This is a genomic window from Leisingera sp. JC11, from assembly GCF_040704725.1.
Taxonomy (GTDB): Bacteria; Pseudomonadota; Alphaproteobacteria; order Rhodobacterales; family Rhodobacteraceae; genus Leisingera.
Map to the genome: position 1 here is coordinate 55,973 of NZ_JBFCVS010000016.1, position 40,789 is coordinate 96,761.

The 40,789-nt window shown below is 63.8% G+C and carries 33 protein-coding genes, 1 tRNA gene and 1 pseudogene (1 of these 35 only partly in view); 17 read left to right on the plus strand and 18 right to left on the minus strand.

Features of this window, described 5'->3' with window-relative positions; translation table 11 throughout:
- Positions 1 to 797, minus strand: the 5' portion of a protein-coding gene (locus tag AB1A62_RS16820) for a mechanosensitive ion channel family protein (protein WP_366662618.1). 1,474 nt of this gene lie to the left of the window's left edge; 797 of the gene's 2,271 nt are visible here — the first part of the coding sequence; it begins with the start codon at positions 795 to 797; its stop codon lies beyond the left edge, outside the window.
- Positions 798 to 1,196: 399 nt separating this feature from the next.
- Positions 1,197 to 2,102: a LysR family transcriptional regulator gene (locus tag AB1A62_RS16825; protein ID WP_366662619.1), complete on the minus strand. Its 906-nt coding sequence runs from the start codon at positions 2,100 to 2,102 to the stop codon at positions 1,197 to 1,199.
- A 169-nt stretch (positions 2,103 to 2,271) separates the two neighbouring features.
- Between AB1A62_RS16825 and AB1A62_RS16830 the strand changes: the two genes are divergently transcribed.
- The 10 genes from AB1A62_RS16830 to AB1A62_RS16875 all read left to right on the plus strand — a co-directional run bounded on the left by AB1A62_RS16830 (position 2,272) and on the right by AB1A62_RS16875 (position 14,090).
- Positions 2,272 to 5,691, plus strand: coding sequence for an indolepyruvate ferredoxin oxidoreductase family protein (locus AB1A62_RS16830; RefSeq protein WP_366662620.1), 3,420 nt, complete (start codon positions 2,272 to 2,274; stop codon positions 5,689 to 5,691).
- 259 nt (positions 5,692 to 5,950) lie between these two features.
- Positions 5,951 to 6,829 carry a lysophospholipid acyltransferase family protein gene (locus tag AB1A62_RS16835; protein ID WP_366662621.1) on the plus strand — a complete coding sequence of 293 codons (879 nt, stop codon included), beginning with the start codon at positions 5,951 to 5,953 and terminating at the stop codon, positions 6,827 to 6,829.
- Between the two features lie 9 nt (positions 6,830 to 6,838).
- Positions 6,839 to 7,648, plus strand: coding sequence for a glutamate racemase (murI, locus tag AB1A62_RS16840; protein ID WP_366662622.1), 810 nt, complete (start codon positions 6,839 to 6,841; stop codon positions 7,646 to 7,648).
- A 113-nt stretch (positions 7,649 to 7,761) separates the two neighbouring features.
- Complete coding sequence (gene argC / locus AB1A62_RS16845) at positions 7,762 to 8,790, plus strand: N-acetyl-gamma-glutamyl-phosphate reductase (RefSeq protein ID WP_366662623.1); 1,029 nt, start codon at positions 7,762 to 7,764, stop codon at positions 8,788 to 8,790.
- Between the two features lie 39 nt (positions 8,791 to 8,829).
- Complete coding sequence (gene ccmE / locus AB1A62_RS16850) at positions 8,830 to 9,273, plus strand: cytochrome c maturation protein CcmE (protein ID WP_174144811.1); 444 nt, start codon at positions 8,830 to 8,832, stop codon at positions 9,271 to 9,273.
- A gap of 196 nt (positions 9,274 to 9,469) precedes the next feature.
- Positions 9,470 to 10,081 carry a holin-associated N-acetylmuramidase gene (locus tag AB1A62_RS16855; RefSeq protein WP_366662624.1) on the plus strand — a complete coding sequence of 204 codons (612 nt, stop codon included), beginning with the start codon at positions 9,470 to 9,472 and terminating at the stop codon, positions 10,079 to 10,081.
- Positions 10,072 to 10,647, plus strand: a complete 576-nt coding sequence (locus tag AB1A62_RS16860; RefSeq protein ID WP_366662625.1) for a holin family protein — start codon at positions 10,072 to 10,074, stop codon at positions 10,645 to 10,647. The genes AB1A62_RS16855 and AB1A62_RS16860 overlap by 10 nt, the downstream gene beginning before the upstream one ends.
- 110 nt (positions 10,648 to 10,757) lie before the next feature.
- Positions 10,758 to 12,722, plus strand: a complete 1,965-nt coding sequence (locus tag AB1A62_RS16865; RefSeq protein ID WP_366662626.1) for a heme lyase CcmF/NrfE family subunit — start codon at positions 10,758 to 10,760, stop codon at positions 12,720 to 12,722.
- Positions 12,723 to 12,727: 5 nt separating this feature from the next.
- A complete protein-coding gene (locus AB1A62_RS16870; RefSeq protein ID WP_366662650.1) occupies positions 12,728 to 13,201 on the plus strand; it encodes a cytochrome c-type biogenesis protein in 474 nt (157 codons plus the stop codon).
- A 109-nt stretch (positions 13,202 to 13,310) separates the two neighbouring features.
- Positions 13,311 to 14,090: an enoyl-CoA hydratase-related protein gene (locus AB1A62_RS16875; RefSeq protein WP_366662627.1), complete on the plus strand. Its 780-nt coding sequence runs from the start codon at positions 13,311 to 13,313 to the stop codon at positions 14,088 to 14,090.
- Between the two features lie 48 nt (positions 14,091 to 14,138).
- On the opposite strand, the gene AB1A62_RS16880 is transcribed toward AB1A62_RS16875, so the two are convergent.
- The 3 genes from AB1A62_RS16880 to gltX form a co-directional block, all read right to left on the minus strand.
- Positions 14,139 to 15,158 (minus strand): calcium-binding protein, encoded by a 1,020-nt coding sequence (locus AB1A62_RS16880; protein ID WP_366662628.1) that lies wholly within the window; start codon positions 15,156 to 15,158, stop codon positions 14,139 to 14,141.
- A 289-nt stretch (positions 15,159 to 15,447) separates the two neighbouring features.
- Positions 15,448 to 16,743 (minus strand): citrate synthase, encoded by a 1,296-nt coding sequence (locus AB1A62_RS16885; protein ID WP_366662629.1) that lies wholly within the window; start codon positions 16,741 to 16,743, stop codon positions 15,448 to 15,450.
- Positions 16,744 to 16,872: 129 nt separating this feature from the next.
- Positions 16,873 to 18,273, minus strand: coding sequence for a glutamate--tRNA ligase (gene gltX / locus AB1A62_RS16890; RefSeq protein ID WP_366662630.1), 1,401 nt, complete (start codon positions 18,271 to 18,273; stop codon positions 16,873 to 16,875).
- A gap of 79 nt (positions 18,274 to 18,352) precedes the next feature.
- Between gltX and AB1A62_RS16895 the strand changes: the two genes are divergently transcribed.
- On the plus strand, positions 18,353 to 20,416 hold the full coding sequence (locus AB1A62_RS16895) for a ComEC/Rec2 family competence protein (protein WP_366662631.1): 2,064 nt from the start codon (positions 18,353 to 18,355) through the stop codon (positions 20,414 to 20,416).
- Here the strand turns inward: AB1A62_RS16895 and lexA are convergent.
- The 7 genes from lexA to AB1A62_RS16930 all read right to left on the minus strand — a co-directional run bounded on the left by lexA (position 20,410) and on the right by AB1A62_RS16930 (position 25,992).
- On the minus strand, positions 20,410 to 21,117 hold the full coding sequence (gene lexA / locus AB1A62_RS16900) for a transcriptional repressor LexA (protein WP_366662632.1): 708 nt from the start codon (positions 21,115 to 21,117) through the stop codon (positions 20,410 to 20,412). The genes AB1A62_RS16895 and lexA overlap by 7 nt on opposite strands.
- Positions 21,118 to 21,261: 144 nt before the next feature.
- On the minus strand, positions 21,262 to 22,434 hold the full coding sequence (gene glp / locus AB1A62_RS16905) for a gephyrin-like molybdotransferase Glp (protein WP_366662634.1): 1,173 nt from the start codon (positions 22,432 to 22,434) through the stop codon (positions 21,262 to 21,264).
- The gene (moaC, locus tag AB1A62_RS16910) at positions 22,435 to 22,905 is read right to left on the minus strand and encodes a cyclic pyranopterin monophosphate synthase MoaC (protein ID WP_366662635.1); all 471 of its coding nucleotides are present in this window, start codon (positions 22,903 to 22,905) and stop codon (positions 22,435 to 22,437) included. It lies immediately after the preceding gene.
- Positions 22,906 to 22,917: 12 nt separating this feature from the next.
- On the minus strand, positions 22,918 to 23,730 hold the full coding sequence (gene trpC / locus AB1A62_RS16915) for an indole-3-glycerol phosphate synthase TrpC (protein WP_366662636.1): 813 nt from the start codon (positions 23,728 to 23,730) through the stop codon (positions 22,918 to 22,920).
- Complete coding sequence (locus AB1A62_RS16920; protein ID WP_366662637.1) at positions 23,727 to 24,398, minus strand: uracil-DNA glycosylase; 672 nt, start codon at positions 24,396 to 24,398, stop codon at positions 23,727 to 23,729. The genes trpC and AB1A62_RS16920 overlap by 4 nt, the downstream gene beginning before the upstream one ends.
- Positions 24,395 to 25,414 carry an anthranilate phosphoribosyltransferase gene (trpD, locus tag AB1A62_RS16925; RefSeq protein ID WP_366662638.1) on the minus strand — a complete coding sequence of 340 codons (1,020 nt, stop codon included), beginning with the start codon at positions 25,412 to 25,414 and terminating at the stop codon, positions 24,395 to 24,397. The genes AB1A62_RS16920 and trpD overlap by 4 nt, the downstream gene beginning before the upstream one ends.
- A complete protein-coding gene (locus AB1A62_RS16930) occupies positions 25,411 to 25,992 on the minus strand; it encodes an aminodeoxychorismate/anthranilate synthase component II (protein ID WP_366662639.1) in 582 nt (193 codons plus the stop codon). The genes trpD and AB1A62_RS16930 overlap by 4 nt, the downstream gene beginning before the upstream one ends.
- 188 nt (positions 25,993 to 26,180) lie before the next feature.
- Here AB1A62_RS16930 and AB1A62_RS16935 point away from each other — a divergent pair, with 188 nt between their 5' ends.
- Positions 26,181 to 27,755: a divergent polysaccharide deacetylase family protein gene (locus AB1A62_RS16935; protein ID WP_366662640.1), complete on the plus strand. Its 1,575-nt coding sequence runs from the start codon at positions 26,181 to 26,183 to the stop codon at positions 27,753 to 27,755.
- 83 nt (positions 27,756 to 27,838) lie between these two features.
- Here the strand turns inward: AB1A62_RS16935 and trpE are convergent, their stop codons facing one another.
- From trpE to fabI, 5 genes are all read right to left on the minus strand, one after another.
- Positions 27,839 to 29,350 carry an anthranilate synthase component I gene (gene trpE / locus AB1A62_RS16940; protein ID WP_366662641.1) on the minus strand — a complete coding sequence of 504 codons (1,512 nt, stop codon included), beginning with the start codon at positions 29,348 to 29,350 and terminating at the stop codon, positions 27,839 to 27,841.
- A gap of 16 nt (positions 29,351 to 29,366) precedes the next feature.
- Positions 29,367 to 31,208: a peptidyl-prolyl cis-trans isomerase gene (locus tag AB1A62_RS16945; protein ID WP_366662642.1), complete on the minus strand. Its 1,842-nt coding sequence runs from the start codon at positions 31,206 to 31,208 to the stop codon at positions 29,367 to 29,369.
- 118 nt (positions 31,209 to 31,326) lie between these two features.
- Entirely contained in the window at positions 31,327 to 32,502 is a 1,176-nt protein-coding gene (locus AB1A62_RS16950; RefSeq protein WP_366662643.1) for an aminotransferase, read from the minus strand.
- Positions 32,503 to 32,669: 167 nt separating this feature from the next.
- Positions 32,670 to 33,173 carry a xanthine phosphoribosyltransferase gene (gpt, locus tag AB1A62_RS16955; RefSeq protein WP_366662644.1) on the minus strand — a complete coding sequence of 168 codons (504 nt, stop codon included), beginning with the start codon at positions 33,171 to 33,173 and terminating at the stop codon, positions 32,670 to 32,672.
- 72 nt (positions 33,174 to 33,245) lie between these two features.
- The gene (gene fabI / locus AB1A62_RS16960; RefSeq protein WP_366662645.1) at positions 33,246 to 34,049 is read right to left on the minus strand and encodes an enoyl-ACP reductase FabI; all 804 of its coding nucleotides are present in this window, start codon (positions 34,047 to 34,049) and stop codon (positions 33,246 to 33,248) included.
- A gap of 107 nt (positions 34,050 to 34,156) precedes the next feature.
- Here fabI and pdxH point away from each other — a divergent pair, with 107 nt between their 5' ends.
- The 5 genes from pdxH to AB1A62_RS16985 all read left to right on the plus strand — a co-directional run bounded on the left by pdxH (position 34,157) and on the right by AB1A62_RS16985 (position 40,431).
- Complete coding sequence (pdxH, locus tag AB1A62_RS16965; RefSeq protein WP_366662651.1) at positions 34,157 to 34,786, plus strand: pyridoxamine 5'-phosphate oxidase; 630 nt, start codon at positions 34,157 to 34,159, stop codon at positions 34,784 to 34,786.
- 131 nt (positions 34,787 to 34,917) lie between these two features.
- Positions 34,918 to 35,457, plus strand: coding sequence for a cold shock domain-containing protein (locus AB1A62_RS16970; protein WP_366662646.1), 540 nt, complete (start codon positions 34,918 to 34,920; stop codon positions 35,455 to 35,457).
- A 4-nt stretch (positions 35,458 to 35,461) separates the two neighbouring features.
- A complete protein-coding gene (locus AB1A62_RS16975) occupies positions 35,462 to 35,941 on the plus strand; it encodes a DUF192 domain-containing protein (protein WP_366662647.1) in 480 nt (159 codons plus the stop codon).
- Between the two features lie 43 nt (positions 35,942 to 35,984).
- Positions 35,985 to 36,061, plus strand: a tRNA-Pro gene (locus AB1A62_RS16980).
- 725 nt (positions 36,062 to 36,786) lie between these two features.
- Positions 36,787 to 40,431, plus strand: a complete 3,645-nt coding sequence (locus tag AB1A62_RS16985; RefSeq protein WP_366662648.1) for a vitamin B12-dependent ribonucleotide reductase — start codon at positions 36,787 to 36,789, stop codon at positions 40,429 to 40,431.
- A 263-nt stretch (positions 40,432 to 40,694) separates the two neighbouring features.
- On the opposite strand, the pseudogene AB1A62_RS16990 reads toward AB1A62_RS16985, so the two are convergent.
- Positions 40,695 to 40,789, minus strand: a pseudogene (locus tag AB1A62_RS16990) (integrase); the annotation flags it as partial.

Here is a 40,789-nt window from a genome sequence, read left to right on the forward strand (position 1 = left end):
CCGGCCAGGAAGATCAGGCCGATCGTGTGCAGGTGCAGGAAATCCGCCCAGCGGTCGCTGGCGTTGACCAGCCGCCGGTCCGGCCGCTCCGGAGCCATGATGAAGCGGGACACGGCCGCACCCACACGCGGCAGCCAGATAAGATAGGTGACCATCGGTGCCGCAAACTGCAGCATCTGCGCGTTCAGCAGCGTCCGGCCCACCGCACGGATCACGACGTAGAACACCACCAGGCCAATCATCTCGCGCAGGAACCGCCGGCCCAGAAAACTCAGTGCGCCTGCCAGCGTATCCGCCGAACCGCTGACAGTCTCTAGATTGCGCCAGCGGGCAATCAGCTTGCGCACGGCAAATTCCGCGGCCAGGCCGATGGCCAGCGTCAGGGCAATCAATCCGAACATTTGCAGCACACCGCCCAGGCCGCCGTGCTTCTGGACAAAGTTGCTGATCGCGCGGGACTGGCCTTCCGGCAGCACCGGCAGTTTGCGCACCGCATCCGTGACGGGCAGCGTAAAGGCCGTCCACAGCTGCACCACCCGCCCGGTCAGTGTCGGCGGCGGGGCCGCAGCCTCCTCGCGGGCGGCCACCGCATCAAGCCGTTCCAGCAGCAGCGCCCGTACCTGATCGTCCGACATCCGGGCAACCATCTCATGTATGGCCTCTTCAGTCAGCGGATCGGGAAGGGCGGGCGCAGCCGCCGTTTGCGCCATTGCAGGCGTCTGCCAGGCGGCTCCCAGAACGAGAACCGTCAAAATTACGCTGAAAATGCGGGCAAAGTGCTGAAAGAATGCCGTCATCAGAACCTCCTGGGTCAGGAAATCAAGCCGGGTGCGGGGAAAACCCTGGCCCAGTTGAACCGATGAGTTGTATTCAGGTCAAAGAAAAAAGGGACGATTGCGCAATGCTTTATTCCACGCCGCGCCTTGCAGGCGGCGGTTGGGGCCAAAAAAAAGGCCGAGCACTAAGCTCGGCCGAAGTCCAACAGGGAGGTATGAAGGGGGGCAGCGCCGCCGCCTTCATGAGGTTCATTTAGGGCGCCGCGGTTAACCCTTCAAGGGGATTAACGCCAAATCAGCGTCAATGCTGCTATGCGGTTTTTGCATGGCTGGCACCGGATGTGCCGGGCCGCGGATATCCGGACCTTCCTAGCGGCCGCAAACCCCTAGAATACTCAGGCCAGAAAAGGAACCGGACGCTCAGAGCTTGCCGAGTTCCTTCATATGCTTGCGGTGGGCCATGATTTCGCTCTGCACAAAGTCGCGGAAGGCGCCGACGCGCTGGGAATGGCGCAGCTCCTCCGGATAGGCGAGGTAGACCGGCACCTCGTTCTGAACCTCTTCCGGCAGCACTTCGACCAGCTGCGGAAATTCCTCCGTCACATAGTCCGGCAGAATGCCGATGCCCAGATTGTGCAGCACGCCCTGCAGCACGCCGAAGTAGTTGTTCACCGTCAGCAGCGAGCCGGGATCCAGCGCCATCAGCTTCTTGCCCAGCACCGCGGCAGAGCCCACCTGGGCCGAGCGCTGGTTCTGACAGATCAGCCGGTGCTGGGTGATATCTTCGGAGGTTTCCAGATTGCCGTGCTTCTCCAGATACTCCGGCGTTGCATAAAGCCCCATGCGCACGGTCATCAGCCGCTTGCGCACCAGATCGGCCTGGCTGGGCTCCTTCATGCGGATCGCCACATCGGCTTCGCGCATCGGCAGGTCCAGCACCCGCTCCTCCAGCATCAGGTCGATCTTGAGGTTGGGGTACTGCTCATAAAGCTTGGTCAGCCGCGGTGCCAGCCACAGGGTGCCAAAGCCGACAGTGGTGGTGACGCGCAACTCGCCGAACACCTCCTCCTCGCTGTCGCGGATGCGGGCAGAGGCCGCCTCCAGCCGAGCGGACATGGATTGGGTGGCGTCAAACAGCAGCTCGCCCTGCTCGGTGAGAATCAGTCCGCGCGCATGGCGGTGGAAAAGCGTCGCATTGAGGCTCTCTTCCAGTGCGCGGATCTGGCGGCTGACCGCTGATTGGGACAAATTCAGCTTGTCACCCGCATGGGTCAGGCTGCCCGCATCGGCCACTGCGTGAAATATTCTGAGCTTATCCCAATCCATATGTGTTACTTTCTGTCCGTTCGGGGCCGACTGTATGAAATCTTAGTTATGTATCAGTTTTGACGGCGCAAGCGAGCAAAATCGAAAAAAATGCGGCTATTCAGGTCAGTATTTATGACCTATTCTTGCGGGCAGAAAGTGCAAGCTAATCCCGGTTGAGGAGGCCACGATGAGCACGCCGAAAATCACTCTGAACGACAAGTATGATCTGACCAAATCGCCCGTGCTGCTGAACGGCACCCAGGCGCTGGTGCGGCTGATGCTGATGCAGAAGCACCGCGACATGGCGGCGGGTCTCAACACCGCCGGGCTTGTCACCGGCTACCGCGGTTCGCCCCTGGGGGCAGTGGACCTGCAGATGTCCCGCGCCGAAAAGCAGCTGAAAGAGGCGGATGTCACCTTTCAGTACGGTCTGAACGAGGATCTGGCCGTCACCGCCCTTTGGGGCGCGCAGCAGGCCGAGGTGCGCGGCGAAGGCAAGTATGACGGCGTCTTTGGCCTGTGGTACGGCAAGGGCCCGGGCGTTGACCGCTCCGGCGATGCGATCCGCCACGCCAATATGGCGGGCTCCTCCAAATACGGCGGCGTGCTGCTGGCGATGGGCGATGACCACACCGGCGAAAGCTCCACCGTGCTGCACCAGTCGGAATGGTCGCTCCTGGACTGCTACCTGCCGATCGTCAGCCCGGCCGGCGTGCAGGAAATCCTGGATTACGGCATCTACGGCTATGCGCTCAGCCGCTTCTCTGGCCTCTGGACCGGCCTCAAGACCATGAAGGACACCATCGAGGTGACCTCGGTTGTCGACGCCCGCCCGGATCGGATGCAGCTGGTCACCCCGGAATTCGACATGCCGGCCGACGGGCTCAACATCCGCCTGGATGACGACCGCTTCCGCCAGGAAAACCGCATCATCGACTACAAGCGCTTTGCGGCAGAGGCGTTCAGCCACGCCAACAAGATGGACAAGCGCATGTGGGGCAAGCCCGGCGCCAAGATCGGTTTTGTCGCCGCGGGCAAGAACTGGCTCGACCTGGTGCATGCTCTGAAGCTCTTGAACATCGACGAGAACATGGCCGAACGGCTGGGCATCACCACCTACAAGGTGGGCCAGACCTGGCCGATGGACATGAAGGGCTTCAACGACTGGGCCGAGGGGCTGGACCTGATCGTCGTGGTCGAGGAAAAGCGCAAGCTGATCGAAATCCAGATCAAGGAAGCGATCTTTGACAACCGCCGCGGCCGCCGGGTTTACGGCTGGTACAAGGGCGGCGCCGGCGGCATGCACCGCGAGGAACTGTTCCCGACCAAATATGCGCTCGACCCGATCATGATCGCCGAGAAACTGGGCGGCATCCTGATCGAGGAGGGCCGCGAGACCGAGGCAATCAAGGCCGGGCTGGAAGCCTTGGCAGAGGCGCGCCGCGCCGACAACGCCGAGGAAATCGCCACCCGCCTGCCGTATTTCTGCTCCGGCTGCCCGCACAATTCCTCCACCCGCCTGCCGGACGGCTCCCGCGCCTATGCCGGCATCGGCTGCCACTTCATGGTGCAGTGGATGGACCGCGAAACCACCGGCTTCACCCATATGGGCGGCGAGGGCGTGAACTGGGTCGGCGAGGCACCGTTCTCCACCCGCAAGCATGTGTTCCAGAACCTCGGCGACGGCACCTATAACCACTCCGGCGTTCAGGCGATCCGCGCCGCATTGGCCGAAGGCACCAACATCACCTACAAGATCCTCTACAATGACGCGGTGGCGATGACCGGCGGCCAGCAGGCCGAGGGCGGCCTGACTGCCCAGCAGATCGCGCATGAGCTGAAGGCGATGGGCGTCAAGACCATGGCCGTGGTCTATGACGAAAAGGAAGACGTGGACGCGGCCTTGTTCCCGGCCGGAATGCGGATGCATGAACGCGCCGAAATGATGAAGATCCAGCGCGAGTTCGAACAGGTCGAAGGCGTCTCTGCCATCATCTACATCCAGACCTGCGCCGCCGAGAAGCGCCGCCGCCGCAAGCGGGGCCAGTTCCCGGACCCGGATCAGCGGGTGTTCATCAACTCCGACGTTTGCGAGGGCTGCGGCGATTGCGGCGTGCAGTCGAACTGCGTCTCCATCGTGCCCAAGGACACCGAACTGGGCCGCAAGCGCGCCATCGACCAGTCCTCCTGCAACAAGGACTTCTCCTGCCTCAACGGCTTCTGCCCGTCCTTCGTGACCGTCGAAGGCGCCAAGATCCGCAAGGAAGCAACCGCGGGCCTCGACCTGCCGCATCTGCCGCAGCCGGCCTTGCCCGCGATTGACGGCACCCATAACGTGGTGATCACCGGCGTCGGCGGCACCGGCGTTGTGACCATCGGCGCGGTTCTGGCGCAAGCGGCGCAGATCGACGGCAAGGGCGCCGGGCTGATGGAAATGGCCGGCCTCGCCCAGAAGGGCGGTGCAGTGCATATCCACTGCCGGATTGCCAACAAGCCCGAGGACATCTCCGCCATCCGCGTCGCCACCGGCGAGGCGCATGCGCTGATAGGCGGCGACCTGGTGGTCAGCGCCGGCGCCAAGACCCTGGGCCTGACCACCACCGGCAAGACCGGCGCTGTGGTGAACAGCCACGAGATCATCACCGGCGAATTCACCAAGAACACCGAATTCAAGGTGCCCTCCGACCGTCTGGAACTGGCTCTGCAAGCCCGTCTCCGCGACCAGCTGGACCTGTTTGATGCCTCTGAACTGGCCCGCGTCACCATGGGCGACTCAATCTTCTCGAACATGATGGTGTTCGGCGGCGCCTGGCAGAAGGGGCTGATCCCGGTCAGCTTCGAGGCCATCGCACAGGCGATTGAGATGAACGGCGCCGCGGTGGACCGCAACAAGCGCGCCTTCGACATCGGCCGCTGGGCGGTGCTGCACCCGGAAGAGGCCGCCAGGCTGATCGAGCCCAAGGTGGTGGACAAGCCCAAGACGCTGGAGGAGAAAATCGCCTTCCGCGCCGCTCACCTCGTGGCCTACCAGGGCAAGGGCCTGGCGAAACGCTATGGCAAGCTGCTGGACGGCATCAACGATCCAGCGCTGAAGGAGGCGGTGGCAAAGGGCTACCACAAGCTGCTGTCCTACAAGGACGAATACGAGGTTGCCCGCCTGCTGCTGGACAGCCGCGCCAAGGCGGAAGCGGAATTCGAAGGCGACCTGAAGCTCTCCTACCATCTGGCGCCGCCGATGCTGGGCGGCACCGACCCGAACGGCCGCCCGAAGAAGCGCAAATTCGGCGCCGGCATGGAGCGCTGGTTCCGCCTGCTGGCCAAACTGAAGTCCCTGCGCGGCACTCCGCTCGACATCTTCGGCTACACCGTGGAACGCAAGATGGAGCGCGCGCTGATCAAGCAGTACGAGGGTGACATGAAGGAATGGCTGCCCAAGGCTGCGCCGGAGATCATGGAGCCGCTGGTGGCACTGGCCGAACTGCCGCTGCAGATCCGCGGCTTCGGCCCGGTCAAGATGGCCAATGAACAGAAGGCCGCCAAGCGCCGCGAGGAGCTGCTTGAAGCCCTGCGCCAGGGCGGTGTGCCGGTCAAGCAGGCCGCAGAGTAACATCGGGCAGGGCGGGGCACTCCCGCCCGCCTTGATCCTTTTCCTTTCAAGAAAAGGCCCAAGACCGTTGGGCCGAGCGCCGCGCTGTCGCGCGGCGCTTGCCGTTCCGCAGCGTCCTGCCCGCAGCAATTCCTCTGCTGTCCGGGGCCGCGCCGCTGCCAGGGCTTGCTGCAAAGCGTCACACCCCTGTTACGCTCCTGTTGCATAATGCGCCTCCGGCTTTATCTGGCCGCAGACACCCAACGGAGACCTCCCGCAGATGCAGGCGCAGCACCATATCGCCCGTGACATTTCCTATGCCCATTCCGCCTCCACCCGCGCAGGCCGCGCAGTGATCCGGCTGATGGAGAATTCCACAGGGCGCCTCAACCTGATCCGCCGCGCCGTCGGCTACGAGCAGGAGGTCGCCGCGGGCCGCAGCTTCTGGTCGGTGATGGCTGAGCGCTACGGGCTGACGCTGGATGTGGCCGGCGGCGCGCTCAGCAACATTCCGCAGGACAGGCCGGTGATCCTGATTGCCAACCATCCCTATGGCATCCTCGACGGGCTGATGATGGGGCATATCCTGTCCGAGGCCCGCGGCGATTTCCGCATTCTAGCCAACCATGTCTTCCGCAAGGCGGAAGATCTGAACAAGGTGATCCTGCCGGTGGATTTTGCGGAGACGAAGGAAGCCATGCGCACCAACCTGGCGACCCGCAAGGAGGCGCTCAGCTATCTGGGGCAGGGCGGCGCCATCGGCATTTTTCCGGGCGGCACCGTCTCTACCGCCGCGCGTCCCTTGGGGCATCCGATGGATCCCGGCTGGCGCGGCTTCACCGCCCGAATGATCGCCAAGTCCGATGCCGTGGTGGTGCCGGTGTTCTTTGACGGCCACACCTCGCGCCTGTTCCAGATCGCCAGCCACCTGCACGCGACCCTGCGCATGGGGCTGCTGATCCAGGAGTTCCGCAAGCGTGTCGATACCCCGGTCCGTGTGGTGATCGGCGAAGCAATTGGCCGCGACGTTCTGGCGCCAATGGCCAAAGACACAAAAGCCCTTATGGATTTCTTGCGCAAAGCGACGTATGAGCTTTCTCCAGAACCTCTCAAATCCTACGGGTATGGGTTTGAGTTCGAAGAGAAACACCGCGCGTGAGAAGGCGAAATGGCTGTAGGCATCTTTGATTCAGGCCTGGGCGGGCTGACCGTCCTGGACGCGGCGCAAAAGCGCCTGCCGGATGTGGATTTCCTTTATTACGGCGACAACGCCCGCGCGCCCTACGGCGTGCGCGACGCGGAGGATGTGTATCAGCTGACCAAATCCGCGGTCGCCGACATGTGGGACAAGGGCTGCGATCTGGTGATCCTCGCCTGCAACACCGCCTCCGCCGCCGCGCTGCGGCGGATGCAGGAGGGCGGGCTGCCCGCAGGCAAGCGGGTGCTGGGCGTCTTTGTGCCGCTGATCGAGGCGCTGACCGAACGGCAGTGGGGCGACAACTCGCCGCCGCGCGAGGTGGAGGTGAAGCACGTCGCGCTGTTTGCCACCCCGGCCACCGTCGCCAGCCGCGCTTTCCAGCGGGAACTGGCATTCCGCGCCATCGGCGTTGATGTCGAGGCGCAGGCCTGCGGCGGCGTTGTCGATGCGATCGAGGACGGCGACATGATCCTGGCCGAAGCGCTGGTGCGCTCCCACGTTGATGCGCTGAAACGCAAGATGCCGCATCCGCAGGCCGCGATCCTCGGCTGCACCCATTACCCGCTGATGGAGCAGACCTTTCAGGAGGCGCTGGGGCCGGAGGTCAAGGTGTTCAGCCAGGGCAGCCTGGTGGCCGACAGCCTGGCGGATTACCTGCAGCGGCATCCAAACATGTACGGCAATGGCGGCGGCGGCTTCTTTACCACCGGAAACCCGGGCCGCGTCAGCGACCGCGCGACCCAGTTCCTCCGACGGGAAATCACCTTTCAGGCAGCCTGACCGCATCCGCCCGGAACCTTGTTCCAGGTCAAAGTGCGCGGGCGAAGTTTTCCCTATTTCTCTCCGCAGATGGCTGCGGAACCGGCATATCACATCGAAAGACGAGGTCTGACATGACCCATAAAGTGGCTATTCTTGGCGCTTCCGGCTACACCGGCGCCGAACTGGTGCGGCTGATTGCCCAGCACCCGAACATCGACATCGCGGCGCTGTCCGCCGACCGCAAAGCCGGCATGACCATGGCCGAAGTGTTCCCGCACCTGCGCCATATGGAACTGCCGGTCCTGTGCAAGATCGATGAGATCGATTTCTCCGGCATCGACCTCTGCTTCTGCGCGCTGCCGCATAAGACCAGCCAGGAGGTGATCGCGGCCCTGCCCAAGGACCTCAAGATCGTCGACCTGTCGGCGGACTTCCGGCTGCGCGACCCAGCAGAATACGAGAAATGGTACGGCAACCCGCACGCCGCGCTGGAGCAGCAGGAAGAGGCGGTTTACGGCCTCACCGAGTTCTACCGGGAGGACATCAAGTCCGCCCGCCTGGTTGCCGGCACCGGCTGCAACGCCGCCACCGGCCAGTTTGCCCTGCGGCCGCTGATCGAGGCAGGCGTCATCGATCTGGACGAAATCATCCTGGACCTGAAATGCGCAGTGTCAGGCGCCGGCCGGTCGCTCAAGGAGAACCTGCTGCACGCGGAGCTGAGCGAGGGCTACAACGCCTATGCGATCGGCGGCACACACCGGCACCTGGGCGAGTTTGACCAGGAGTTCAGCAAGATCGCAGGCCGGCCTGTGAAAGTGCAGTTCACCCCGCATCTGCTGCCCGCCAACCGCGGCATCCTGGCCACCGTCTATGTGAAGGGCGATGCGCAGGCAATCCATGACACCTTTGCCAAGGCCTATGCCGATGAGCCCTTCATCGAGCTTCTGCCCTTTGGCGAGGCGCCGAGCACCCATCATGTGCGCGGCTCGAACTTCTGCCATATCGGTGTTGCGCAGGACCGGATCGAAGGCCGCGCCATCGTCTTTGCGGCACTGGATAACCTGACAAAAGGAAGCAGCGGCCAGGCCTTGCAGAACGCAAACCTGATGTTAGGTGAGGAAGAGACCGAGGGCCTGATGATGGCGCCGCTGTTCCCGTAACCGGGGGCGGCGCTGGCCTGGGCCTGAAATGAGGACACCATGAAGAACCTGAAGAAACAGCGCCGTATCCAGGTCATCGCGGTTGCCGCGGTGGCCCTGATCGTTGCAACCGCCCTGATCGGCTATGCCATGCGGGACGGGATCAACTATTTCCGTTCGCCCAGCCAGGTGGCCGAAGCGCCGCCGAAACCGTCCGAGGTGTTCCGCATCGGCGGACTGGTGGCCGAAGGCTCGCTGCAGCGCGGCCAGGGCGAGACCGTGCGCTTTGCCGTCACCGACGGCGGCGCAACGGTTCAGGTGGCCTATACCGGCGTTCTGCCCGACCTGTTTGAGGAGAACCAGGGCATGGTCGGCACCGGCAGCTATGTGAACGGCGTGTTTGAAGCCACTGAAATCCTGGCAAAACACGACGAAACCTACATGCCCAAGGAAGTCATGGACGCGCTGAAGGAGCAGGGGGTCTATCAGGAGCCCGAGACCTGAGGCTAGCGCTCAAGGTAGAGCCCTCCCGCCCCAATGACGCCTCCCCTCGGGGAGGCGTTTTGCGTTGGGCCGGCCACCGCACCGCGCATTGCGCGGCGGCGCTTCCCAAGGGTGTTGCGCAGGCAGCGTACGGTGGTCTCAGCGGATGTTAGCACCTTTGCGGCAGCATGTTCCGAACCGGAAGTGGTGAGGTGACATGCAGACTGTAAACGAGATTGCAGAACAGATCGTGGCGCGCGAAGGCGGCTTTGTGAATGACCCGGATGATCCCGGCGGCGCCACCAAACACGGGGTGACCCTTGGCACCCTTCGGCGGCTGGGGCTGGACCTGACCGGCGACGGGTCGATAGGGATTGAGGATGTGCACAGGCTCAGCCGGGCGCAGGCAGTAGAGATTTTCATCCGCCACTATTTCGAAGCCCCCCGGATAGCCAGCCTGCCAGCCTGCCTGCAGGCGACGGTGTTCGACATGTATGTGAATGCCGGCAGCAATGCGGTGCGCATCCTGCAGCGGCTGCTGAACGAAATGGGGTTTGAAGTTTCCGTAGATGGCGCCATCGGCCCGCAGACCGCATCAGCGGCAGAGCAGGCGGCATTGGTTGACGCGGATGCCCTGCGCGACGCCTACGGTATTGCCCGCCGGAACTACTACTTCCGCCTTGCCGACCGCCGCGCCGCCAGCCGCAAATTTGCCCGCGCCCGCGACGGCACCAAAGGCGGCTGGATCAAACGGGCCGAGGAGTTCATCTCCGCCCAGTACCATCTGAGCCGTCAGGCGTTTCAGCGGAGGACAGAATCATGGGGCTGATCGCAGATGTCCTTGGCCTGATTTTCGGCAGCCGCCGCAATGTCTTGCGGGAAACCGTCGAGGTGTTCCGGGAAAACGCCGAGGCGGGTGCACAGCGGGAGCATGATACGCAGTCCGCGGCGCTGCGCCAGCTGGCGGCGGAGTTCCGGTACGGCGGCAAAAGCCGGTTCGACCGGTTCATGGACGGGGTCAACCGGCTGCCGCGGCCGATGCTGGCGCTGGGAACCCTGGCGCTGCTGATCTCCGCCCTCAGCGATCCGGTCTGGTTCGCCGCCCGGATGCAAGGGCTGGCGCTGGTGCCGGAACCGTTGTGGTGGCTGCTGGGGGTCATCGTCTCCTTCTATTTCGGTGCGCGGCATCAGGTCAAAAGCCAGGAATTCCAGCAGGGCCTGGCCGCCAGCGTGGTGCGGATGCCGCAAGTTGCCCGGAACATCGCGGCGCTGGAACGCTTGCGGGCAGACTCACCTGCTGCCGCCAGCACAGGCTCCGATGCAGCCGCCCGGCTGGAGACCACCTCAGCCGGGGCGAACCCGGCACTGGAGGCCTGGAAAACCCGCCGCGGCTGATCACAATTTGCCTTCTGCGGCGGCGTGGCGCGGCGTTTGCCATTGGCCCTCCCCGCAGAGAGGCGTATAGGAAACCCATCCCTAGAGACCATGCATGGACATAGCGGCACATGATCACAGAACTCGGACATTTCGCCCTAATTCTCGCCTTCATGATCGCCATCGTGCAGGCCGTTATCCCGTTGATCGGTGCCCATAAACGCTGGCCCGGCTGGATGGCCGTGGCGGAGCCCGCAGCACAGGCGCAGTTCCTGTTCACCGCGTTCTCATTCGGCGCGCTGATGTGGGCTTTCATCACCTCCGACTTCTCGCTGAAACTGGTGACGCTGAACAGCCACTCGGCCAAGCCGATGCTCTACAAGATCTCCGGCACCTGGGGGAACCACGAGGGCTCGATGCTGTTGTGGGTGCTGATCGTCAGTCTGTTCGGGGCCATGGCATCCGTCTTCGGCGGCGGGCTGCCACCGACACTGAAGGCACGGGTGCTGTCGGTTCAGGCCGCCATCGGCGTTGCCTTCTTTGCCTTCATCCTGTTCACCTCGAACCCGTTCCTGCGGCTGACGGTCCCGCCGTTTGACGGGCAGGACCTGAACCCGCTCTTGCAGGACCCGGGCCTCGCCTTCCACCCGCCGTTCCTCTACCTCGGCTATGTGGGGCTTTCGATGGCGTTCTCCTTTGCCGTTGCCGCCCTGATCGAAGGCCGCGTCGACGCCGCCTGGGGCCGCTGGGTGCGGCCCTGGACGCTGGCGGCCTGGATCTTCCTGACCATCGGCATCGCGCTGGGGTCCTGGTGGGCCTATTACGAGCTGGGCTGGGGCGGTTTCTGGTTCTGGGACCCGGTTGAAAACGCCTCCTTCATGCCCTGGCTGCTGGCCGCGGCGCTGCTGCACTCCGCCATCGTGGTGGAAAAACGGGAAGCGCTGAAAAGCTGGACCATCCTGCTGGCGATCCTGGCGTTCGGCTTCTCGCTGATCGGCACCTTCATCGTGCGCTCCGGCATCATCACCAGCGTGCACGCCTTCGCCAACGACCCGGAACGCGGCGTGTTCATCCTGTTCATCCTGGCCTTCTTCACCGGCGGCGCGCTGACGCTGTTTGCAGCCCGCGCGCAGGCGATGGAGGCCAAGGGGCTGTTTGGCATGGTCAGCCGCGAAACCGCGCTGGTGGCCAACAATATCCTGCTGGCCGTGAGCTGCTTTGTGGTGTTCTTCGGCACCGTATGGCCGATCGTCGCGGAGATGGTCTTTGCCCGCAAGCTGAGCGTCGGCCCGCCGTTCTTCAACTCTGCCTTCACCCCGTTCATGGTGGTGCTGGGGCTTCTGCTGCCGGTGGGCGCCATGCTGCCCTGGAAGCGCGGGCGCATCGGCCGGGTGGCCTGGCAGCTGCGCTATGTGTTCCTGCTGGCGGTGTCGCTGGGCGTGCTGGCCTGGGCGATGCAGACCGAACGTTCCGCGCTGGGTCCGGTGGGGCTGTTCCTCGGCTCCTGGATGGTCTTTGGCGCGCTGGCGGATCTGTGGCTGCGCAGCGGCAAATCAAACCGCCTGCAGCGGATGCTGCGGCTGCCGCGGGCGGATTGGGGCAAGGCCGTCGCCCATGGCGGGCTCGGCATAACCATTTTTGCCATCGCCGGCCTGACCGCCTGGGAGCAGGAGGACATCCGCGTCGCCCGCATTGGCGAACCGTTTGACGTGGGCGCCTTTACCCTGGTGCTGCAGGACGTCAGCCGCGAGCAGGGGCCGAACTACTTCACCACCAAGGGCCGGGTCGAGGTGACCCGCAACGGCCGCCCCGAGGCGGTGATGTTCCCGGAGAAACGCGACTATCCAGTGGCCAAGATGCCAACCACCGAGGCCGCGATTGATTACCGCGTGACCCGCGACCTCTATGTGGTTCTGGGGGATCAGCAGCAAGACGGCAGCTGGACCATGCGCACCTATATCAAGCCCTTTGCCAACTGGATCTGGGCGGGCTGCATCCTGATGTCGCTCGGCGGGCTCCTGAGCCTCAGCGACCGGCGCTTCCGGGTGGCGGCGGGTGCGCGCAAGACACCATCGGCGGGAGTGCCAGCGGAATGAAACAGATGCGTCTTCTGATCCTTGCCCTTGCGGCGCTGATGGCCGTTGCGGTCTTCGCCCCGGCGCCTGTGCTGGCGGTGGAGCCGGATGAGGTGCTGGAGGATCCGGCGCTGGAGGCCCGTGCGCGGGAGCTGTCCAAGGACCTGCGCTGCCTGGTCTGCCGCAACGAGAGCATTGATGAATCCAACGCCGAGCTGGCCCGCGATTTGCGGGTGCTGCTGCGCGAGCGGCTGGTGGCTGGCGACAGCGACCGCGAGGCGATGGATTTCATCGTCGACCGCTACGGCGAATATGTGCTCCTGCGCCCCACTGCCAGCGGCGCCAACTGGCTGTTGTGGGCCGCCGGGCCGCTGATGCTGCTGGCGGCGCTGGTGATCGGTGTCTTCTATGTCCGCGGCCGCGCACGGTCGCCCAAGGCGGCTGAACAGCGGCTGAGCGAAGAAGAGCAGGAACGGCTGCGGAAAATCCTGGAGGATTGACGCCGGGTCTGCCTTTCCGGCCTGCGCGCTTTGCGTCACCATGCCTGCCAACCGGCTGCGGCGGCAGACAGATCCCGCGGCCCAAGGCTTTTTTAGGTAGGGCACTCCGATGGAATACAAAGAAATCCTGTTTTCGCTGCAGGACGGGCTGGCGGTGATCACGCTGAACCGGGAGGCGCGCAAGAACGCGCTGACCAGCCGGATGCGCTCTGAGATCACCCATGCAATGCGGCTGGCCGCGGGCGAGGCACGGGCGGTGGTGCTGACCGGCACGGGCGATGCGTTCTGCTCCGGCCAGGATTTGAGCGATGCGGGAAGCAACGGCGGCCCGCTCGACCTGGAGCGCACCCTGCGCGACGAATACCTGCCGATGCTGCAGGCAATCTATGACTGCCCGGTGCCTGTGGTGGCCGCGGTCAACGGCGCTGCAGCCGGGGCGGGCGCCAATCTGGCGCTGGCCGCCGATGTGGTGATTGCCTGCGAAAGCGCGTTCTTCATGCAGGCCTTCACCAGGATCGGGCTGATCCCCGATGCCGGCGGCACCTGGTTCCTGCCGCGCCAGATCGGTCTGGCCAAGGCAATGGGTGCGGCCCTGTTTGCCGACCGCATCAGCGCCCAGCAGGCCAGCGACTGGGGGATGATCTGGGAAACGGTTCCGGACGCTGAATTCGAGGCCCATTGGCGGCAGCGCGCGGCCTATCTGGCCAGCGGCCCCAGCAAGGCCTTTGCCGCCACCAAATCCGCCCTGCGCGAAAGCTATGGCCGCACCTTGGCAGAACAGCTGTCGGAAGAAGCGCATCTGCAGGGGCAGTGCGGCAAGACCCGGGATTTCCTGGAAGGGGTGACGGCCTTCATGGAAAAGCGCCCCGCGAAATTCGAGGGGCGCTGAGGCGTTCCAGACACCCCGGCGCTATCCAGCGCCGGGGCGGCAAACCGTCTAAGCCATCGGGGATGCTACCAAGGCAACCTGGGCTTCGAGATTGAAATCCTCACTTACGTCTGTGATGCGCAGCACGGTTTCACCATCAGCCCGCAATTCGGCGTCATTTGTGCCGTCCGGGTTGGCAATGCTCACAATAGTAAGGTTCGGCGCAGCGGCGGTTTCATCATAGCGGTAGACAATCATGTCTTCGCTGGCAATGAAATCGGTGACGGTGGCGTATTCGCCGTCGCTCAGCCAGTCGCCTGCCACGAATTCATCCGCACCATCCCCGCCGGTCAGGGTATCATCCCCACCGCCGATCAGAGTGTCTTGGCCATTGCCGCCGAGCAACTCGTCGCCGGTGCCATCATCGCTGATCATATAGGACTCACTTCCGATGGAGTTCGGTGAAAGGCCATGAACCAGATCATCGAACACGTCCTCAGCGAAGCTCGGCCCCCGGCCCAGGACATCGCCGCCGTTCAGAAGATCATTTCCTTCGCCGCCTTCAAGTGAGTCGGCGCCATCGCCGCCGTGCAGGGCGTCGCCGCCATAACCGCCATCCAGATCGTCATTGCCATCATCGCCTCGCAGGTAGTCTGCGCCAAGGCTTCCCTGGAGCACGTCATTGCCGGTGCCGCCATGCAGAAAATCGAGACCGCCGCCGCCATTCAATGTGTCGTTCCCCGCCTCTCCGGCGAGAAAGTCGGGATCGGCTTCGCCATGCAGGTAGTCATCGCCCTCGTCACCGTAAAGCGAATCCTGTCCCTCTCCACCGTCCAGTTCGTCCGCACCGCTGCCGCCATCCAGAAGATCACTTCCATCTTCGCCCCGGATCAGGTCATTGCCGCCAAAGCCGCCGATGGAGTCCGCCCCCTCACCGCCGCTGATGTGGTCGTTCGCGTCGTTGCCGAGCAGAAGATCGTCACCCTCAGTGCCGTTTTGCGTTTGAAAGGCTTCCTCCTCATCATCATCCAGCGCAACCGCCACGCCGCCGATTGTGAGGCCGATGCCGAGCAAAATCAAAAATTCCATGTCATCAATCCCTTAGCTGCCAGGCAGATAGCATTCTGCAAATACACGCGCGGGGCGGTCTGCCAAATCGAGTAAACTCTCCAGTTCAGTATGGGGTTGTGTGGATTTAGTCAAATACTCCTAAATATTGAATTTTTGGAAGAAACAGTCCGGCTGGAATCTGGCTATTGCCCCGGACGGCCGCCATTTCCGCGGGTTGCCCCGCAGAGTTCGGGACGGCCGCGAGCAGGGGGGCACAAAAGAAAACGCCCCGCGGTGTGCGGGGCGTCTGGATGGCTAGAACCGGCGTTTAGCGCTGTTCGATATCGACGTAGTCGCGCATGGTTTCGCCGAGGTACAGCTGACGCGGGCGGCCGATCTTGTTCTGCGGATCCGCGATCATCTCTTTCCACTGCGAGATCCAGCCGACGGTGCGCGACAGCGCGAAGATCGGGGTGAACATCGAGGTCGGGAAGCCCATCGCCTCCAGGATGATGCCGGAGTAGAAGTCGACGTTCGGGAACAGCTTCTTCTGGATGAAGTATTCGTCGTGCAGCGCGGTGCGCTCCAGCTCCTTAGCGACTTGCAGCAGCGGGTTGTCGTCGACACCCAGCAGTTCCAGCACCTCGTCCGCGGACTGTTTCAGCACCTTGGCGCGCGGGTCGGTGTTCTTGTACACGCGGTGGCCAAAGCCCATCAGGCGGAACGGGTCGTTCTTGTCCTTTGCGCGGGCGATGTATTCCGGAATGCGGTCGACGGTGCCGATTTCCTTGAGCATCTCCAGGCAAGCCTGGTTGGCGCCGCCGTGGGCCGGGCCCCAGAGGCAGGCGATGCCGGCTGCGATACAGGCGAACGGGTTCGCCCCGGAGGAAGACGCCAGGCGCACGGTGGAGGTGGAGGCGTTCTGCTCATGATCCGCGTGCAGGGTCAGGATGCGGTCCATCGCCCGGCTGAGGATCGGGTTCACATGGTATTCCTCGGCCGGAACCGAGAAGCACATGTGCAGGAAGTTGGCGGCGTAATCCAGGTCATTGCGCGGGTACACGAACGGCTGGCCGATCGAATACTTGTAGGCCATCGCCGCAATGGTCGGCAACTTGGCAATCAGACGGACCGCGGCCACCTCGCGCTGCCAGGGATCGGTCACGTCCAGCGAGTCGTGGTAGAAGGCCGACATTGCGCCGACAACACCCACCAGGGTCGCCATCGGGTGCGCGTCGCGGCGGAAGCCGCGGAAGAAGTTGTGCATCTGCTCATGCACCATGGTGTGACGGGTCACACGGGTCTCGAAATCCTCGAGCTGCGCCGCGGTCGGCAGCTCACCGTACAGCAGCAGGTAGCAAACCTCGAGATAGTGCGACTTTGAGGCCAACTGGTCGATCGGGTAGCCGCGGTGCAGCAGTTCACCTTTGTCGCCGTCGATATAGGTGATGGTGCTGTCGCAGCTGGCGGTGGAGGTGAAGCCCGGGTCGTAGGTGAACACACCTGCCTGCGCATAGAGCTTGCGGATGTCGACAACATCGGGCCCGGCCGTTGGCGAGAAAATGGGCAGCTCGTAATTTTCGCCATTCAGCGTGAGCGTGGCAGATTTCTGTGTCTCGGTCATAGATGTCCCTTCCTGTTGCGGGCACGAAAGCTGCCCCGTTCGGGCGTCTTCATGCGGGGCAGCGCCTGCGCGTCTCCGCGCAGGGGTTGTCGTCTCAGAAACAGGCGTGCCCGGCAGTTCAGACCCGGGTCAGCCTGTTGCGTCCTTGAGCCGGGCGAGGGTTTCCTCGCGGCCCAGAATCAGCATCATATCGAACACCGAAGGCGTTACCGCCCGGCCGGCCAGCACCGCCCGCAAGGGGCCTGCCAGCTTGCCGAACTTGGTATCATGTGCTTCTGCAAATGCGTTCAGAAGCGCCTCCAGATCGTCACGGACCCAGCTAGCATTTTGCAGCTGCGGCGTCAATTCTTCCAGTATACCATCGGATACAGAAGACAATGCCTTTTCTGCCTTCGCATCCCGTTCAAGAGGCCGTGAAGCAAGGATAAAATGCGCTTTTTCAAGCAGTTCAGGGAAAGTGCGCGCCCGATCCTTGAGGCAATACATCGCACGTTCCAGCCCCTGTGACTGCGCGTCAGTCAAGGCGGGTTCCCCGGCAGCGGCCAGATAGGCGCAGATTTCCTGCCGCAGCGCGGCATCATCGCCAATGGCAATGTGCTGGCCGCAGAGATTCTCCAGCTTCTTGGTGTCGAACCGGGCCGGGCTTTTGCCAATGCCAGCGAGATTAAACCACTCTTTGGCCTGGCTGTCCGTAAAAAACTCGTCATCGCCGTGCGACCAGCCGAGACGTGCCAGGTAGTTGCGCATGCCCGCGGCCGGGTAGCCCATCGCCTGATACTCCTGGGCGCCGAGCGCGCCGTGGCGTTTGGACAGCTTCTTTCCGTCGGCGCCGTGGATCAGCGGGATATGGGCCCAGACCGGCACGTCCCAGCCCATCGCCTGATAGATCATCATCTGGCGGGCGGCGTTGTTCAGGTGATCGTCGCCGCGGATCACATGGGTCACTCCCATGTCGTGGTCATCGACCACCACCGCCAGCATGTAGACCGGGGTGCCGTCGGAGCGCAGCAGGATCATGTCATCGAGCTGGTCGTTGCGGATGGTGACATCGCCCTGGACCTCGTCCTTGATCACGGTGGCGCCGTCCTGCGGTGCCTTGATGCGGATCACATAAGGCGCATCCGGATAGCTGGCGGGGTCCGCGTCGCGCCAGGGCGAGCGGTAGAGGGTCGATTTGCCCTCGGCCTTGGCCTGGTCGCGGAAGGCGGCGATTTCCTCCTGGGTGGCAAAGCATTTGTAGGCCTTGCCTTCGGCCAGCAGCTGCTTGGCAACCTCGGCGTGGCGGCCGGCGCGCTCGAACTGGCTGATCACCTCGCCGTCATGATCCAGGCCCAGCCATTCCATGCCCTGCAGGATGGCGGCGGTCGCCTCGGGCGTGGAGCGTTCGCGGTCGGTGTCCTCGATCCGCAGCAGGAACTTGCCGCCGCGGCCGCGGGCGTACAGCCAGTTGAACAGCGCGGTGCGGGCGCCGCCGATGTGCAGATAGCCGGTGGGAGAGGGCGCGAAGCGGGTGACAACCGGTTGGGTCATGTGCAGGATTTACCTTTTGGAAACCATGTGAGGCGTAGTGTTTCCGCCTGTCTACCGGGCCAGAAGGCGGGGGGCAAGCATGCGCCTTGGCACTGCCATCAGCGACGTTCTGCACGCACAGCGCGGCAACCTGTTTCTCTGGGTGCCGGTGCTTTTGGGCGCCGGGATCGGGATCTATTTCAGCCTGAAATCGGAACCAGGCGGCGCGGTGATTGCCGGCTTGGCTTCCCTGTCGCTGATGTTCGGTGTCTGCGCGCTGCTGCGGCGGCCGCTGGCGTTTCTTTGCTGGGTGCCTGCGCTGCTGGCGTCGGGGCTGTGCCTGGCCTATGCGCGAGCGCATTGGGTCTCCGCCCCGGTTCTGGACTTCCGCTATTACGGCCCGGTCGCGGGGCGGGTGGTGTCGGTGGACCGGTCGCCCACCGACGCGCTGCGGCTGACGCTGGATCAGGTGCGGCTGGACCGGGTTGCGCCATCGGATACGCCTGCGCGGGTCAGGATTTCGCTGAAGGGGCAGACGGATCTGCCACCGCCTGGCGCGCGGGTGATGACCACCGCGCATCTGCTGCCGCCGCAGGGGCCGGTGGAGCCCGGCGGGTTCGACTTCCGGCGCCACGCATGGTTCAAACAGCTCGGCGGGCTGGGCTACACACGGGTGCCGGTGCTGCTGGCGGAAGCCCCCGGTGCTGACAAGCCGGTTGAGCGGCTACGCAGATCGCTGGCGCAGTATCTGCAAAAGCGGCTGCCCGGGGAGGCCGGTGGCTTTGCAGCGGCTGTCACCGCCGGTGACCGCAGCGGTGTGGGCGAGGAGACACTGACCGCGTTGCGGCAGAGCAACCTGGCGCATCTTCTGGCCATCTCCGGCCTGCACATGGGGCTGCTGACCGGCTTTGTCTTTGCCGCGCTGCGCAGCCTGATGTGCCTGGTGCCCTGGGCCGCGCTGCGCTGGCCGGTCAAGAAGCTGGCCGCCGCCGCGGCGCTGGCAGCCGGGGCGGGGTATCTGCTGCTGTCGGGCGGCAATGTGGCGACGGAGCGCGCCTTCGTCATGGTGGCGGTGATGTTCGGAGCGGTTCTGCTGAACCGGCGGGCGATCACCCTGCGCGCGGTCGCAGTGGCAGCGGTGATCGTGCTGCTCAGGCGGCCGGAAAGCCTGCTGAGCCCCGGATTCCAGATGAGCTTTGCCGCCACCGCAGCGCTGGTGGCGGTGTTTGCCGCGCTGCGGGACGGGCAGGTGACGCTGGGGCCGCGCTGGCTTCGCCCGGTGGCAGCGCTGGTGATTTCGTCTGCCGTAGTCGGGGCTGCCCCAGCCCCTTTTGCGGCAGCGCATTTCAACACCATCCCGCACTACGGGCTGCTGGCGAACCTGCTGTCGGTGCCGGTGATGGGCACGGTTGTGATCCCCGCCGCCGTGCTGGCTTTGTGCCTGGCGCCCTTTGAGCTGGAGGGGATCGGGCTGGTGGTGATGCAATTGGGGATGGAGTGGATCCTGGCGGTGGCCCGGAGCGTCTCCGGCTTTGACGGTGCGGTGTCGCATGTGGCGGCGCCGGGACCATGGGTGCTGCCGCTGCTCTCCGGCGGCTTGGTCTTTGCGGTGATCTGGCAGGGCCGGTTGCGGCTGGCGGGGCTGCTGCCTGCCGCCGCGGCGCTGGGGATCTGGACCATGGCGGAGCGCCCGGACATCCTGATTGCCGATTCCGGCGGGCTGGTCGGGGTGATGGGAACCGAGGGCCGCGCGCTGTCGCGCGCCAAGGGGCAAGGGTTCACTGCAGAGATCTGGCTGGAGAATGACGGCGATCCGGCATCACAGCCCGCTGCCGCCTCCCGATGGGCTGCCGGGCTGGACAGCCTGCCGGTCTGGCAGGGTAAGGGGTTCCGCCTGATGCATGCGCCGGGAAAGCGTAAACTTGCGGCAGCAAGCGATTGCAAAGATAGGGATATCATCATTTCCACCGTGCCGGGCGCCGGCGGCTGCCTGCTGCTGACGCCGGAGGTGATGCGGCAGACCGGAAGCCTCGCCCTGACCCGGGACGGCAAGCTGCTGACGGCGCGGGACGCGGCGGGCGAGCGGCCCTGGACAGGCTGGCAGCCGGAGGGGCGGGAAATCCGCCGCCTGCGGCAGCTTCTGACCAGCGCGGGAGATCAGTAAGTGCGGATCAGCCCGACCAGGCGGCCCTGGACTTCCACCATGTCCTCAGGATAGCGGCGGGTTTCATAGACCGGGTTGGCGGCTTCCAGGGCGATCATGGAGCCCTCGCGGTAATAACGCTTCAGCGTCGCCTCCTGGCCCTCGACCAGCGCCACCACGATATCGCCGTTGTCCGCGGCAGAGGTTTCGCGGATCACCACGATGTCGCCGTCGTTGATGCCGGCCTCGATCATCGAGTCGCCCTTGACCTCCAGCGCAAAGTGCTGGCCGGTGGGAGCGATCATGCCGCCCGGCACCGCAACCTGGTGCGAAACCTGGCTGATCGCCTCGATCGGCACACCGGCGGCAATGCGGCCCATCACCGGCAGTTCGACCGCCGCCTGGCGCAGCGGGTCTGCTGATGCCGGGGCCGGCACCGTGGTTCTTGCCTGGCCGCCCTCGATCACCTTGGGTGCGAAGCCCTGCGGCTCGCCGGTGCCGCCGAGGCTTTCGGGCAGGCGGATGATTTCGATGGCGCGGGCACGGTGCGGCAGGCGGCGGATGAAGCCGCGTTCCTCAAGCGCCGTGATCAGCCGGTGGATGCCGGATTTCGACCGCAGGTCGAGTTCCGTCTTCATTTCGTCAAAACTGGGGGGCACGCCATCGCGCTGCAGGCGTTTGTGAATGAATTCCAGCAGTTGAAGTTGCTTCTTTGTGAGCATCGCCGCTCCCTCCGTGCCTCGTGTTTTCTTTTGTTCTACGCATGTTCACGTTTTGTGTCAACATGGATGTAGTTGAACAGAAGCAGAGAACCTGCCAGCGGCGCGTGCCGCAGGTTCGAGTATTTGTGCAAAGAAGAAGCCGTTTCAGACGGAGAGGTATTGCACCGTTTCTCCTACGGCGCGGGCGCCGTCGGAGGGCGGGCGGACCAGCAGAGCGTTGGCGTCTGCCAGGACGGTGAGCAGCGAGCTGTCCTGGTTTTCAAAGGCCGTCAACCGGCCGTTTTCGACCTTTGCGCGCATGTAGTGCTCCCGCGGGCCGTTTTCCGGCAGGGCAGCCGCCAGGCCGGCCGTGCGCAGCTGCGCGGCCTCAGCCGGAAGTCCTAGCATGGTGCGGATCACCGGCGCGAGAAACACGTGGCCGCAGACCATCGCGGATACCGGGTTACCGGGCAGGCCAACCATGGCGGCGGCGCCCATCCGGCCGGCCATCAGCGGTTTTCCGGGGCGCATGGCGACCTTGTAGAAGCTGCGCTCCATCCCGAGATCCTGCGCTACCTTCCCGACCAGATCGTGATCACCGACCGAGGCGCCACCGATGGTGACCACAAGATCCGCCCCCTCAGCCAGTTCGAATGCGGTGCGCAAGCTGCTTTCGGTGTCGCGGGCGATGGGCAGGATTCGGGCGCAGGCGCCGAGATCCTCCAGCATCGCCTTGAGCCCGAAGGTGTTGGAGGCAATGATCTGGTCCGGTCCTGGCGTGCCGCCGGGCATCACCAGTTCGTCGCCGGTGGAGATCAGCGCGACCTCGGGGCGGCGTGTAACGGGGACCGAGGGGATGTTCATCGCGGCCAGAAGCGCGATGTCCGCAGGGGTCAGCAGTTTCGGAGCGGTGACAGTCTGGCCATCGGTGAAATCACCGCCGCGGGGGCGGATATTGTGGTTGCCGCCGGGCTCATCTGTGATGGTGATTAGGTCGCCGTTGCGGGTCACATCCTCTTGAATGACAACGAAACTTGCGCCTTCCGGCACCGGGGCTCCGGTGAAGATCCGCACCGTCTGTCCGGCCCCGACGCGGCCGCTGAATGCGTGGCCGGCAGCGGCCTCGCCAATCACTTTGAACATGGCGTGCAGCTCGACTTCGGCGGCGTTGACCGCATAGCCGTCCATAGCGGAGGCGGAGAACGGCGGCTGGTCGCGGCGGGCCTGCACATCGCGGGCGAGCACCCGGCCTGCGGCCTGGTCCAGCGGCACTTCCTCGGTTTCCAGCTGGCTGACCAATGCCAGAAGATGCGCGCGGGCTTCGCTGACGGGGATCATTTACGCCTCGTACCTGCCTGATTTTCCGCCATCTTTCAGCGTGACGCGGATACCGCCGATCTGCATCGCCTTGTCCACGGCCTTGGCCATGTCATAGACGGTGAGCGCGGCGGTGGAGACAGCCGTCAGGGCCTCCATCTCAACCCCGGTCTGGCCGGTGGTCTTGACTGTGGCTTCGATCCGAACGCCGGGCAGATCCGGGTCCAGCGTGAGCTCAACCGCGACCTTGGTCACCGGCAGCGGGTGGCAGAGCGGGATCAGGTCCGGCGTCTTCTTGGCGCCCATGATACCGGCCAGGCGGGCGACCGACAGCACATCTCCCTTCTTGGCGCGGCCTTCGGCAATGATGTCGTAGGTGTCCTGCGCCATAATGATATGGCCCTCGGCGGTGGCGATGCGCGAGGTCACGGCCTTGTCCGAGACATCGACCATATGGGCGTCGCCCTTGGTGTCGAAATGCGTGAGGCTCATGGCCGTCCTCCCTTAAATCATGCCCGGCATCAGCGGATCGGAAAGCAGCGCGCGGGTTGCTGCGGCTACGTCGTCCTGGCGCATCAGGCTTTCGCCGATGAGGAAGGTGCGGGCGCCGTAGCGGGCCATGTCGCTGAGATCCGCCGGCGTGAACAGACCGCTTTCGCAGACGATGGTGCGGTCCGCAGGCACCATTCGGGACAGAGTCCGGGTGGTGTCCAGCGTCGTCTCGAAGGTCTTGAGATTGCGGTTGTTGATGCCCATCAGCGGCGACTTCAGATTACAGGCGCGCTCCAGCTCTTCGGCGTCATGCACCTCCAGCAGCACATCCATGCCCCACTCAAAGGCGCTTTCTTCCAGCTCCTGCGCCTGGGCGTCGGAGACGGAAGCGAGGATGATCAGGATGCAGTCAGCCCCCAGCGCGCGGGCTTCGGCGACCTGGTAGGTGTCATACATGAAGTCCTTGCGCAGCGCAGGCAGGGAGCAGGCGTCGCGGGCTTGGGTGAGAAACTCTTTGGCGCCCTGGAAGCTGGGAGTGTCAGTCAGCACCGACAGGCAGGTGGCGCCGCCGTCCTCATAAGCCTTGGCCAGTTCCGCCGGCTCGAAATCGGGGCGGATCAGGCCCTTAGACGGGCTGGCCTTCTTGATTTCGGCGATCAGCCCGTAACCGGTGCGGTTGGCCTGCATCAGGTTTTTGGCAAAGCCGCGCACCGGTGAGGCATTCTTCGCCTCGGCCTCGACAGCCTCCAGCGGTTTGGCGGCCTTGTCTGCGGCCACTTCCTCGAGCTTGTAGGCCTTGATTTTGTCGAGCACGTTTTCGGTCATACCGGTGCCTCCGTTCCTGCATTCCAGTCTATGGCAGTTTCACCGCGGGCGGCGAGCCAATTGTTCACTTTTGAAAAGGGCCGGGACCCGAAGAATCCGCGCCGCGCCGACAAGGGCGAGGGATGGGCGGTTTTCAGGATCAGGTGATCGCCCGGTTTGATATGTTTTTCAAGCTTCTGCGCCGAATTTCCCCAGAGAATGTAGGCCGTTGGGGTTTCGGACGTCAGTTCCAGCACCTGATGCACCAGATGGTTCCAGCCAAGGTGCTTGTGGCCGTTCGCCTCACCTGCCGGGACCGAGAGGGCTGTGTTCAGCAAAAGCACCCCCTGACGCGCCCAGCCGCGCAGGTCGGCGTTCGGAGGGAGCACACCAAGATCTTCCTCCAGCTCTTTGCAAATATTCGACAATGAGCGGGGAAAGGGGCGCACATGCGGTTCCGCCGAGAAGGCAAGCCCGTGGGCGTGGCCGGGCGTCGGATAGGGGTCCTGGCCCAGGATAACCACGCGGGTGTCCTGCGGCTGGGTCAGTTCCAGCGCCGCAAACCGCTGGCCGGCGGGCGGCAGGATGTCACGCGCATCTTCTGCGATTGCCGCTGAGATGGCGGGCCAGCGGGTGGTGAAAAATGGCAGGCTGGACCAGGCGCCCAGCCCCGCGGGCAGGTCGGTCATGCGGCTGAAGTGATCCTGGCCAGAGCATCGACCTTGGCTTTGGCCGCGCCGCTGTCGATCGACTCTGCGGCGAGGGCGACGCCCTCCCTGAGGTCCGAAGCCTTACCAGCAACCACCAGCGCGGCGGCGGCGTTCAGCAGCACCGCATCGCGGTAGGCCGAGGGCGTGCCCTGCAGCAGGACGCGGAAAGCCATTGCGTTTTCCTCGGGCGTGCCGCCAACGATCTTGTCGAACGAATGCACCGGAAGGCCGGCATCCTCCGGATGCAGCTCCACCTCGCGGATTTCGCCGTCCTCCTCCAGCGCCGAGACCCAGCTGACGCCGGTGATGGTCAGCTCATCGGTGCCGTCGGACCCGTGAACAAGCCAGGCGCGCTCGGAGCCGAGCGCCTTGAGGGTTTCCGCCATCGGGCGGATCATCTCGCGGCTGAAGGCGCCGGTCAGCTGCCGCTTGACGCCGGCCGGGTTGGTAAGGGGGCCGAGGATATTGAAGATGGTGCGGGTGCCCAGCTCTTGCCGGGTCGGCATCACATGCGCCACCGCCGGGTGGTGCATCGGCGCCATCATGAAGCCGATGCCAGCCTCATTGATCGCCTTTTCAACCACTTGCGGGCCGACCATCACGTTGATGCCCATCTGGGACTGTATGTCGGCAGTGCCGGACTTGGAGCTGAGGTTGCGGTTGCCGTGCTTTGCCACAACCACGCCGGCACCGGCCGCGACAAAGGCGGTAGCGGTGGAAATGTTGAGGGTGTTCTTGCCGTCGCCGCCGGTGCCGACGATGTCCATCGCACCGGCGGGGGCCTTCACCGGGTGGCACTTGGATCGCATCACGGCAGCGGCGGCGGCGTACTCGTCGACGCTTTCACCACGGGTCCGCATTGCCATCAGGAGGCCGCCGATCTGGCTCGGCGTGGCTTCGCCCTCAAACAGCAGGGTAAAGGCGGTTTCGGCTTCTTCGCGGGTCAGGGACCGTTCTGCAGCGGCGCCGATCAGCGGCTTCAGACGGTCGCTCATGCCGGCACCTGCATCACGTCGAGGAAGTTTTTCAGCAGCGCATGGCCGTGCTCGGACGCAATCGATTCCGGGTGGAATTGGACGCCGTGGATCGGCAGCTCCTTGTGCTGCAGGCCCATGATGGTGCCGTCTTCCAGCTCAGCGGTGATTTCCAGGCAATCCGGCAGACTTTCGCGCTCCACCACCAGCGAGTGGTAGCGGGTGGCCTCAAAAGGCGACGGCAAGCCTTTGAAAACGCCGGTGTCCTTGTGATGCATCATGCCCATTTTGCCGTGCACGATCTCATGGCAGCGCACCACCTTGCCGCCGAAGGCCTGGCCGATGGTCTGATGGCCCAGGCAAACTCCCATCAGCGGCGTTCCGGTTTCAGCCGCCGCCTCTGTCAGCGCCAGGCAGATGCCGGCCTGATCCGGGTCGCAGGGGCCGGGCGACAGCAGGATGCCAGCGGGCTTCATCGCCATTGCTTCCTGCACGTTGATGGCGTCGTTGCGGTGCACTTCCATCTCAGCGCCAAGCTCCCCCAGGTAATGGACGAGATTGTAGGTGAAGGAATCGTAGTTATCGATCAGCAGCAGCATCTTGCGGGCTCTTTTAAGGGTGGCGGGCGGGGTGCGCGCCGCAGTATAGTGGTTGCAACATACTTGTTCAGGGATACGGGGCAGCGTCAAGGGCAGGAACGGCGAATGCAGGGGCGAACCGGTATAAGGAGCGCACAAGCAAGCCGGGACGGCGCTGCACGGCAGAAAGATTGAGAGGCAAAACAGGCATGCGGGGATTTCTGGGCGGCGTGAGTGTCGGGGCATTGCTGGCTGCTGGCGGGCTGGCGATGCTGTCTTTGTCGGTGCCATTGCCGCAGACGGCGCCCGAACCGGATCCGGTTCCGGAGCCTGCCGGGGAGACTGCGAGCGCTGCCCCCGAAGCGGCGGAAGAGACAGCAGGCGGGTCGCCTGAACCGGTGGCGCATGATCCCGGCGCAGCGCCGCAGATGCCCAATGGCGGCAGCGACGGGGCAGAAGTTCCCGGCAACGGCCAGGGGCGGGATGCCGATCTGGCCGAGGTTCAGCCGGAAGTGCCTGCAAGCGTGGCCGCGGAGGATGATCTGAGCGCCCTGGCGGGGGCAGATACCACACCGGCCCAAAGGCCGGCGGTTGGGCTGTCTACCTCCGCAGATAGCTCTGAAAGCCTGGCACTGACCGAAGCTCCGGATCCTGCGGAAGCCGCGTCCGAGCGCCAGCCGCAGGCTGTGCTGCCTGCGGTGCCAGAGGCGCCGGGCGGCGAAAGCGCGGTTGTGGCCGCGACAGAACCCGCACCGGAACCCGAGCAGAACACAGCAGAAGAGGACATTTCTGCAACCTCCCCGCTGGAGCCTGGATTGACACCTAAGACGGTTGAAGCCCCGGCCTCCAGCACCGTCCAGGCTCCTGATATCGGCAGCGCACCGAAGGCCACAACGCTTCCGGTGATTGGTGCGGCCCCAGCTGTTCCGGCCGCGCCGGACGGCAGCACCGGCGGGACCGAAGCGGAAAGCGATGCGCAGGACACCACCGCTGAAGCCGCTGAGCCAGCCCCTCTGACGCCCGGCATCGGCACGCCGGTGGTGCCGCTTACTGAGCGGGACAAGCAGGGCCCAAGCTCGGCTGACGCCGCCGGATGGCAGGAAACCGCACCGTTTACCGTCAATTCAGAGCCGTTCTTCAATCCCGAAGACCGCCCCCTGATGTCAATCGTGCTGATTGACGATACCGGCGCGTTTGGCTCGGAAGCGCTGGCGGAGTTTCCTTATCCTTTGAGCTTTGCCATCGATCCCGATGACCCGGAAGCGGCAAAGAAGATGGCTGCGCGCCGGGCAGCTGGATTCGAAGTGCTGATGCTGGCAGACCTGCCGCGTGACGCTACGCCGCATGATGCGGAGACCGCATTGGAGGTCTGGCGCAGAAGACTGCCCGAGGCGGTGGCAATCCTGGAAGGCGTTGAGACCGGCGTGCAGGGCAACCGCCCGCTGGCGGATCAGGTGGCGGCGGTGGCGGCCTCTGCCGGTTACGGGCTGGTGACACAGGACAGCGGCCTCAACACCGTGCAGAAGCTGGCGCTGCGCGACGGCGTGCCGGCCGGCGTGGTGTTCCGCGACTTTGACGGCGCAGGCCAGGATCCGCGGGCGATCCGGCGGTTCCTGGATCAAGCGGCGTTCCGGGCCGGGCAGGAGGGCGCTGTGATCATGCTGGGCCGCCTGCGCCCGGACACGATCTCGGCGCTCTTGTTGTGGGGGCTGCAGGACCGGGCAGAGCGGGTGGCATTGGCGCCGGTATCGGCCAGCCTGGATTCGCTGCTGCCTGCCAAATGAAAACGGCGCCCTGTGGGGGCGCCGTTGCCTCCGGCGGGAGTATTTTCGGAAAGATGAAACACTGAGCCTTGCGGCTTGGCCCCTTAGCTGTTGCCGCTTCCGGTGAAGCGGGCCGCGTCAGCAGCAGCACGGCGGATGGCGTTGGATTTGTGGACGGTCTCCATGTATTCCGCCTCCGGGTCGCTGTCATAGACGACGCCGCCGCCAGCCTGAATATAAAGGTTCTGGTCCTTGACGATGGCGGTGCGCAGCGCAATGCACATGTCCATGTCGCCGCCGGCCGAGAAATAGCCGACGCCGCCGCCGTAGATGCCGCGTTTTTCCGGCTCTAGTTCGTCGATGATTTCCATCGCGCGCACCTTAGGCGCGCCGGAGACGGTGCCGGCCGGCATGCCGGCAAAGAAGGCATCCAGCGCGTCTTTGTCCTCTGCCAACTCCCCCACGACGTTGGAGACGATGTGCATCACGTGGCTGTAGCGCTCAATGATGAACTTCTCGGTCGGGCGCACGGTGCCGATCTTGGCGACGCGGCCGGTGTCGTTGCGGCCCAGATCCAGGAGCATCAGGTGCTCTGCCAGTTCTTTCTTGTCGGCGAGCAGATCCGCTTCCAGCGCCTTGTCCTCCTCGGGCGTTGCACCGCGGGGGCGGGTGCCTGCGATCGGGCGGATGGTGACCTCTTGCCCGAACACGCGAACCAGGATCTCCGGGCTCGCGCCCACCACCTGGAATCCGCCGAAGTTGAAGTAGAACATGAAGGGCGACGGGTTGGTGCGCCGCAGCGAGCGGTAGAGCGCAAAAGGCGGCTGGCGGAATTCCTGGGTCCAGCGCTGTGCCGGCACCACCTGGAAAATGTCGCCTGCGCGGATGTATTCCTTGGCCTTCTCCACCGCGGCCATGTAGCCCTCCTTGGTGAAGTTCGACCGCGGCGGCGCGACCTCATGCGCCTCGCCCAGATCGCGGCTCTCGGCAGGCATGGCGCGTTCCAGATCGCGCACCGCGTCCATCACCCGTTCGGCGGCCTGGGCATAGGCAGCCTTAGCGGTCTGTCCGTCGCTGGACCAGACGGGCGACACCACAGTCACCTCGCCCTTGACGCCGTCCAGAACCGCAATCACCGAGGGGCGCAGCATCAGCGCGTCAGGCAGGCCAAGGGGATCCGGGTTCACGTCCGGCAGGTGCTCCACCAGGCGGATCATGTCATAGCCGAGATAGCCGAAGAGGCCGGCCGCGGCCTGGGGCAGATCATCGGGCAGATCGATTTTGCTTTCGGCAATCAGCGCCCGCAGGTTGTCCATCGGGTTGCCGTCCTGCGGTGTGAAATCATCCGCGTCAAACCGCGCCGAGCGGTTCAAGGCCGATTGTTCCCCATGGCAGCGCCAGACCAGATCCGGTTTCATGCCGATGATCGAATAGCGCCCGCGCACCTCGCCGCCGGTCACCGATTCCAGCATGAAGGCGTCCTTCTGGGCGCCGGTCAGCTTGAGCATCAGAGACACCGGGGTGTCGAGGTCGGCGGCAAGGCGGGTGTAGACGACCTGGTTTTCGCCGGCCTCGTAAGCCTTGGAGAAACTGTCGAAATCGGGGGTCAGGGCCATGGGTCTGGTGCCTTGGTTACTGGAAGTTCGCTTGCGCTGCATTCAGCGCCTGCTGGTCAACACGGGGTTCGGCGCGGGTCTGTACGTCCTGCGCATAGGCCTGGAACAATTCCTGCGCAAGCGCCTGGTCCAGCTGCGCCTGCAGCGCCTGGGTGAGCAGAGTCATGTCGTCGCTCTGCTCCGGCGGCAGGATGGCGTCGAGGCGGACAACCACTGCAGAGTCCGTATCCTGCACCAGACGGAAATCACCGACCTCCATCGCGAACACACCAGTGACCAGATCAGCCGGCACAGTGTCGATATAGGCGGTGCGGGTCAGGCCGCTTTCGGCTTTCACCGCGGCATCCTCGGCAAAGCCGTCTGCGGCTTCTGCCTGCGCCAGCAGTGCTTGGCCCTGTTCCGTGAGCGCATTGGCAAGCCGGTCGGCCTGCCAGGCGGCCAGGACTTTGTCCTTGGCTTCGGCAAAGGGTTCCGGGCGCTCCGGCAGGGTGTCATCGAGGCGCAGGGCGAACAGGCTGCCGTCCTCCAGGAAGCCGACCTCCGGGAAGTCGTCGGCGGTGACGGCGGCGGCGGCGGTGCGGAAGGCCTCATAAGCGGCGATGTGGCCGCTGCTTTCCTCGGTCCAGTTGATCTGGGCCAGCTCCAGCCCGCTTTCAGTTGCCAGCTCCTCCAGCGTGGCGCCGCCGGCCAGCATGTCGTCGATGTCTTCGGCCTGAGTTTCCACCAGGCGGCGGGCACGGTCGGAGGCGAGTTCCTCAACCAGTTCCGGCTTGGCATCCTCAAAGGTGGTGATCTGCGCCTCCAGGCGGCCGTTGACACGGTAGAGCGCCGGGCCGAGGTCAGAGGGCAGGGGGCCTGCCACAGTGCCGACCTCCGCCGCGAAGACATCGGTGCCGGCTGCGCCAAGGTCGCCCATGGTGACGTCGCCCATGTCGATGTCCTGCAGGGTCAGGCCGCGGGTCTCGACCAGGCTTTCAAAGGTGGCGCCGCCGGTTTCCAGCTGCGCCTTGGCGCTGGCGGCGGCTTCCTCATCGCCAAACACCAGCCGTTCGACCAGGCGGCGTTCCGGCACCTGGTACTGATCCGTACGGTCTTCGAACAGGCGTTGCAGCTGTGCCTCGTCCACCTCGATCTCGTCCAGCAGCATGGAGGGACGCAGGGCGGCGTAGGTGATGACCTTGGTTTCCGGCAGCATGAACTGGTCCTGATTGGCCTCGTAGAAGGCTTGCAGGTCCGCGTCAGACGGCCCCTCAGCTGCCAGCGCAATGTCCGAAGCGTTAAGTTGCACATAGGAGAAGCTGCGGCGGGCGCCGATGTAGCTGGTCAGGGTTTCGGTCAGGGTTTCGGGCATTTTGGTGCCGGACAGCACTGCACCTTGAACGATGGTGCGGGCGGCCTCGCGGCGCAGGTCTTCCTCAAACTCCTTTTCCGTCAGGCCCGCGTTGCGCAGGGCAAAGCTGTAGGCCTCGCGGTCGAACTGGCCGTTCACGCCCTGGAAGGCGTCAATGGCAGCCAGTTCCTCAATCAGGTTTTCATCGCCCAGCGACAGGCCGAGGCTCTTGGCCTCGTGATCCAGCGCCGCCAGAGAGATCAGGCGGCCCAGAACCACCCGGTCGAGGCCGAATGCGGTCATTTGAGACATCGGCATGGCCTGGCCGGTCTGCGCCTGCAGGGCCCGCTGTTCACGCTGAAGCTCGCGAACATAGTTGCCGATGCTGACTTCCTCGTCGCCGACAGTTGCGACCGACGAGGACGAACTGGTGAAGTTCACCGCGCCAAACCCGGCAAGGCCGACAATCAGCATCCCCATCAGGATCCAGACAAAGGTTTTGGAAAGATGTTTCATGCCTGCGGCCATGATGCCCTCTTTATTGTTCTGCTGCGCAAGGGAATGCCTTGCAGCGGGAAATGCCGCTGACTGAATACGCGGCTGCCCGCAGAGGGGCAAGATGATTGCAGAGCAAACTGCTGGATGATCAGGGATTAAAGGCTGCCAGCCGGTCGAACAGAGTGCGGATGCCCGCGCGGTCCACATTGGCAAAGGCGATGCGGAACTGGCGGGCACCGTCCGGGTCTCCGGCGGGCATGAACATGGAGCCCGGCAGCATCAGGATGGAGGCTTTTTCAACCAGTTTGCGGGCGATCTGTTCGGACGGCTGGCTGAAGGGGTGTTCGACATAGGCGAAGTAAGCGCCGCAACCGAGCAGTTTCCAGCCTTTTTCGGCCAGCACCGGAAAGCCTTCCTCGATTGCCAGGCGCCGGTCGAGGATTTCCTGGCGCTCGCCGGCCAGCCAGTCCTGCAGGTTTTCGATCCCCCAAAGCGCCCCGGCCTGGCCCAGCTGCGAGGGGCAGATTGTGACGGTGTCGAGGAATTTCTCCATTTCGAACAGGCGGTCCTCCGAGGCGGCGATGGCGCCAACCCGGTGGCCGGTCAGCCTGTAGGCCTTGGAGAAGGAATAGAGATGGATCAGGGTCGTGTCCCAGTCCGGCATCCGGAACAGCCCGTGCGGTGCGCCTTCGCGGCTGTCGAAGTCGCGGTAGGTTTCATCGACGATCAGAGCCAGTCCGCGCGCACGGGCAAGGCTGAAGAAGGCCTGAACCAATGCCGCCGGGTATTCCACGCCGCAGGGGTTGTTGGGAGTGACCAGCACGATGGCGCGGGTGCGGTCGGAGATCAGGGCCTCAGCGGCGGCCAGGTCCGGCAGCATGCCATCGCCAACATGCAGTGGCACAGCGGTGACGCCGACCATATCCAGCCACATTTTGTGATTGAAATACCAGGGGACCGGGATGATCACCTCATCCCCTTCACCGCAGAGGGCGGCGATGGCGGCGGCAAAGGCCTGGTTGCAACCTGAAGTGATGCCGACCTGCTCCGGCTTCACGTCGGCCCTGTAGTGGCCGGAAATCTGCCGGGCCAAAGCCTGCCGCAGCGGGTCATTGCCCAAGACGGGGCCGTAGAGGTGTGCTGAGACGTCGTTCAGCGCCGCCTCTGCCAGTGCCTGACGCAGCCCTTCGGGCGGGGCTTCGGCCGGGGCGGCCTGGCTGACGTTCAGCAGCGGGCGGTCCGGCGGAAACGCGGCCCCGGCCACCCAGCGGCGCGATTCGACGATGGGAGAAACAAAGGTGGCTTGGGTGCGGGAAACGGGCATGGGAAGCTCCGGGCGGAAGCGGAAAAGGTGAGGCGCGCCGGATAGGGCGCCGGCATATGTCTGGCATGGCGCCTAAGGCATCTCAAGCGGTAACAGCTGATGCGGGCGCGGCCAAAGAAAAGGCGCGCTGCAGCGCGCGCCTTTCTGATATTGCTGCCGGGACCGGATCAGTCCTTGCCGCGGTAGGGTTCCACATACTGCAGCGCCATGTCCCACGGGAAGAAGATCCAGGTGTCCTGGCTCACCTCGGTGATGAAGGTGTCCACCATCGGACGCCCCTTGGGCTTGGCATAGACGGTGGCGAAATGCGCCTTGGGATACATCTCGCGCACCAGCTCAAGGGTTTTGCCGCTGTCCACCAGGTCGTCGATGATCAGCACGCCCTCGCCGTCGCCCATCAGATCAGCGTCGGGTGATTTCAGCACTTCGGCCTCGCCCTGGGCCTGGTGGTGGTAAGAGCGCACCGAGATGGTGTCGACGGTGCGGATGTCCAGCTCGCGGCTGACGATCATGGCCGGCGCCATGCCGCCGCGGGTGATCGCCACAACGGCGCGCCAGGCGCCGTCATCGGGGCCTTGCCCGTCCAGGCGCCACGCCAGCGCGCGGCTGTCGCGGTGGATCTGGTCCCAGCTGATGTGAAAGCCTTTTTCGTGCGGCAGACGATCGGTCATTTTGTGTGCTCCCCGCGGTGTCGCTTCAGCTTGCCGGAGCCCGGACCGCTGTCCAGGGCTCCGCCCGTTCAGTTACTTGGAAATATCCGGTGCATCCACCGCCTTCATGCCGACAACGTGGTAGCCGGCGTCCACATGCAGGTTCTCGCCGGTGACGCCGGAGCTGAGGTCGGACAGCAGGTAGAGCGCAGAATTGCCCACATCATCGATGGTCACATTGCGGCGCAGCGGCGAGTTGTATTCGTTCCACTTCATGATGTAGCGGAAATCGCCGATACCGGAGGCGGCCAGCGTCTTGATCGGGCCGGCAGAGATCGCGTTGACGCGGATGCCGTCCTTGCCCAGATCCTCGGCCAGGTATTTGACAGACGCTTCCAGCGCGGCCTTGGCCACACCCATCACATTATAATGCGGCATCACCTGTTCGGCACCGTAGTAGGTGAGGGTCAGCAGCGAGCCGCCGTCCTTCATCATCTTCTCGGCGCGGTTGGCCACGGCGGTGAAGGAAAACACCGAGATGTCCATGGTCATCTGGAAGTTGCTGCGGCTGGTGTCGACATAACGGCCGCGCAGCTCGTTCTTGTCGGAGAAGCCGATGGCGTGGACGACGAAGTCCAGCTTGCCCCATTTGGCCTCCAGCGCGGCGAACAGCGCATCGATGGACGCTTCGTCCGACACGTCACAGGGCAGGACAATGTCGCTGCCCAGTTGCGCCGCCAGCGGATCGACCCGCTTCTTCAGCGCATCGCCCTGATAAGAAAAGGCAAGCTCGGCGCCAGCATCGGCGCAAGCCTTGGCAATGCCCCAAGCAATGGATTTGTCGTTGGCCAGGCCCATGATAAGGCCGCGCTTACCGGCCATCAGTTGACTAGACATGCAGGTTCTCCGCCTGTGATCTGATAATTTAGCGGTGTTTAATATGCCGCGCGGGGCGCTTCAAGGGTTCACGCCCTTGTCGTGTGGCAGGAAGCTGCATAGGTTGCATCAAAATCCGAAAAGAGGTGCCCATGTCCGACCGTTCCGGAATCTTTGCAGGCGACGATCCCTTTGCCATTGCCAGGTCCTGGCTGGCAGAGGCGGAACAGTCCGAACCCAATGACCCAAACGCGATTGCGCTGGCAACGGTGGATGAAACCGGGCTGCCCAACAGCCGTATGGTGCTGTTGAAGGAAATCGAGGACGGCGCCTTTGTGTTTTACACCAACTATGAGAGCGCCAAGGCGCGGGAATTGGACCATGCGGGCAAAGCAGCCTTTGTCATGCACTGGAAATCGCTGCGCCGCCAGATCCGGGTGCGCGGCACCATCACCCGGGAGGACGGGCCGCTGGCAGATGAGTATTACAAGTCACGCTCTCTCAAGAGCCGGCTGGGCGCCTGGGCGTCGAAACAGTCGCAGCCGCTGGACAGCCGCGGCACGCTGATGGCGGAGGTCGCAAAAGTGACAGCAATGAAGGGGACGAACCCGGAGCGGCCGCCGTTTTGGGGCGGCTACCGGCTGGTTCCGGTCGAGATCGAATTCTGGGCCGATGGCGCATTCCGGTTGCACGACCGGTTCCGCTGGCGCCGCGATGTCGCATCTGCAGCATGGACGATCAATCGCCTCAATCCCTGACGGGAATCGTCAGCTTACCTAGGGTCAAGACCTCTTTCGTGACAGTTTCAAGACTTTTTAGCTTGAATTCCAAGGTCAGTTTGGCGCATCAGGGCACCATCAAAAACAAGAAACGCGGTAGGGAAAATCCAGTGGCAGAAGATCTCAGCAGCTTGCAGCAGGTTCAGGGGCTGGTGAAGTGGTTTGACCCGGCGAAAGGGTATGGCTTTGTCGTATCTGACGCCGGCGGCCCGGACATTCTTCTGCATGTGAATGTGCTGCGCAACTTCGGGCAAAGCTCTGTCGCGGACGGCGCCCGCATTGAAATCGTCACGCATCAGACCGGCCGCGGTGTTCAGGCTGTCGAGGTGATCGCGATCCAGCCGCCGGAGCGGGAAGACACCCCGGTGCTGAGCGACTTTGCCGAACTGGACATGGTCAGCCTGCAGAATGAACCGCTGGAACCTGCACGCGTCAAATGGTTCGACAAGGGCAAGGGCTTCGGCTTTGCCAATGTGTTCGGCCGCGGCGAAGACGTGTTCCTGCATGTCGAAGTTCTGCGCCAATCCGGCCTTGCGGACCTGCAGCCGGGCGAAGCGCTTGCGATGCGGGTGATTGATGGCAAGCGCGGCCGCATGGCGGTTGAAGTGCTGGCCTGGGAAGCCGCACTGGCGGCCGGAAACCAGGACTGAACGGGTGCTGCGGCGTCTTCTAAGCTGGAGTTTCGCCGCCGCCATATATTCCGTTACTGGCGCCCCGGTTCTGGCCGGGGACTGCCAGCGCACCCGGGTCGACCTGCGTGGCAGCTGGGGAGAGACCGGGTTTTCCGTTGAAATCGCCGACGATGAACAGGAACGTGCCCAGGGGCTGATGTTCCGGGAATCCATGCCGCGCGGGGCAGGGATGCTGTTTGTCTATGACCGGCCGCAGCCGGCGGCGTTCTGGATGAAGAACACGCTGATCCCGCTGGACATCATTTTCCTGGACCAAAGCGGCCAGGTGACCTCTGTCCACGAAAACGCCGAACCCGGCGATCTGACCCCGATCCCGGGCGGCGATCAGGTGTTTGCGGTGCTTGAAATTAACGGCGGGCTTGCACGGCGCTACGGCATCTCTGCCGGCACCCAGATGCGCCATGAAATTTTTTCAGATAGCAGCGCAGTTTGGCCCTGTTAGGGGTTTTCAAATCATTCCGCCGGATATAGGAAGGCGCACGGTCCGGGGCGTGGCGCAGTCTGGTAGCGCACCTGTTTTGGGTACAGGGGGTCGTGAGTTCGAATCTCGCCGCCCCGACCACTTCTCTCCAACAAGTTCCAGCGAATCTCTCCGCAGCGGGGGCGTCTTGCGGATTCGTTTCATGCAAATATTGAATTCGCCCTCCATGGCTCAACCTAGAGTATTAATACTTTCTTAAGATCCTGTTAACACAACCTTAACCTTCTGCTGCTGAGAAGCATCAGTTGCTCAACATGGCGATTGATTACGCCGTTAACGCTGAGTGATGCTGTCGCGAGATCACCGTAAAGCTGTGGGGGGCGGCCTGGCCTCTGCTCACTAGCAACTAGCTGTGCACGACTGCCGAAGTGTTTCTGCGTCCCGGCTCCTCTGCGAAGCAGCAAGTCACTCGCTCGGCGAAAGAAATCCGGGTTGTCGGCGCGCCTGACGGAAGGCGTGAACGTCACCGCAGCCTGTGGATGAATCAACGCCCTGAAGCAGACCCTTCAAACCGTAGATAGCGTCAACAGCAAAGATAGTTGCCAACGGGTAAATTTAACGTTGACCCTTTGTGTGTGAATACGCCAAATTGTGGACACCGGTTGCGACGGCACTAAATCTGGTGGGTTAAGAGGCCGCAGCAACAACGCTGAAGAACAGCAGACAGTCCTGTGAAGAAAGGCCGGCGAGGGCCGCGAGTGCGCCATTTGCGGCGTGCGCCGGGTATCTGCGTGTTGCGCGGCCGGGATGGCTGGTGCGGGGGCACCGTGACACTTGACCGATGTGTGCTTGAGAAGGGGCAGAGCATGAAGATCGAACGGAAATTCACCAAACCCGGGCAGGATGCTTACGCCGATCTGGCCTTTGTCTCCGCCACCTCGGAGATCCGCAACCCGGACGGGACCATTGTTTTCCGGCTCGACAATATCGAAATCCCCGCATCCTGGAGCCAGGTGGCAAGCGACGTCATCGCCCAGAAGTATTTCCGCAAGGCGGGTGTGCCGTCCCGTCTGAAGAAGGTCCGCGAAAAAGATGTGCCGGAGTTCCTGTGGCGTTCTGTCCCCGAAAAGGGCGCCGAGCTTGGCGGTGAGACCTCCTCCAAGCAGGTATTTGACCGCCTGGCGGGCGCTTGGGCCTATTGGGGCTGGAAGGGCGGCTATTTCTCCTCCGAGGAGGACGCGCGCGCCTATTACGACGAGATGCGCTATATGCTGGCGACCCAGCGCTCGGCGCCGAACTCGCCCCAGTGGTTCAACACCGGCCTGCACTGGGCCTATGGCATCGACGGCCCGGCGCAGGGGCATCATTATGTCGACTACAAGACCGGCAAGCTGACCAAGTCGGACAGCGCCTATGAGCACCCGCAGCCGCACGCCTGCTTCATCCAGTCGGTCTCTGACGATCTGGTCAAGGACGGCGGCATCATGGACCTGTGGGTGCGCGAGGCGCGGCTGTTCAAGTACGGTTCCGGCACTGGCACCAACTTCTCCCATCTGCGCGCCGAGGGCGAGCCGCTGTCCGGCGGCGGCAAGTCCTCCGGCCTGATGGGGTTCCTCAAAATCGGCGACCGCGCGGCGGGCGCCATCAAATCAGGCGGCACAACCCGTCGGGCAGCAAAAATGGTGATCGTGGACGCCGATCACCCGGATATCGAAGACTTCATCCAGTGGAAGGTGATCGAAGAGCAGAAGGTCGCGTCCATCGTCGCGGGCTCCAAGATGCACGAGAAGATGCTGAATGGTATTTTCGAGGCGATCCGCAGTTGGGATGGCGGCGAAGCCGATGCCTATGACCCGTCGGTCAACGGCGGGCTGAAATCGGCGATCCGCGAAGCCAAGAAGGTGGCGATCCCGGAAACCTACATCAAGCGGGTGCTGGATTACGCCAAGCAGGGCCATACCTCGATCGAATTCCCGACCTATGACACCGACTGGGATTCGGAGGCCTACAGCTCTGTCTCCGGACAAAATTCCAACAACTCGATCCGGGTGACCAACGCCTTCCTGCACGCGGTCGAAAAGGACGCCGACTGGGAACTTTTCAACCGCACCGACGGCAAGGTTGCCAAAGTGGTGAAAGCCCGCGATCTGTGGGAGAAAGTGGGACACGCGGCCTGGGCCTGCGCCGATCCCGGCATCCAGTTCCACGACACTGTGAACGAGTGGCATACCTGCCCGGAAGACGGTGAGATTCGCGGGTCAAACCCTTGTTCCGAATACATGTTCCTGGACGACACCGCCTGCAACCTGGCATCGCTGAACCTGCTGAGCTTCCTGAAAGACGGGCAGTTCCAGGCAGATGACTACATGCATTGCTGCCGCCTGTGGACGCTGACGCTGGAAATCTCGGTGATGATGGCGCAGTTCCCGTCCAAGGAAATCGCGCAGCGCTCCTACGACTTCCGTACCCTTGGCCTGGGCTATGCCAATATCGGCGGCTTGCTGATGAACATGGGCTACAGCTATGACTCGGATGAGGGCAGGGCGCTTTGCGGCGCGCTGACCGCGCTGATGACTGGTGTAGCCTATGCCACTTCTGCCGAGATCGCCTCGGAGCTGGGTGCCTTCCCGGGGTATGCGAAAAACGCGGACCACATGCTGCGGGTGATCCGCAACCACCGCAACGCTGCAAAGGGCAGCGCCGAGGGTTATGAGGCGCTGTCCGTGAAGCCTGTGCCGCTGGACATCGCCAGCTGCCCGGATGCGCTGCTGACCGATCTGGCCGCCAGCGCCTGGGACGAAGCGCTGGAACTGGGCGAAAAGCACGGCTACCGCAACGCGCAGACCACGGTGATTGCACCGACCGGCACCATTGGCCTGGTGATGGATTGCGACACCACCGGCATTGAGCCTGACTTTGCCCTTGTGAAGTTCAAGAAGCTGGCCGGCGGCGGCTATTTCAAGATCATCAACCGTTCGGTGCCGTCGGCGCTGGAGGGGCTGGGCTACAGCTCCTCGCAGATTGAGGAAATCGTGTCCTACGCTGTCGGCCATGGCTCCATCGGCAACGCGCCTGGCATCAACCACACTTCGCTTGCGGGCCATGGTTTTGGCCCCAATGAGCTGGCCAAGGTGGACGCGGCGCTGGAATCGGCCTTTGATATCCGGTTCGTGTTCAACCAGTGGACCCTGGGCGAAGATTTCTGCACTGGCGTGCTGGGTATCCCGGCGACCAAGCTGAACGATCCGACCTTTGACCTGCTGCGCCACCTGGGTTTCACCAAGGCGGACATCGACGCGGCCAACGACCACGTCTGCGGCACCATGACCCTGGAGGGCGCGCCGCATCTTCAGGAAGAGCACTATGCGATCTTTGACTGTGCCAACCCGTGCGGCAAGAAAGGTAAGCGTTTCCTGAGCGTTGACAGCCATATCCGCATGATGGCGGCGGCGCAGAGCTTCATCTCGGGCGCTATCTCCAAGACAATCAACATGCCGAATTCGGCGACCATCGAGGACTGCCAGAAAGCCTATGAACTGAGCTGGAGCCTGGGCATCAAGGCAAACGCGCTCTACCGCGACGGCTCCAAGCTGAGCCAGCCGCTGGCGGCGGCGCTGGTGGAGGATGACGACGATGCGGCAGAGGTGCTGGAGAGCGGCGCGCCTCAGGAAAAGGCAACGGTGCTGGCGGAGAAGATCGTCGAAAAAGTGATCATCAAGGAGGTGCTGAAATCGCACCGCACCAAGATGCCGCAACGGCGCAAGGGGTATACCCAGAAGGCGGTCGTCGGCGGCCACAAGGTGTATTTGCGCACCGGCGAATACGAGGACGGCAACCTCGGTGAGATCTTCATCGACATGCACAAGGAAGGCGCGGGCTTCCGGGCGATGATGAACAACTTTGCCATCGCGGTGTCTGTCGGCCTGCAGTACGGCGTGCCGCTGGAGGAGTTCGTTGACGCCTTCACCTTCACCAAGTTCGAGCCCGCGGGCATGGTTCAGGGCAACGACTCGATCAAAAACGCGACTTCGATCCTCGACTATGTGTTCCGGGAGCTTGCGGTTTCCTATCTCGACCGCACCGATCTGGCGCATGTGAAGCCGGAAGGCGCGACCTTCGACGATCTGGGACGAGGCGAGGAAGAAGGCGTGTCGAACCTGTCCGAACTGAGCGAAAGCGCGGCGACCCGGTCGCTGGAAGTGCTGAAGCAAATCTCCTCGACGGGCTATCTGCGCAAACGCCTGCCGCAGGACCTGGTGGTGCTGCAGGGCGGCCAGATGGACGCGGGCGTGCTGGGCACCGGAACCGATCCGGTGGCGGCGCTGCAAACCCTGGTACCGGAAACCACTGAATCACCTGCGCAAACCACCGGCGGCATGGACGCACGGACTAAAGCAAAAATGCAAGGCTACGAGGGTGAAGCCTGCGGCGAATGCGGCAACTACACACTGGTGCGCAACGGAACCTGCATGAAATGCAACACCTGCGGGGGCACCTCTGGCTGCAGCTGAGGACCTTCGCTTGCGGCGCTGGCTAACCCCCGACGGCGCCGCAACTAATACGGAAAGCAGGCGCAGATCTGCTCGTGACGAAATCAGGGACGGGTGCGCCCGTTCTGAACACCGGGATGGCCCAGGTAAGAAAAAACTTTCGGGCAGTCAATGAAGGAGCCTGACCGGTGACAACTGGCTTCCTCTGGTTCAGAGGGAGCCATTTTCTTTTCGGGGGGCCGGTCGAAGGCCTGAAGGCTCAAGGGTCGTTGCGACGTTTCCTGCTATCTCAGTTTCATGAGTTCGTCCCTGAACGCTTCAGCCGGTGTGCGCCACCCGAGGCATTTTCTAGGTGTGTCGTTTAAGCGGTCGCAAATCG

What these genes read in the sequence shown, in the direction of transcription:
- murI (WP_366662622.1), top strand. Translation starts at nt 6,839, where the DNA reads ATGGCTGTAGGCATCTTTGATTCAGGCCTGGGCGGGCTGACCGTCCTG.
- AB1A62_RS16875 (WP_366662627.1), top strand. Translation starts at nt 13,311, where the DNA reads ATGGAATACAAAGAAATCCTGTTTTCGCTGCAGGACGGGCTGGCGGTG.
- argC (WP_366662623.1), top strand. Translation starts at nt 7,762, where the DNA reads ATGACCCATAAAGTGGCTATTCTTGGCGCTTCCGGCTACACCGGCGCC.
- AB1A62_RS16860 (WP_366662625.1), top strand. Translation starts at nt 10,072, where the DNA reads ATGGGGCTGATCGCAGATGTCCTTGGCCTGATTTTCGGCAGCCGCCGC.
- glp (WP_366662634.1), bottom strand. Translation starts at nt 22,434, where the DNA reads ATGATCCCCGTCAGCGAAGCCCGCGCGCATCTTCTGGCATTGGTCAGC.
- AB1A62_RS16825 (WP_366662619.1), bottom strand. Translation starts at nt 2,102, where the DNA reads ATGGATTGGGATAAGCTCAGAATATTTCACGCAGTGGCCGATGCGGGC.
- AB1A62_RS16880 (WP_366662628.1), bottom strand. Translation starts at nt 15,158, where the DNA reads ATGGAATTTTTGATTTTGCTCGGCATCGGCCTCACAATCGGCGGCGTG.
- trpE (WP_366662641.1), bottom strand. Translation starts at nt 29,350, where the DNA reads ATGGCCCTGACCCCCGATTTCGACAGTTTCTCCAAGGCTTACGAGGCC.
- lexA (WP_366662632.1), bottom strand. Translation starts at nt 21,117, where the DNA reads ATGCTCACAAAGAAGCAACTTCAACTGCTGGAATTCATTCACAAACGC.
- AB1A62_RS16855 (WP_366662624.1), top strand. Translation starts at nt 9,470, where the DNA reads ATGCAGACTGTAAACGAGATTGCAGAACAGATCGTGGCGCGCGAAGGC.
- gltX (WP_366662630.1), bottom strand. Translation starts at nt 18,273, where the DNA reads ATGACCCAACCGGTTGTCACCCGCTTCGCGCCCTCTCCCACCGGCTAT.
- AB1A62_RS16950 (WP_366662643.1), bottom strand. Translation starts at nt 32,502, where the DNA reads ATGCCCGTTTCCCGCACCCAAGCCACCTTTGTTTCTCCCATCGTCGAA.
- moaC (WP_366662635.1), bottom strand. Translation starts at nt 22,905, where the DNA reads ATGAGCCTCACGCATTTCGACACCAAGGGCGACGCCCATATGGTCGAT.
- AB1A62_RS16865 (WP_366662626.1), top strand. Translation starts at nt 10,758, where the DNA reads ATGATCACAGAACTCGGACATTTCGCCCTAATTCTCGCCTTCATGATC.
- AB1A62_RS16835 (WP_366662621.1), top strand. Translation starts at nt 5,951, where the DNA reads ATGCAGGCGCAGCACCATATCGCCCGTGACATTTCCTATGCCCATTCC.
- AB1A62_RS16830 (WP_366662620.1), top strand. Translation starts at nt 2,272, where the DNA reads ATGAGCACGCCGAAAATCACTCTGAACGACAAGTATGATCTGACCAAA.
- trpC (WP_366662636.1), bottom strand. Translation starts at nt 23,730, where the DNA reads ATGACCGAAAACGTGCTCGACAAAATCAAGGCCTACAAGCTCGAGGAA.
- AB1A62_RS16930 (WP_366662639.1), bottom strand. Translation starts at nt 25,992, where the DNA reads ATGCTGCTGCTGATCGATAACTACGATTCCTTCACCTACAATCTCGTC.
- AB1A62_RS16895 (WP_366662631.1), top strand. Translation starts at nt 18,353, where the DNA reads ATGCGCCTTGGCACTGCCATCAGCGACGTTCTGCACGCACAGCGCGGC.
- AB1A62_RS16985 (WP_366662648.1), top strand. Translation starts at nt 36,787, where the DNA reads ATGAAGATCGAACGGAAATTCACCAAACCCGGGCAGGATGCTTACGCC.
- ccmE (WP_174144811.1), top strand. Translation starts at nt 8,830, where the DNA reads ATGAAGAACCTGAAGAAACAGCGCCGTATCCAGGTCATCGCGGTTGCC.
- trpD (WP_366662638.1), bottom strand. Translation starts at nt 25,414, where the DNA reads ATGAGCGACCGTCTGAAGCCGCTGATCGGCGCCGCTGCAGAACGGTCC.
- AB1A62_RS16935 (WP_366662640.1), top strand. Translation starts at nt 26,181, where the DNA reads ATGCGGGGATTTCTGGGCGGCGTGAGTGTCGGGGCATTGCTGGCTGCT.
- gpt (WP_366662644.1), bottom strand. Translation starts at nt 33,173, where the DNA reads ATGACCGATCGTCTGCCGCACGAAAAAGGCTTTCACATCAGCTGGGAC.
- AB1A62_RS16945 (WP_366662642.1), bottom strand. Translation starts at nt 31,208, where the DNA reads ATGGCCGCAGGCATGAAACATCTTTCCAAAACCTTTGTCTGGATCCTG.
- AB1A62_RS16870 (WP_366662650.1), top strand. Translation starts at nt 12,728, where the DNA reads ATGCGTCTTCTGATCCTTGCCCTTGCGGCGCTGATGGCCGTTGCGGTC.
- fabI (WP_366662645.1), bottom strand. Translation starts at nt 34,049, where the DNA reads ATGTCTAGTCAACTGATGGCCGGTAAGCGCGGCCTTATCATGGGCCTG.
- AB1A62_RS16920 (WP_366662637.1), bottom strand. Translation starts at nt 24,398, where the DNA reads ATGACCGACCTGCCCGCGGGGCTGGGCGCCTGGTCCAGCCTGCCATTT.
- AB1A62_RS16885 (WP_366662629.1), bottom strand. Translation starts at nt 16,743, where the DNA reads ATGACCGAGACACAGAAATCTGCCACGCTCACGCTGAATGGCGAAAAT.